The organism is Bordetella sp. 02P26C-1 (assembly GCF_009763255.1).
GTDB lineage: Bacteria > Pseudomonadota > Gammaproteobacteria > Burkholderiales > Burkholderiaceae_B > Bordetella_A.
Window position 1 is genome coordinate 1 of record NZ_WSJB01000011.1, and the last position, 57,671, is coordinate 57,671.

General features: G+C 61.7%; 47 protein-coding genes and 1 riboswitch (1 of these 48 running past the window's edge). Of the genes, 13 read left to right on the forward strand and 34 right to left on the reverse strand.

The annotated features are described in order from the left end of the window. The 4 genes from GOQ28_RS18710 to GOQ28_RS07015 all read right to left on the reverse strand — a co-directional run. Positions 1-3,802, reverse strand: a 3,802-nt coding sequence (locus tag GOQ28_RS18710) for a beta strand repeat-containing protein (protein ID WP_442862082.1), incomplete at its 3' end; no start/stop codon positions are given. 246 nt (positions 3,803-4,048) lie between these two features. Further along, positions 4,049-5,284, reverse strand: coding sequence for a Na+/H+ antiporter NhaA (gene nhaA, locus GOQ28_RS07005; protein WP_160355952.1), 1,236 nt, complete (start codon positions 5,282-5,284; stop codon positions 4,049-4,051). 325 nt (positions 5,285-5,609) lie between these two features. Beyond that, positions 5,610-5,813 (reverse strand): hypothetical protein, encoded by a 204-nt coding sequence (locus tag GOQ28_RS07010; protein WP_160349769.1) that lies wholly within the window; start codon positions 5,811-5,813, stop codon positions 5,610-5,612. A gap of 105 nt (positions 5,814-5,918) precedes the next feature. Continuing rightward, positions 5,919-6,368 (reverse strand): PA2169 family four-helix-bundle protein, encoded by a 450-nt coding sequence (locus tag GOQ28_RS07015; protein ID WP_160349770.1) that lies wholly within the window; start codon positions 6,366-6,368, stop codon positions 5,919-5,921. 248 nt (positions 6,369-6,616) lie between these two features. Here GOQ28_RS07015 and GOQ28_RS07020 point away from each other — a divergent pair, with 248 nt between their 5' ends. Beyond that, the gene (locus GOQ28_RS07020; RefSeq protein WP_160355953.1) at positions 6,617-8,074 is read left to right on the forward strand and encodes a cryptochrome/photolyase family protein; all 1,458 of its coding nucleotides are present in this window, start codon (positions 6,617-6,619) and stop codon (positions 8,072-8,074) included. Between the two features lie 42 nt (positions 8,075-8,116). On the opposite strand, the gene GOQ28_RS07025 is transcribed toward GOQ28_RS07020, so the two are convergent. Further along, positions 8,117-8,401 carry an acylphosphatase gene (locus GOQ28_RS07025; protein ID WP_160349772.1) on the reverse strand — a complete coding sequence of 95 codons (285 nt, stop codon included), beginning with the start codon at positions 8,399-8,401 and terminating at the stop codon, positions 8,117-8,119. A gap of 169 nt (positions 8,402-8,570) precedes the next feature. Here GOQ28_RS07025 and GOQ28_RS07030 point away from each other — a divergent pair, with 169 nt between their 5' ends. Further along, a complete protein-coding gene (locus GOQ28_RS07030; RefSeq protein WP_160355954.1) occupies positions 8,571-9,734 on the forward strand; it encodes an alpha-hydroxy acid oxidase in 1,164 nt (387 codons plus the stop codon). An 89-nt stretch (positions 9,735-9,823) separates the two neighbouring features. Beyond that, positions 9,824-10,654: an AraC family transcriptional regulator gene (locus GOQ28_RS07035; protein ID WP_160355955.1), complete on the forward strand. Its 831-nt coding sequence runs from the start codon at positions 9,824-9,826 to the stop codon at positions 10,652-10,654. Positions 10,655-10,666: 12 nt separating this feature from the next. On the opposite strand, the gene GOQ28_RS07040 is transcribed toward GOQ28_RS07035, so the two are convergent. Further along, positions 10,667-11,614, reverse strand: a complete 948-nt coding sequence (locus GOQ28_RS07040) for a BMP family protein (RefSeq protein ID WP_236844263.1) — start codon at positions 11,612-11,614, stop codon at positions 10,667-10,669. Between the two features lie 344 nt (positions 11,615-11,958). On the opposite strand from GOQ28_RS07040, the gene GOQ28_RS07045 reads away from it, so the two are divergent. Further along, the gene (locus GOQ28_RS07045) at positions 11,959-12,489 is read left to right on the forward strand and encodes a nucleoside 2-deoxyribosyltransferase (RefSeq protein WP_160355957.1); all 531 of its coding nucleotides are present in this window, start codon (positions 11,959-11,961) and stop codon (positions 12,487-12,489) included. Here GOQ28_RS07045 and ribB read toward each other — a convergent pair whose 3' ends face one another. The 3 genes from ribB to GOQ28_RS07060 all read right to left on the reverse strand — a co-directional run bounded on the left by ribB (position 12,490) and on the right by GOQ28_RS07060 (position 14,603). After that, positions 12,490-13,143 (reverse strand): 3,4-dihydroxy-2-butanone-4-phosphate synthase, encoded by a 654-nt coding sequence (gene ribB, locus GOQ28_RS07050; protein ID WP_236844264.1) that lies wholly within the window; start codon positions 13,141-13,143, stop codon positions 12,490-12,492. It lies immediately after the preceding gene. Positions 13,144-13,359: 216 nt separating this feature from the next. Next, positions 13,360-13,510, reverse strand: a riboswitch (FMN riboswitch). A 63-nt stretch (positions 13,511-13,573) separates the two neighbouring features. Further along, the gene (locus GOQ28_RS07055; RefSeq protein ID WP_160355959.1) at positions 13,574-14,074 is read right to left on the reverse strand and encodes an SET domain-containing protein; all 501 of its coding nucleotides are present in this window, start codon (positions 14,072-14,074) and stop codon (positions 13,574-13,576) included. A 55-nt stretch (positions 14,075-14,129) separates the two neighbouring features. Continuing rightward, positions 14,130-14,603 (reverse strand): Lrp/AsnC family transcriptional regulator, encoded by a 474-nt coding sequence (locus GOQ28_RS07060; protein WP_160349779.1) that lies wholly within the window; start codon positions 14,601-14,603, stop codon positions 14,130-14,132. A gap of 101 nt (positions 14,604-14,704) precedes the next feature. On the opposite strand from GOQ28_RS07060, the gene ilvB reads away from it, so the two are divergent. Beyond that, positions 14,705-16,519: a biosynthetic-type acetolactate synthase large subunit gene (ilvB, locus tag GOQ28_RS07065; protein ID WP_160355960.1), complete on the forward strand. Its 1,815-nt coding sequence runs from the start codon at positions 14,705-14,707 to the stop codon at positions 16,517-16,519. Positions 16,520-17,066: 547 nt separating this feature from the next. Here the strand turns inward: ilvB and GOQ28_RS07070 are convergent. The 6 genes from GOQ28_RS07070 to GOQ28_RS07095 form a co-directional block, all read right to left on the reverse strand. Then, positions 17,067-18,503 (reverse strand): aldehyde dehydrogenase family protein, encoded by a 1,437-nt coding sequence (locus tag GOQ28_RS07070; RefSeq protein WP_160355961.1) that lies wholly within the window; start codon positions 18,501-18,503, stop codon positions 17,067-17,069. 55 nt (positions 18,504-18,558) lie between these two features. Continuing rightward, the gene (locus GOQ28_RS07075; protein WP_160355962.1) at positions 18,559-19,353 is read right to left on the reverse strand and encodes an SDR family oxidoreductase; all 795 of its coding nucleotides are present in this window, start codon (positions 19,351-19,353) and stop codon (positions 18,559-18,561) included. 27 nt (positions 19,354-19,380) lie between these two features. Continuing rightward, complete coding sequence (locus GOQ28_RS07080) at positions 19,381-20,232, reverse strand: ABC transporter permease (RefSeq protein ID WP_160349783.1); 852 nt, start codon at positions 20,230-20,232, stop codon at positions 19,381-19,383. Positions 20,233-20,247: 15 nt separating this feature from the next. Continuing rightward, complete coding sequence (locus GOQ28_RS07085; RefSeq protein ID WP_160355963.1) at positions 20,248-21,018, reverse strand: ABC transporter ATP-binding protein; 771 nt, start codon at positions 21,016-21,018, stop codon at positions 20,248-20,250. A 26-nt stretch (positions 21,019-21,044) separates the two neighbouring features. Then, a complete protein-coding gene (locus GOQ28_RS07090; protein WP_160355964.1) occupies positions 21,045-22,106 on the reverse strand; it encodes an ABC transporter substrate-binding protein in 1,062 nt (353 codons plus the stop codon). A gap of 142 nt (positions 22,107-22,248) precedes the next feature. Further along, a complete protein-coding gene (locus tag GOQ28_RS07095) occupies positions 22,249-24,861 on the reverse strand; it encodes a DNA topoisomerase III (RefSeq protein ID WP_160355965.1) in 2,613 nt (870 codons plus the stop codon). A 62-nt stretch (positions 24,862-24,923) separates the two neighbouring features. Here GOQ28_RS07095 and GOQ28_RS07100 point away from each other — a divergent pair, with 62 nt between their 5' ends. Beyond that, positions 24,924-27,518: a GDYXXLXY domain-containing protein gene (locus tag GOQ28_RS07100; RefSeq protein WP_160355966.1), complete on the forward strand. Its 2,595-nt coding sequence runs from the start codon at positions 24,924-24,926 to the stop codon at positions 27,516-27,518. 83 nt (positions 27,519-27,601) lie between these two features. On the opposite strand, the gene gluQRS is transcribed toward GOQ28_RS07100, so the two are convergent. From gluQRS to GOQ28_RS07120, 4 genes are all read right to left on the reverse strand, one after another. Next, positions 27,602-28,486, reverse strand: coding sequence for a tRNA glutamyl-Q(34) synthetase GluQRS (gene gluQRS, locus GOQ28_RS07105; protein ID WP_160355967.1), 885 nt, complete (start codon positions 28,484-28,486; stop codon positions 27,602-27,604). A 3-nt stretch (positions 28,487-28,489) separates the two neighbouring features. Continuing rightward, positions 28,490-28,948, reverse strand: coding sequence for a DUF494 family protein (locus GOQ28_RS07110; protein WP_160349789.1), 459 nt, complete (start codon positions 28,946-28,948; stop codon positions 28,490-28,492). A gap of 332 nt (positions 28,949-29,280) precedes the next feature. After that, a complete protein-coding gene (locus GOQ28_RS07115) occupies positions 29,281-31,311 on the reverse strand; it encodes a TRAP transporter permease (RefSeq protein ID WP_160355968.1) in 2,031 nt (676 codons plus the stop codon). A 75-nt stretch (positions 31,312-31,386) separates the two neighbouring features. Then, entirely contained in the window at positions 31,387-32,349 is a 963-nt protein-coding gene (locus GOQ28_RS07120) for a TAXI family TRAP transporter solute-binding subunit (protein WP_160355969.1), read from the reverse strand. A gap of 162 nt (positions 32,350-32,511) precedes the next feature. Between GOQ28_RS07120 and GOQ28_RS07125 the strand changes: the two genes are divergently transcribed. After that, positions 32,512-33,699 (forward strand): DSD1 family PLP-dependent enzyme, encoded by a 1,188-nt coding sequence (locus GOQ28_RS07125; protein WP_160355970.1) that lies wholly within the window; start codon positions 32,512-32,514, stop codon positions 33,697-33,699. A 100-nt stretch (positions 33,700-33,799) separates the two neighbouring features. Continuing rightward, positions 33,800-34,993, forward strand: a complete 1,194-nt coding sequence (locus GOQ28_RS07130; RefSeq protein ID WP_160351340.1) for an acetylornithine transaminase — start codon at positions 33,800-33,802, stop codon at positions 34,991-34,993. 102 nt (positions 34,994-35,095) lie between these two features. On the opposite strand, the gene GOQ28_RS07135 is transcribed toward GOQ28_RS07130, so the two are convergent. The 6 genes from GOQ28_RS07135 to GOQ28_RS07160 form a co-directional block, all read right to left on the reverse strand. Next, complete coding sequence (locus GOQ28_RS07135) at positions 35,096-36,754, reverse strand: ankyrin repeat domain-containing protein (protein WP_160355971.1); 1,659 nt, start codon at positions 36,752-36,754, stop codon at positions 35,096-35,098. A 408-nt stretch (positions 36,755-37,162) separates the two neighbouring features. After that, positions 37,163-37,750, reverse strand: a complete 588-nt coding sequence (locus GOQ28_RS07140) for an OmpW/AlkL family protein (RefSeq protein WP_160355972.1) — start codon at positions 37,748-37,750, stop codon at positions 37,163-37,165. A 146-nt stretch (positions 37,751-37,896) separates the two neighbouring features. After that, positions 37,897-39,948 (reverse strand): acetyl/propionyl/methylcrotonyl-CoA carboxylase subunit alpha, encoded by a 2,052-nt coding sequence (locus GOQ28_RS07145; protein WP_160355973.1) that lies wholly within the window; start codon positions 39,946-39,948, stop codon positions 37,897-37,899. 83 nt (positions 39,949-40,031) lie between these two features. Next, a complete protein-coding gene (locus tag GOQ28_RS07150; protein ID WP_160355974.1) occupies positions 40,032-41,639 on the reverse strand; it encodes a carboxyl transferase domain-containing protein in 1,608 nt (535 codons plus the stop codon). Positions 41,640-41,826: 187 nt separating this feature from the next. Next, positions 41,827-43,008 carry an acetyl-CoA C-acetyltransferase gene (locus GOQ28_RS07155; protein ID WP_160351344.1) on the reverse strand — a complete coding sequence of 394 codons (1,182 nt, stop codon included), beginning with the start codon at positions 43,006-43,008 and terminating at the stop codon, positions 41,827-41,829. A gap of 148 nt (positions 43,009-43,156) precedes the next feature. Next, positions 43,157-44,335 (reverse strand): isovaleryl-CoA dehydrogenase, encoded by a 1,179-nt coding sequence (locus tag GOQ28_RS07160; RefSeq protein ID WP_160355975.1) that lies wholly within the window; start codon positions 44,333-44,335, stop codon positions 43,157-43,159. A 262-nt stretch (positions 44,336-44,597) separates the two neighbouring features. On the opposite strand from GOQ28_RS07160, the gene GOQ28_RS07165 reads away from it, so the two are divergent. Then, the gene (locus GOQ28_RS07165) at positions 44,598-45,776 is read left to right on the forward strand and encodes an amidohydrolase (protein ID WP_160355976.1); all 1,179 of its coding nucleotides are present in this window, start codon (positions 44,598-44,600) and stop codon (positions 45,774-45,776) included. Positions 45,777-45,801: 25 nt separating this feature from the next. Continuing rightward, positions 45,802-46,788 (forward strand): Bug family tripartite tricarboxylate transporter substrate binding protein, encoded by a 987-nt coding sequence (locus GOQ28_RS07170; protein WP_160355977.1) that lies wholly within the window; start codon positions 45,802-45,804, stop codon positions 46,786-46,788. 92 nt (positions 46,789-46,880) lie between these two features. Here GOQ28_RS07170 and GOQ28_RS07175 read toward each other — a convergent pair whose 3' ends face one another. Then, a complete protein-coding gene (locus GOQ28_RS07175; RefSeq protein WP_160351348.1) occupies positions 46,881-47,216 on the reverse strand; it encodes a YnfA family protein in 336 nt (111 codons plus the stop codon). Beyond that, entirely contained in the window at positions 47,213-47,590 is a 378-nt protein-coding gene (locus GOQ28_RS07180) for a MerR family transcriptional regulator (protein WP_160351349.1), read from the reverse strand. The genes GOQ28_RS07175 and GOQ28_RS07180 overlap by 4 nt, the downstream gene beginning before the upstream one ends. A gap of 103 nt (positions 47,591-47,693) precedes the next feature. Here GOQ28_RS07180 and GOQ28_RS07185 point away from each other — a divergent pair, with 103 nt between their 5' ends. Continuing rightward, positions 47,694-48,752: an MBL fold metallo-hydrolase gene (locus GOQ28_RS07185; protein ID WP_160355978.1), complete on the forward strand. Its 1,059-nt coding sequence runs from the start codon at positions 47,694-47,696 to the stop codon at positions 48,750-48,752. A 93-nt stretch (positions 48,753-48,845) separates the two neighbouring features. Here the strand turns inward: GOQ28_RS07185 and GOQ28_RS07190 are convergent, their stop codons facing one another. Continuing rightward, positions 48,846-49,478: a LysE family translocator gene (locus GOQ28_RS07190; RefSeq protein ID WP_160355979.1), complete on the reverse strand. Its 633-nt coding sequence runs from the start codon at positions 49,476-49,478 to the stop codon at positions 48,846-48,848. 189 nt (positions 49,479-49,667) lie between these two features. Between GOQ28_RS07190 and metC the strand changes: the two genes are divergently transcribed. After that, positions 49,668-50,864 (forward strand): cystathionine beta-lyase, encoded by a 1,197-nt coding sequence (metC, locus tag GOQ28_RS07195; protein ID WP_160355980.1) that lies wholly within the window; start codon positions 49,668-49,670, stop codon positions 50,862-50,864. A gap of 90 nt (positions 50,865-50,954) precedes the next feature. On the opposite strand, the gene GOQ28_RS07200 is transcribed toward metC, so the two are convergent. The 3 genes from GOQ28_RS07200 to argS form a co-directional block, all read right to left on the reverse strand. Next, entirely contained in the window at positions 50,955-51,587 is a 633-nt protein-coding gene (locus GOQ28_RS07200) for a thiol:disulfide interchange protein DsbA/DsbL (RefSeq protein WP_160351353.1), read from the reverse strand. Positions 51,588-51,795: 208 nt separating this feature from the next. Beyond that, positions 51,796-52,506: an SPOR domain-containing protein gene (locus GOQ28_RS07205; protein WP_160355981.1), complete on the reverse strand. Its 711-nt coding sequence runs from the start codon at positions 52,504-52,506 to the stop codon at positions 51,796-51,798. 8 nt (positions 52,507-52,514) lie between these two features. Beyond that, positions 52,515-54,200: an arginine--tRNA ligase gene (gene argS, locus GOQ28_RS07210; RefSeq protein ID WP_160351355.1), complete on the reverse strand. Its 1,686-nt coding sequence runs from the start codon at positions 54,198-54,200 to the stop codon at positions 52,515-52,517. Between the two features lie 300 nt (positions 54,201-54,500). On the opposite strand from argS, the gene GOQ28_RS07215 reads away from it, so the two are divergent. After that, positions 54,501-54,851 carry a DUF1840 domain-containing protein gene (locus tag GOQ28_RS07215; RefSeq protein ID WP_160351356.1) on the forward strand — a complete coding sequence of 117 codons (351 nt, stop codon included), beginning with the start codon at positions 54,501-54,503 and terminating at the stop codon, positions 54,849-54,851. An 84-nt stretch (positions 54,852-54,935) separates the two neighbouring features. Here the strand turns inward: GOQ28_RS07215 and GOQ28_RS07220 are convergent, their stop codons facing one another. The 3 genes in view from GOQ28_RS07220 to GOQ28_RS07230 are tightly spaced (at most 12 nt apart) and all read right to left on the reverse strand, a layout consistent with a single transcriptional unit that may run on beyond the window. Beyond that, a complete protein-coding gene (locus GOQ28_RS07220; protein ID WP_160355982.1) occupies positions 54,936-55,736 on the reverse strand; it encodes a carbohydrate ABC transporter permease in 801 nt (266 codons plus the stop codon). After that, entirely contained in the window at positions 55,733-56,608 is an 876-nt protein-coding gene (locus tag GOQ28_RS07225; protein ID WP_160351358.1) for a carbohydrate ABC transporter permease, read from the reverse strand. Before GOQ28_RS07225 ends, GOQ28_RS07220 begins: the two co-directional genes overlap by 4 nt. A 12-nt stretch (positions 56,609-56,620) precedes the next feature. Further along, positions 56,621-57,671, reverse strand: partial view of an ABC transporter substrate-binding protein gene (locus tag GOQ28_RS07230; RefSeq protein ID WP_160351359.1) — the 3' portion only. It continues 245 nt past the right edge of the window; 1,051 of the gene's 1,296 nt are visible here — the last part of the coding sequence; its start codon lies off the right edge, out of view; the stop codon is at positions 56,621-56,623.

Sequence of the window (57,671 nt, forward strand, 5' to 3'; positions counted from 1 at the left end):
GATCCAGATAGATGGTGCCGCCGTTGCCCGCCGCCCCACCCGAGCCCCCGACAGCCACGGTGACATTGGTGGCGCCGGACACGCCGGACGCCGTCGCGGTGCCGCCTGTGCCGCCTCCACCGCCGATGGACTGCAGCACGATGCCGTCCGCGTAAGTACCCTGGGTCGAGATGGTGCCCGTGAAGCTGTTCAAAGTCACTGCGCCGCCGCCTCCTGCCGCACCGCCCTTGCCGCCCACGGACAACTGCATGGCATATGAATTGGAATCATCGCCTTCGTCTGACGGCGCGTTGCCTTTGCTGTCCGAGTCGCCGGAATCGGCGCCCGCCGATCCACCCAAACCCCCACCGCCGCCAATCGACTGGGCGAGAATGCCATCGGCATCGCCGCCCGCGGTTTTGATTGCGCCCTGAGGCGTTAACGTCAGTGCCGCGCCGTCGCCTGCGGTGGCGCCCTTGGCGCCTACGGAGATGTCTACACTGGCTTGGGAGCCGCTGCCATCGTCATTGCCACCGCCCCCGCCGTCGCCACTGTCGCCGCCGGAGCCCGACGCGGATAGCTGGACCGTCCCGCCTTGCGAGGCGCCGCCACCGCCGCCAATCGATTGCAAGAGCATGCCGCGCGATCCGGATCCGTAGGTTTGCAGCAGCGAGCCGGCATCCAATTGCGCGGTCATCGTGCCCCCATTGCCGCCGCCCCCACCTGTGCCACCGACGCCTACGGTGGCGTTGATCGATTGCCCCGAGCCTCCCGTTTTGCTGCTGCCGATGCCGGCATTGCCGCCGCCGCCGCCGATGGTCTGCACCATCACCGCGTTGGAGAAATCATCGTAGGTGGTGATGGACGAAGTGCCATCAACATACAGCTCGGCTTGGCCGCCATGACCACCCGCGCCCCCGCTGCCGCCCAAGGCCACGCTGACGGTGATCTGGAGGGTGTCGTCGGGTGCCGCCGTGGAGGTCGTGCTCATCGCGTGCGATGCGCCGCCCGCGCCGCCGCCGCCGCCGAGGGTTTGGGCAAGCACCCCGTGTGAACCGACACCGCCCGTGGCCACTTTCGTGCCCTGCTCCAGCACTACCTTCAGAATGCCGCCGTTGCCGCCGCTGCCTCCCGCTCCGCCCAGCGCTAGCGTGGTCGCGATGGCAATCGAGCCGTCGCCGGTGGGAATACCCAGATCCAGGTCATTGGCCTGCGCACTGCCGCCGTTGCCGCCGCCACCGCCGATGGCCTGGGCCAGTACCCCATAGGAATCCGCGACCGCGATGTTCGATTGCCCGCCGCCCGTGGTGACGCCCGTGTTTTTCAGGCCCACCGCGACAGTCCCACTGCCGCCGCCATTGCCGGCCGTGCCGCCAATGGTCACTGCGGTGCCGAAGAACGCGTTCAGGCTGGAGCCATGCGCGGCGCCGCCATTGCCGCCACCACCACCGATCGATTGGGCTACGATGGCCGGCGCGGCGATGCCCTGAGTGCTGACGCTGGAATTTTCCAGGCCTATGGTGGTGTTGCCGCTGTTGCCGCCTTGCGCGCCCGCGCCGCCGATGGACAGACTGACGAAGTCGATGCCCTCCTGCGTTGAAGAACCCCCGGTGCCGCCCCCGCCGCCGATCGATTGCGCCAGCAGGCCTATCGCGCCGGCTCCCTGTGTCGCCAGCTTTGTCCCGGAGCCGAGTATTTGCACCACCACGCCTGTACCGCCGCCGCTGCCACTGCCACCCAGTGCAGGGGGCGCGACGGATTCCCCGGCAGACAGGCTGAAAACGCTGCCGCCATTGCCGCCGCCGCCGCCGATCGATTGCGCGACCGCGCCGTGTGCGTAAAGGCCCGACGTCGTGATCGCGCTGCCGCTTTGCAGGTTGATATTGACGGTGTCCGCGTCGCCAGCGGCGCCACCCTGCCCACCTACCGCGGACACGCCCGCCGCCGAACCCGCATTGCCGCCGCCACCGCCGATGGACTGCGCCAGGATTCCAATTCCTGCCTCGCCCGTGGTCGTGATCGCGCCGCTTAACGTCGTGTCAACGGTGCCGCCTGTGTTGCCGCTACCGGCCGTGCCGCCCACGGAAATGATGCCGGAGGCGCTGCCGGCATTGCCACCGCCGCCGCCAATCGACTGCAACAGGCCGCCAATCGCGCCTGTTCCTGTCGTGTTGACCGTCCCGCCCAGGTTCGCCTTTACGGACCCGCCATTGCCGCCGGCACCGCCGCCACCGCCCAGTGCGATCACTCCGCTCCCGGTCGCGCCGGTACCACCACTACCGCCCAGGGATTGCGCCAGTATTCCATGGGCGTACTGGCCGGATGTCGATACCGCCGCAGCGGTATTGACGGTCGATTGCCCGCCATTGCCGCCCACGCCGCCGTCGCCCGAGCTGCCGTTTATCCAACTGCTCCACGCGCCGCCAGAGCCGCCTGCGCCGGCCATGGACTGAGTCACGACTGCGATGGCGTAGTCGCCGGTGGTCTTGATCTGTGTGGCGCTGTCCAGGTTCGCGGTGGCGACGCTACCGCCTGCGCCTTGACCGCCTTGGCTGGTACCCAAGCCTCCCAGCCCGCCTATGCTCTGCACCAGTACGCCGTATGCGCCCGTGCCAGAAGTGTTGACCGAGCTGTTGTCGAGGGTGGCCGTGGCGGCACCTGCCGCGCCACCATCGCCCCCGTTGGAGGCGGGAGGCTGCGAGTTGTTGGCATCGGTCCCGCCATTGCCGCCGCGCGACACTACTTGTACGCCGTAGAGATAGTCGCCGGTCGCCGTGACGGCCGCGTTGTAGACATTGGCCTCGGCGCCCAGCGAGTCGCCGCCCTCGCCCCCGGTGCCGTCGTTGGTGCCGTAGTTTCCGCCATGCCCGCCCAGCGACATCGCCAGGATGGCGGCACTGTCGTCCTGGGTCGCTTGGGTGGTGGCCGCCGTGATGGTGGTGAGCACGCTGCCGGGGCCGTTCGATCCGACGTTGGCCGTAACCTGCCCGGCTTGTCCGCCATCACCGCCTTGATCTTCGGTAAAGGTGTTTGTGCCGCCTTCGCCGCCGATACTGCTAGCCACGACCGCAGCGACGCTGCTGCAGCGGCTCACGCCAAACGTGTTGCTGCAGGCGGTCTGAGCCGTCGGAGACCAATAGACGGCCACGTTGCCCGTCACGTTGGCAGTCGCGCTCCAGGCGTTGCCGCCCGCGCCGGTGGGCTCTCCGTCACTGTTGTCCCCCTTGGTTTGATCGCCTCCTCTGCCTCCCAGACTCTGTGCGACGACGCCCCATCCCATGTCGTTGCCGTTCAGATACGCCGCGGCAGTGCCCAGCGATACGTTGGCTGCGCTGGTGACAGTGACCGAGGCGGCGCTGCCGCCGGTGCCACCGTAATGATCGATCACGCCTGCGTCGGGTTGCGCACCCATGCCGCCACGCGAACTGCCCAATAGGCCGATGACGCCGTGCTGGAGGTTGGCGCCCGGCGCCGTCGGTGCTGAGATGGTGATGTTGGCACCGGCGGTATTAGTCAGGTTGACCTGCGCGCCGTCGCCACCGTTGCCGCCGTTGTCATGCGAGTCGGGCGTGGCACCATTGCCGCCAATACTGGCCGCCCGCACACCGATGACCAAGGTATCGCTGCTCGTGGGGGTGATGGCGACCGTGCCGCTGTTGGTATACGTGACAGCGCCGGCCTGCCCACCGTTCACGTTGTCTGCAGTGCCGACGGTCCCTTGGCTGACCTCCTGTACACCGACTGCGATCGAACTTGGATCGGCGGCGAGCGCCGGGGTGGTCGCGAGCAGCGACAAGGCAAAGGGGCTTGCGATGGGCTTCATGGGAGTGAGATCCGGTACGAGACGGCAGCGAACGTGGCGCTGCACGCCATCCTCCGGTTCGAACGGCCCAGGTGTCTATCGGTTTTGCGCTGCAGATGTACGGAATAACGTATTTTTCAATATGAAAGTTTAAGTAATAACCAGACACGCTGGCATTCGATGAGCCCGTATTGACTCCGATCTCGGCGCTAGCGGCTGGCTTGCGAATCGCCGAACCGATCTAGCGCCCCCAGGCCTTCAACTTCGCTACTGGGGTAGCCCAGGCGACTGCGGCTGCGTTTCGTCGTCAAAATCCATCGTATCCAAATCCGTGTCTGTAGGCAGCGGTTTCCCAAATATCTTCAGCCACACGAAGCCGAGCACGCCTGCAGTCAGAGACGCCAACAGGATCGCCATCTTGGAAGCGTTGATAACTTCCAGGTTGCCGGTGAATGCCAGATTGGTGATGAAGATCGACATCGTGAACCCAATGCCGCCTAACAGCCCCGCTCCGAAGATATGACGCCAGCGCAGATCGAGTGGAAGCTTACAGATGCCAATCGCGACGGCCAAGAAGCACAGCAGCGTAATACCCACCGGTTTGCCCATCACCAAGCCAGCAAGAATGCCAACGCTATTGTTCGAACTGAGTTCTTGTGCCCAATCGCCGCCGATGATGATGCCGGTGTTAGCGAGCGCAAAGATGGGCAGAATGATGAAAGCCACGGGCTTGTGCAAAATGTGCTCTAGCCGATGTGACAGCGAATGTTCGTCATCCTGTTTCGCGGTGAAGGGAATGGCGAAGGCCAACAGAATCCCAGCAATCGTGGCATGCACGCCCGATTTCAACATCAGCACCCACATCACTGCGCCGCCCACCAGGTACAGCGCGAGCGAGGTCACGCGCAGAAAGCGATTCATACATGCCAGTACCGCAAATACCGCCAAGGCGCCGAGCAAATAAGCCCACGACAATTCAGCGGTATAGAAGACCGCGATAACGATGATCGCGCCCAGGTCGTCCATCACCGCGAGCGCGGTAAGAAATACTTTAAGTGAAGCGGGAACACGGCTTCCCAGCAAAGCCAGAATACCCAGTGCAAAGGCGATATCCGTGGCCATCGGAATGCCCATCCCCGGCTGCGTGGGCGTTCCTGCATTGAGCAAAAAGTGAATCGAGGCCGGCACGATAATGCCGCCGGCGGCCGCGATAATGGGTAGCAGCGCGTTCTTAAAATCCGAAAGTTCGCCGTTGTACAACTCGCGTTTGAGCTCCAGGCCTATCAATAGAAAAAAGATTGCCATGAGGGCATCGTTGACCCAGTGCTCGATGCTCAATCCCGCGACCTTCACCTGCCATGCATGAAGGTACGCATCGCCCGCTGCAGAGTTCGCGATCAGCAAGGAGATGATGGTACAGGCGATCAACATAATGCCGCCCGCCTTCTCGGATTCGAAGAACTGTTTGAACGTGTTGGATAGCCTCTTTTCTACGATGGTCATAATGTCCTTTGCGTCTGAGATTGGTCGGTATATGAGGGGGAAGAGTCGTAGGCCGGCCAGACTGCAACGGGCTGTAGGACCAGGCGCGCGAACGCCCACGACGGCTCGATGCAGCTAGCGTCGACTGTGCAAAAGAGGAAAAGTCTGGAACAGAGAAAGCCCGGCCGTGCGCCGCAGCGTCGAGATGGAGATGCGATGTGTGGGAATTGTGGGCATATAAGGGACGCGCCTGTGGCGCGTGGCGGCCCGACCATCGCATTCCCTGCCACACGTGAATGTGTGAGCACCCGGGCTGAGTATACCCGGATGAGGTCTGTCGATGGAACTACTGGTTCAGCGCGGCTTTGGCGGCTTCTTCCGGGGTCAGACCGTCATAAAACATGTCGGTAAACCACTCGGCTTCGTCTTCGATATGTTGTTGAGCTTCTTCGCGCGACGCGCCAGCCGCGACGAACAATTCTTCTACTTCGGTACACCATTGGATCAGCGCGACTTCGTCGGGATCCGGGGGTTCAGGCTTTTTGGCCATGACTTGCTCCTGTGGATAGATAGACGAATCATACTGCGCGTGGGCCGACGCAATGACGTAAAAAAGCCCGGCATTTGCCGGGCACTCAATCGGTAAGCTTTACGCTTACTTCATGGCTTTGTAACGGTTGCGCAGGTCGCGAACTTGATCATGGTTGCGCAGCACGCCCTGGTATTGGCGTTCAACGATAGCGCGGATGTTTTCGGGCAGCGCTTCCTTCAGTGCATCGCTGTATTGCGCCTTGGCGACGTCTTCACCGCGTTCGCATTCTTCGAGGATCGCGAGATCGTCGCGACCGGCCACGGCGGCCTTCAGGTTAGTCCAACCGCGATGGATGGCGCCGGCCACCGTGCCGCTGTCTTCCGGCTTGCCGCCGAGTTGGCTCACTACGGTTTGCAGTTCGGCGGCGCCGGCAGCACAATCGCGCGCGCGGCTTTCAAACAACATTTTCAGCTCGGCCGTCTTTGTGTCCTCGGCGGCAGCGAGAAATCCTTTTTCGCCGTTCTTGGAGGTCTCAATTAGGTTGTTCAATACTTTAACGACATGATCGGCCATATGAATCTCCTTTAGCGTTAGTGCGGATGGTGAGGGATGACCCTCTGCGTCAGTCAACGTCGCAAGTAGCGTGCCCGTGGTGATCTTGGCCAGGATAAGGGCTTCAATAGACAGCGATAAACCCTGGCGCAATGCGGCACACGCGCTAAAGCGGTAAAGATGATTGAATCGGGTACCAGACGTGCTTACATTCTTGCGCATTGAGCGCGTCGCCCCGATGCGTTTACGTTCATTAGGAGTTCCAACTCATGCCCAGCCGTGCTCTCGTATGGATGCGACGCGATCTGCGTTGTGTGGATAACGCCGCGCTCTACCATGCGTTGCGACGCCATGAACACGTGTACTGCGCGTTTGTGTTTGACACGGATATTCTCGACGTGTTGCCTTCGCGCAGAGATCGGCGGGTGGAGTTCATACTGGCTAGCGTGCGCGAACTGGATGAGGCCTTGCGTGGGTTAGCCAAGCGCAGTGGCGCGCCGGGCGGCGGACTTATCGTCAGGCATGGATCGGCGCTGCAATGTATTGTCGAACTGGCCGGTCAACTCGGGGTGCAGGAGGTGTTGACCAATCGCGACTATGAGCCTGACGCGATAGCGCGGGATGAGCAAGTCGCAAACGCGCTGCGCGCGAATGGGATTTCGTTTAGCGATTACAAGGACCAAGTCCTGCTGGATCGGGACGAGGTGCTGAACCAACAGGGCAAGCCGTATAGTGTGTTCACGCCGTATAAGCGCGCGTGGCTGGCCAAGCTGGACGAGTTCCAGTTAAAGGCATATCCGGTTGATCGGTACGCACGGAATTTAGCCTCGCTGCCGGGAGGCGAGTCCATCCCCACGCTGGAACAGCTGGGTTTCGAGAAAACGAATTTGACCGCGCTACCCTTGCCGGCCGGCATGCAAGGCGGCGAGCAATTGCTGCAGGATTTCCTGCCGCGTATGGCGGCGTATAAAGAGGCTCGCGATTTTCCGGGACGCAAGGGTGTCTCGTATCTGTCCGTGCATCTGCGATTCGGCACGGTGTCGATTCGGCGACTGGCGGCCTATGCTGCACAACGCGCGGCGCAAGGATGCGAAGGGGCGCAGACCTGGCTGTCAGAGCTTGCGTGGCGCGACTTTTACTTCATGATTTTGTGGCATCACCCACATGTGGTGACTCAGGCGTATCGGTCGGAATACGACCGGGTCAGCTGGGATGATGAACCGGCATTGTGGCAGGCTTGGTGCGAGGCACGTACCGGCTATCCATTGATCGACGCGGCGATGCGTCAATTGCTGCAGACTGGCTATATGCACAACCGCTTGCGCATGGTGGTGGCCAGCTTTTTGACCAAGGATCTAGGAATCGATTGGCGGCTGGGCGAGCGTTTCTTTGCCCGACATTTGAACGACTATGACTTGGCGGCGAATAACGGCGGATGGCAATGGGCCGCGTCCACGGGTTGCGATGCGCAGCCGTGGTTTCGTATCTTCAACCCCGTCGCGCAATCGCAGCGTTTCGATCCGGACGGTACGTTCATTCGACGTTATGTGCCCGAGTTGGCGCGGGTGCCCGACCGCCATATTCACTACCCTGCCGCCATGAAAGCGCGTGAGCTGGCGGCTTGTGGCGTGCGGCTTGGGGAGACGTATCCCATGCCTGTCGTGGATCATGCGCGGGCGCGGCAGCGCACATTAATGCGGTTTTCGTTTCTCGGTGAAGAAGAGTAAGCGACGAAACGTGCGCCGGCCGTCATCGATGGCTATGTGAACTTAAAGCTGCTCGAACCGCTTGTATTGTTTATCCGCATAGATCCGTTCCGTGATCACCTCTTTGACCACGGCCGATGGCGGGCCTCGGTGCAGCCATTGCAGCATGTGGTCCACTTGATCGGGCGTGCCTTGCACCATGGCTTGTACGGTTCCGTCTTCCATGTTTTGCACCCAGCCCGTCACCCCCAGCATATGGGCGCGCCGTACGGTGGCGTGACGGTAGCCCACGCCTTGAACAACCCCTTTGATAATGGCGTGGACGGTTTCGTGTTGCGGGACTTGCATGACGATCCTTTGATACCCGGTTATCTCGATAATTCAGTCGGCAAACGCGGCGCGTATACTGATGCCGCACGCGCTGTGCCAGAGGGCCGCGCCCTGCCCGTCTTGTCGGGTCAGGAAACGACGCAGCGTCGGTTTCCATTGTCCGCCCTCTATTTTGCATGAATGTCCCATGAACCCGAATCTTGCCAAGATCACTTGCATCGAAGACTTGCGCGTATTGGCGCAAAAGCGCGTACCGCGCATGTTTTATGACTATGCCGACTCCGGCGCCTGGACTGAAAGCACGTATCGCGCGAACGAAACGGATCTGCAGCGCATCAAGCTGCGTCAGCGCGTGGCGGTCAATATGGAAGGACGGTCGTTGCGCACCACGATGGCGGGTGCCGATGCCGTGATGCCGGTGGCGATTGCCCCTACTGGCTTGACCGGCATGCAGCATGCCGATGGCGAGATCCTGGCGGCGCAGGCGGCCGAGGAATTCGGCGTGCCCTTTACGCTGTCGACGATGAGCATTTGTTCGATAGAGGACGTCGCGCGGGCCACGAAAAAGCCATTCTGGTTCCAGCTGTACGTGATGCGCGATCGAGATTTCGTCGCCAGCCTGATCGACCGCGCCAAGGCGGCCAATTGCTCGGCGCTGGTGCTGACGCTGGATCTGCAGATCATGGGGCAGCGCCATAAGGACATCCGCAATGGTCTGTCCACACCGCCTAAACTGACGCTGGCAAACATGCTGAATCTGGCCACCAAGCCGCGCTGGTGTATGGGGATGTTGGGCACATCGCGTCGCACGTTTGGCAATATCGTGGGGCATGCCAAGGGCGTGGGGGATATGTCTTCGTTGGGTGCTTGGACAGCGCAGCAATTCGATCCCTGCCTGAGCTGGAAGGATGTGGAATGGATCAAGCAGCGTTGGGGCGGCAAGCTGATCCTCAAAGGCGTGCTGGACGAGGAAGACGCCCGCATGGCGGCCGAGACCGGCGCGGATGCGCTGATCGTCAGCAATCATGGCGGGCGCCAGCTCGATGGCGCGATGTCCTCGATCGCCGCCCTGCCCGCGATTGCCGATGCCGTGGGCTCGCGTATCGAAGTCTGGATGGATGGCGGTATCCGCTCGGGTCAGGATGTGCTCAAAGCCGTCTGCCTGGGTGCGCGCGGCACCATGATCGGCCGGGCGTTCTTGTATGGGCTGGGCGCCTATGGGAAAGCCGGGGTGACGCGCGCCCTGGAAATCCTTTACAAAGAAATGGATGTCACGATGGCGCTATGCGGGCGCAAGAGCCTGACGCCCGGCGATCGCAGTTTGCTGCTGCCAGGGACGTACCCGCAATAACATTCGACGGGGCGAATGCGCATGCGGCGAGGGTAAAACCGCAAAATCTGCAAAGCACCCTCCGCTACAGTGACGTCACTGGAGAACGCATGAAGCCCCGAACCCGTCTTCATTACGCCGCCCGGCTGGAACCGGTGCTGCGTTGGCTGGCGGCGCATCCCGATGCCGCGCCGGACCTGTATCACCTGGCCGACTTGGCGTGCCTGTCGCCCTATCATTTCCACCGCGTATATCGCGGATTGATGGGCGAGACGGTCAAGGCGACGATGCTGCGAGCCCGCATGCATCGGGCCTCGGTGGATCTCGCCGAAGGTCGCCCGTTGAGTCAGGTGGCCGCACGCGCGGGATATACGTCGATCGCGGCTTTTAATCGCGCGTTCGGGTCGGCATTTGGCATGCCGCCGGGCCGATATCGACAGGCGCGCTCCAGGCCCTTTAACCCTGAGGAGCTTGGCATGTACCCGATCACTATCGAGACTTTTGAAGGCGCGACCCTGGCGACCATTGCCCATCAAGGCGATTATCAGGAGATAGGCGCGACGTTCGATCAGCTTTTCCTGATGGCTACGGCGCGGGGGCTGGTCAATGATGCGACGCGCACTTTCGGCGTCTACTTCGATGACCCGGAGCAGGTGCCCACGGACGACTTGCGGGCGCTGGCCGGACTGACTTTGCCGGCCGGGCATCCTGTGGATAAGGACTTTGACGAATTCACGCTGCCGATTACGCGCTGTGCGGTGCTGCACTATACCGGGCCGTATAGCGAGATCGAGGCGGCGTACCAATGGTTGCTGGCAGAATGGCTGCCGGCCAGTGGCGAAGAAACGCGCGACTTTCCGATCTGGGAGGAATATCTGAACGACCCCAAGACGACGCCCGCTGCCGAATTGCAGACACGGATCTATCTGCCCTTGGCGTGACGGTGCCGGCCGCTATTGCGGGCGGTAGTCTTTCAGCTTGATGGTGAACGTGCCTTCGAGCATGGTCTGCTGGCGGGCGCGCACGCGAGCCATGAGCGCCTCCGGCACTTTGTTTTCGAAATTTCTCAGCGGTGCCAGCGCCGCCCCCTGGTAGCGCATGTGGGAATACTTGCCATAGTCGTCGGCCTGGAATGTGCCGCGTCGGACCATGGTGAGCGCGCGCTCAAGCGTGGGGCCCACATCCCAGACAGCCGAGGTGATGATGGTGTCCGGGTAATAGGGCTGCCGGTCGACCGCGTGACCGATGACGTACACCCCGCGCTGTTGGGCGGCCGCGACCGCGCCGGTACGTTCGGCATAGATCACGTCGACGCCCTGATCGATCAGGCGATGCGCGGCCTGGCGGGAGGCGATGGGATTGAAACGGCTTTCGATAAACGTGGTGGTGAACTTGGCATCCGGGTTGACCTCGCGCACGCCGTCCTTGAAGGCATGGACCAGGCGGTTGGTGCGTGGGATCGGATGGCCGGCGATCACGCCGATGTTGCCGCTTTTGCTGACCCCGCCGGCGATCATGCCGGCCAGGTACAGAGGCTCGTAGATGTGGCTGTCAAAGACGGCCAGATTAGGCTGTTGCGGGCGTTCGAACGAGCCGACCAGGAATGCGATTTTGGGATAGTCGCGCGCCACACGGTAGACCAGGGCGGTGTCCTCGAAGGCCTCGCCGATGATGAGCTCAGCGCCGTTTCGCGCATGCTCGCGTAGCTTGCGCTCGTAGTCGTTAGGGGCGACGTTTTCCGAATAGGCGTATTCGATGTCACCGCGTTGTTGCGCCGCTCTCAGCGCCGCGTTTACCCGCGAAGCCCACGACTGCTCGACCGGCACGCCATAGACGGCAGATACCTTTACAGGAGGGGTGGATTGCGCGCCTGAGGGCCCTGCCATCCAAAGTGCGCCCATGGCTGCGCCTAGCTGTAGGAACGCACGGCGGCGATGTCCAAGCGTAAGCGTAGAGGGATGAGAGGGCATTCGAGAGTTTTCCTTGTCGCCAAGCCGGGATGCGGCGCAACGTCGCCCATATGGCGTGCCATGGATCATGACCGAGGGATAGGCGCGCAGCAGCTTGTAAGCGCTGTAACGACGATTATAGAGAGCTTGTAGGGGTTACGCGACGACTATGAGGGCTTAATCCCGACGCAGTGTGTGGCAATTCGGTATCGTGTCGCTGGGATACTGTGCAGGGTTACGATTCGCGTGGATAGCCGCGGGCATTGCAGCGAGCGGGTGCAGAGGTGGGAGGCCTTATGAAAACGATTTATTTGGCAGGATTTGACGTGTTTCGTCAGGATGCGGTGGCGCATGGCGAGGCGCTAAAGCAACTCTGTCTGCGTTACGGTTTTGAAGGCTGGTATCCGCTGGATAACTCGGCGCCTGAGCACCTATCCGGACGCGCGTTGGCGCAATGGATATACGAGGCCAACGTCGATCTGATCCGGCGCGCGGACCTGGTCATGGCGAATATGAATCCGTTTCGCGGGCATGAACCCGACTCGGGCACCGCGTTCGAGGTCGGTTATGCGATTGCCTTGGACAAACCCGTGTTTGTCTACCTTGATGAGGCGCAATCGTTGGTGCAGCGCATCGCGGTCGATCAACGCGATGACCCGCCGCGTCATGTGGATGCGGCGGGTTATGCGGTCGAAGATTTCGGGTTGAATCTGAACTTGATGCTGGCGTGCAGCGCGACCGTGGTGGTGGGCGATGCCGAACAGTGCCTGGTCCGGATCGCGCAGTCGTTTGATGCCGATCCGGTCGTATCAGGCGGCGATCGCTGATTAGGCTGAGGCCATCTCCGCGTGCGCCGTTTCAGCGGTCGACGCGTCGGCGTGTGCTTGCTGACGTCGATAGTCGGCAAGCTCGGCGATGGTCAGCGCCACCAGACCATGCTCGGCGGCGTATCGCGCGATGGCGTCGCCGCGCGTCATGGTGCCATCCGGGTTCATCAGTTCGCATAGCACGGCTGCGGGACGCAGGCCCGCCAAGATGGCCAGATCCACCGAGCCTTCGGTATGGCCACGGCGCGTCAATACGCCGCCCGGCTGGGCGCGTAGCGGGAAAACATGGCCGGGGCTGACGATGTCGTCGGCCTGGGCGCCCGGCGCGATCGCCGTGCGGATGGTGGTCACGCGATCGAGCGCACTCACGCCCGTGGTCACGCCGTGGCGCGCCTCGATGGAAACGGTGAACGCGGTGCTGAAGCGGCTTTGGTTGCGGCTCACCATGGGCGGCAGTTGCAGGCGATCCAGCGTCTCATCGGTGAGGCACAGGCAAACAATGCCGCTGCAGTCGCGGATCAATTGGGCCATGACCGGCACGGTCAGTTTATCGGCGGCAACGATCAGGTCGGCTTCGTTTTCGCGATCATCATCGTCCATCAAAATGACGGGGCGGCCCAGACGCATATGATGCAGCGCGCGTGCCAGACGCATGTGTAACGGCTGGGCAAACAGATCGGGGGGGGAATACGCGGCAGCGCCGAAAGAAAAGGCGGTGCTGGTGGTGTTGATGGTTGACATTTGAAACGCTCTCGCAAAAAGGGTGGCGAAAAACGTTTCAGGGCTCATGACAGTCCAGCCGCGCCCAGGCTCGCTCAGGCGGCGTCGCGCATAGCGGGACACAGCGCCCGCGTATCGCGGGATCGGCTGGCACATCTTCTTTCATCCGGACTATGACCGTCGGCTCTGGTTTCGCACCAGATCTGCTGACCCCGATAGCCATAAGGCACCGGGCGCTCGCGGGCTCGCCCCTGTGGGGCTTACCGCCGGTGGGGAGTTACACCCCGCCCTGAAGACGTACTGCGATGCCGTCAATGACGACGGCATGAATCGGATTGTACGCTGAGATGGACGCGCCTCAGCCCTACTCGGCCTTGTCGGCTTTCTTGGGCTTTCGTTTCTTGAGTGCGAGCATGGTGCCGCGACAGTCGGCCGATCCGCAAAGACAGCGATAGGCTTCCTTGAGCGATTTCGTGATGCGGCCGTCGATGACCAGGCCGTAATCGTAGACCAGCTCCTCGCCGCGCTTGATATCGCGCAGGGCACGAATGAAAACGCGTTTACCGTTGGCGCTTTCTTCGGATTCGCAGTTGGGTTCACAGGAATGATTGAACCAGCGTGCGTCGTTGCCCTTGTCGCCACCGTCGATAACGCGGCCCGAGCTCAGCGCGAAATAGAACGTGTGATAGGGGTCATCCGGATTGGTGGGATGGCGGCGATCGGCTTCCTTGGCGCTGATGCGGGCGCCTTCGTACTCGATGATCTCGGTGCCGGCGGGAATCTTGCGTGCGGCAAATACGCCGTTGCCGTGCAGCTTGGAGCGGCGCACAACGTGCCAGGGTTTGGAAGGGTCAGCAGTGGTCATGTGAGAAAGCCTGTTAGCGGGCCAGCTGGGATTATAGGTGTAATGCCATTGTGGCTTAGGGCTCGGTCCCGCTGTGCAGCGGCAGTTGCGTTTCTTTTAGCCGGCGCAACACGAAACAGGACTTGCTGTGGCGGATACCTGGGATGCGATAGAGCTGTTCGCGCAGCAGCCGTTCATAGTCGCGCGTGTCGCGCACGGCGATGCGGATGTAGTAGTCATAGTCGCCCGAGACCAGAAAGGCTTCGAGGACTTCGGGGATTTGCGCGAGCGCACGGCCGAACTCGTACAACGTTTCTTCGCTGTGGCTCTCTAGTGTGATGTGAACGATGACCGTGTCCATGAAGCCTAAACTGGCCGGGTCCAGATCCACGGTATAGCCTCGGATCACGCCGGCCGATTCCATGCGCTTGATCCGATTCCAGCATGGCGTGGACGATAAACCGACTGCCGCGCCGATCTCGTTCAGACTGGCTCGCGCGTTTTGCTGCAGCACCCGCAAAATGGCGAGGTCGAATTTGTCCAGGTTCATTCTCTGCGCTCCGGGGGATTTGTAGATGAATTTACTGGAAAAATGCCCTAGACGTAGAAAATAAGAGAAATCTTCTGCGGGGAAAGGCATAAGATATCCACATGAACGATCGCCTCCACGCCAGCGCCTTAGCCGCTTTGAATTCCACTGACCTTCCTGCCCGCAATGGGGCCCAGGTTTTACTCGATACGCTGATTGCGCGGGGTGTCGATACCGTGTTCGGATATCCGGGCGGCGCGGTGCTGCCGCTGTACGACGCGCTGTATGCCGAACCGCGTTTGCGCCATGTGCTGGTGCGTCACGAACAAGCGGCGGTGCATGCGGCCGAAGGGTATGCGCGTACGACCGGCAAAACGGGCGTGGTGTTTGTGACGTCCGGGCCGGGGATGGCGAATACGACTTCGGGTTTGCTCGACGCGATGTGCGATTCGATTCCGGTGCTGTGTATCAGCGGCCAGGTCGCGACGACGGCAATTGGGACCGATGCGTTTCAGGAATGTGATGCGTTGGGTATTTCGCGATCGATCACGAAGTGGAATACGCAGATCCATGATGTGGACGACGTGGCCGAGGTCGTAGGTCGCGCATTCGATCTGACGCGCCAGGGCCGGCCGGGGCCGGTGCTGGTGGACTTACCGAAAGATGTGCAGCTCAAGCCCGCGACGCCGGGTGTGCAGATGTTGGCGGCAGCCGAGCAGGCGCGCACTGCGACCGCACGCGCGCGCCGTCAAAGCGCCAAGACGCATTTGAAGCTGCCGCAAACCGCCATACGCCGCGCGGCCGCGCTGATCGCGGATGCCAAGCAGCCGGTGTTCTATGGCGGTGGTGGACTCGTGAATTCGGGTCCGGCGGCATGTCAGGCGTTTACCGAACTCGTGCGTCAAACGGGGGCGCCTTGCACGTTGACGCTGATGGGTCTGGGTGCGTTCCCTGCCTCTGATTCCCAGTTCGTCGGCATGTTGGGCATGCACGGCACGCTTGAAGCCAACATGGCGATGCACGAGGCGGATCTGGTGGTTTGCATCGGTGCGCGCTTTGATGATCGCATCACCGGCAAACTGTCTGAGTTCTGCCCCCATGCGCGCAAGATCCATATCGATATCGATCCGACCTCGATCAACAAAGTGGTGCGGGTGGATGTGGCGTTGGTGGGTGACTGTCTGCCATTGATCGATGCGCTGCGCGAGGCTTTGAATGAACACGCTTTGCCAGCCGAGCGCTTGACGGATTGGTGGCGCAGGATCGATACGTGGCGGGCCAAGGATTGTTTAGCTTACTCCCCGACCCCGGAAGCTATCTTGCCGCAGCAATTGATGCACCGCTTGAATGCCGCGCTGGCATCGCGCGATGCGATTGTCTCGACCGATGTGGGACAGCACCAGATGTGGGCGGCACAGTATCTGCGATTCGATCAGCCGAATCGTTGGCTGACCTCGGGTGGCGCGGGCACCATGGGATATGGACTGCCGGCGGCCATCGGGGCGCAGGTGGCGCATCCGGATAAGACGGTCGTGTGCGTCAGTGGCGATGCATCGGTGTTGATGAACATTCAGGAGTTATCCACCGCTAAGCAGCACGAGACGCCTGTGAAGGTGGTGTTGTGCAATAACGGGTATATGGGGATGGTGCGGCAATGGCAGGAGCTGATTCACGGTGGGCGCTACAGCCACAGCTATAACGCTTCCTTGCCGGATTTTGTTGCGCTGGCTCGGGCGTTTGGTTGGGGGGCGGCTCGGGTGGATGATCCGGCGCAGCTGGATGCCGCGTTGGCCGAATGTCTGGCGCATCCGGGGCCGTATTTCTTGGATGTGGTTGTGCAGGCGCAGGAGAATTGCTTTCCTATGATGCCGGCGGGGATGGGGCATCATCGGATGATGTTGTCTGAAGGGGTTTGGTATGAGGATGACAGCGTTTGATGGGGTGGTGCTGTAGGTACTGGGGGGCGTTGATGGTTCTTTAGGCGTGCCGCGGGGTTGCCCTTGGCCCCGCGGGCCTAGTCGCAGCGGCTCGGCCCGTTATCAGGGGCCTCGGTCCCCTTCGGGGACTTCCCGCCGCTCAAAAGGCCCGCGTGGCCAAGGGCAACCCCGCAGCACTCACAGTGGGGGCATGCGGCCGCCACACATCGCAGGCGAAGCAAACCGTTTTTGGGGTCATCATTAGCACGGCGCCCTTTCTCAGCGCACATCATGAGCCGGCGTGCGGTGCCCGTAGGCGTCACCGGCCCGTTGAGCGGCGATTTAGCCTCGCGCAGCGAGGCCGAGGCCCCTGCTCGTGGGCCGAGTCGCGGCGATAGGGCCGGTGACGCCTACGGGCACCGTACGCCGGCGTCTTAAGAACGAACAACGCCCCATCTATCCCCCGCTCCCCCCAAAAGAAGCAAGCACCCAAAACACAATCAGCCCCTGAACGCAGCAAATCCCGCATTTCACGAGCCGACCGTATCACGACCGCATCAACTCACCATCAATCGTGCTTGATAGAGATCGTCTTCAGCACCGTAAATCCATACAGCGCCTCAAACCCTTTCTCACGCCCATGCCCGCTGGCTTTCACGCCGCCAAAGGGCAACTCAATCCCGCCGCCCGCGCCATAGTTGTTGATGAACACCTGCCCGCTGCGAACCTTGCGAGCGATGCGCAGTTGGCGTCCGCCATCGCGCGTCCAGACGCTGGCGGCCAGGCCGTATTCCGTGGCGTTGGCGATGCGAACCGCGTCGGCTTCGTCCTCGAACGGCATGGCGGCCAGAACCGGGCCAAAGACTTCCTCCTGCGCCAAGCGATGGTCCACCGGCACATCGCGCAGCAGAGTTGGCGCTTGGTAATAACCATCAGCAGGCGCGCCGTCGGCGATTTTGCCCTGCGCGGCCGTCGCGATGCCATCTTGCTCGGCAGACTTCAGGAAGCTTTGTACGCGTTCCAGCTGCGTTTTGCGGATCAGCGGGCCGCAATCCAGGTCCATCGTCGCCGAGCCTGTACGCAAGGCCGAGAAGGCCTCTGAGAGGCGTTCCAGCACGCGTTCATAGGCGCTGCGCTCGATCAGCAGACGGCTGCCCGCAGAGCAGGTCTGGCCCGCATTCTGCACGATGGCGTTGACGGCGACCGGAATCAGCGCATTGATGTCGGCGTCAGCGAACACGATCTGCGGCGATTTGCCACCCAGTTCCAGCGTGACCGGGATATGACGTTCCGCCGCGGTCTGCGTAACCAGTACGCCAATGCGCGGCGAGCCGGTGAACGAAATGTGGTCGATGCCAGGATGGCGCGTCAGCGCGTCGCCCGCTTCGTGGCCGTAGCCCGTCACGATGTTGATGGCGCCCGGCGGAAAGCCCACATCGGCGGCCAGTTCCGCTACGCGTAACAGCGACAGGCAGGCGTCTTCGGCGGGCTTCACCACGCAGGCATTACCGGCTGCCAATGCGCCGCCCACGCTGCGACCGAAGATCTGCAGCGGATAGTTCCACGGCACCACATGACCGGTCACGCCATGCGGCTCGCGCAGCGTCAGGACCGTGTAGCCATTTTGATAGGGCAAGGTCTCGCCATGCAGCTTATCCGCTGCACCGCCATAGAACTCGAAATACCGGGCGATGGCGATCACATCCGCGCGGGCTTGCTTGGTGGGCTTGCCGCAGTCGCGCGATTCGATCTCGGTCAGTTCATCGACATGGTCGAGGATCTTCAGCGAGAGTTTCAGCATCAGACGACCACGCTCGGCAGCGGTGAGCTTGCCCCATGCGCCTTCGTCAAACGCCTTGCGCGCCGCGCGTACGGCCAGATCGATGTCGGCGGCATTGCCGCGCGGGATGGTGTCGTATTCCTGGCCCGTCGACGGATCGATGACAGGAATCGTCTCGCCGGAGCTGCCAGGAACGGAACGGTTATCGATGAAATGCTGCTTCATGCCTGTGAACCTCAAATGTGTCGTTGCAGATAATGCCGGCGTGATCACCGGGCAGCTAAAACAAAATGGATAAACCTCCGTCCACGGCCAGTACCTGGCCATTGACGTAGGAAGCGGCGGGCGAAGCCAGAAAGACCGCCGCGCCAGCGATTTCTTCCGGACGCCCCCAACGGCCCATGGGATTGCGATGCGCCATGCGTTGAAAGACTTCCGGGTCCTTGACCATCGCAGTGTTGGTTTCGGTGGCGAAGGTCCCGGGAGCGATGGCGTTGCTGGTGATGCCCAATGGGCCCAGCTCCGCCGCTAACGCGCGCATCATGCCGGTCAAGCCTTGCTTGGCGGCCGGGTATACGGCGTCACCCGCACGCGCTAATTCACCGGCAACCGAGGTGATGGTGATGATGCGGCCCGACTTTTGTTTCACCATGCGCGCGGCGGCATGTTTGGATATCAGCATGCTGGCGACCAGATCCGTTTCGATGAGGGCGCGGATCTCGGCGGCAGTGATGGTTTGCAGCGTCTGACGATTGCGGGCGCCCACGTTGTTGACGAGGATGTCCAGACGACCGAAATCCGCGTCGATCTGTTCAAAGGCGCGCGTGACCGCGTCGTCGTCACCAACATCGAACGCCAGCGCTGTCGCCGTCAAACCCTCATCGCGCAGCGCCCGGGCCGCGGATTCGGTGGCTTCGGGATTGCGGCCGTTGATCAGCACATGGGCGCCGCTCGCGGCCATGGCGCGCGCCATACACAGGCCTAGCCCGCGTGCAGAGCCGGTGATGAGCGCAACCTGACCGGCCAGCGAAAACTGCTGGAGGAAAGCCTGGTTAGCGAGGGTGTTCGTCGTCATGATGCGGTCGGGAAAGTCTCGGCAAAATTATTCGCGGAACTCCGGGGCCCAATGCAGTAGCCTGCGCTCAAGCCATGTGACAGCGTACACCAGCGCGATGCCTACGACCGACAGCAGCGTGACCGCCGCGAACATGTCGGTGGCATTCAACGTAGCGAGCGCCGTCACCATCAAGTACCCCATGCCGGTAGTTGATCCAACGAATTCCGCGAGCACCACACCAATCAACGCAAAGCTGATCGCATTGGGCAGCGCGGCAAACGTCCATGCGGCAGCGGTGGGCACGCGCACGCGCCACAAGATCTGACGCGGCGATCCGCCCAGCGTGCGGCAGAAATCCACGAGTTCGCGTTCCACGCTGCGTCCGCCTTTATAGGTGTTGAAGAACACCAGGAAGAACACCACGAACCACGAGGTCACGACTTTCGATGCCAGCCCCAAACCAAAGAACATGGTGATCAGCGGCACGAACGCGATACGCGGCATGGAGTTAAAGGCAACGATAAACGGATTGAAGATATCGGCCAACATCCGGCTTCGGCTAAGCACCATGCCCACGATAAATCCGCTGCCTACGCCCACGACCAGGCCGACCAGCGTGGCCTCCAGCGTGAGCCATAGATGCGGCCATACCGAGCGCGGGCCGGGCTGCAGCCATTCCCATAATCGCGCGGCGATGCGCGACGGCTGGCTGATAAAGAACGGATCGAAGATCGTGTTCTGCGCGAACCACGGAATGCTGGTCAAAATCTGCCAGCCGCCGATGATGGTGGCGAGGATCAGCAGCTGCCAGGCCGTGATGCGCAGCCGTCGCCGCACTTGCGCGCGGCGGTCTTGTTGCAGTTGATCCTGCAAGGAAGAAGCGTCGATTGCAGTCATGAATACTCGGCGGCGCTAGGCCGCGGCACGGAATTGTTCGCCCAGCACGCTCCATAGACTTTGAACGTGCGAGACAAACTGTGGCGTCTCGCGCAATACAAAGACATCACGGGGATGCGGGATGGTGATGCGTTCATCGAGCAGGACACGGCTGGGTGGACCCGATAGCACGATGACGCGATCAGACAGTGTGATGGCTTCATCCAGATCGTGCGTCACCATCACAACGGTCTGCCCGAGCTTTCGCCAGATCTCGATCAGCTCGCGATGCAGGTGCGTCTTGGTGTGCGTGTCCAGCGCGCCGAAGGGTTCGTCCAGCAGCAGGATGCGTGGCTCGACCGCCAGACTCATCAAGAGCGCCACGCGCCGCCGCATGCCGCCCGATAACTGATGCGGATAGGCATCGCCAAAACCGGTGAGATGCCCCAATTCCAGTAGCTCGACGACACGGCGTTCGATCCGCGCCGGGTCCACGCCCTGGAATTTCAAGCCGAGCGCCACGTTCTTGCGCACGGTGTACCAGGGCAATAGCGTGTCTTTCTGAAAGATATAGCCCAGGGCTGGCGGCACCTGTCCGTTGACCAGCTCGCCCGCCACGCGGATGGTGCCGGTGGTGGGCGCCAGAAAGCCCGCGATCATGTTCAGCAGCGTGCTCTTGCCGCAGCCGGACGGCCCCACGATAGATACGAACTCGCCTTCCGCGATGGAAAGCGAGACGTTACCGATCGCATGAACCATTCCGGCGCGGCCCTGATAGGCCTTGCCGACCTCGGAGATTTCAATCATCGTCGTTTCACGTCCTGCCCGCTGCATCAGGCCGCTTTGCGCGCGCGTTCCACGAAGGACATGTCCACGCATTGAGCATACGGCACACGCTTGAGCTCTTCGTTCGAGAACTGGCGATCGTCGCCCATGATGGCGATCATGCGATCGTAGGCGGCTGGCGTGATGATGTTGTCCTTCAGGAAAACGGTGTCCTTATAAATCGTCAGCGTTTTCTCGATGGCCGGGCGCGGGAAGGCGTTCAGGTAGTCATCGTAGATCGTGTCGGTGATTTCCTGCACGCTGTGATCGGTGATGAAGTTCTGAGCCTTTACCAGCGCTGTGACGAACGCCTGCACGACTTCGGGGCGTTTCTGGATGGTGTCTTGCAGTGTCAGCGCGGCGATACCGGGCACGTCGCCGCCCATGAATTCATTCCACGCGGCTTCGGTGGTGGCGTCGAAAATCGGCACGCCCCAGCCTTCGGCCTTGGCTTGCTCCATCATCGACATGGTGGCCATGCTGGCCGATACCGAACCCGTTTTCAGCGCGCCCAGCATGGTGGCCAGATCGCCCAGCGGACGCACATCGACTTTGTCGGCGATGCCGGCCTGCTGCATGAGATAAACCGCCATCAACCATGTCACCGACTGCGGCTGCGTGGCGCCAACGCGCTTGCCGGCGAGGTCTTTTAGCGATTTGATTTTGCCGCTCTCGTAGTCCTCGCGGCGCACGATCACGTTGGCGTAGGTGAGCTTGCGATCGAAACCGAAGATCAGGCTCGCGGGTTTACCCGCCAAGGTCAACGCGGGCGCAGCAGTCGCGGCGGTGGCGCCAAACTGGATTTGCCCGGCCGCCAGCATCTGCATGGTGCGCGGGCCGCTTTGCGAATTCAGGTACTCAACTTCGAGGCCGCCTTCACCAAAGTAGCCTTTTTTGAACGCCACATACGCGGCAGAGAAAAACGGATCGATGCTACCCAAACCGAATACGGCTTTGCCGAGCTTGGCTTGCGCAAAAGCGGGCGCGCCGATGAGGCTGGTGCCGGCGATGGCGGCGGTAGAGGCCAGAAACTGGCGGCGGGAAAAGGCACCTGTTTGCGAGCGCTGCATGTCATCCTCGAGAGTTGTTGTACGAAATTATTTTGCGAAACGATACTGCAAATGTGGAAAGACCGTGGGATTTCCACGGTCTTTTTAATGATGTGAGCCGGATCATACGATAGGGGATAACCCGGCTGCCGACCCAGCCTCGTCAGCTTGCCGTTTTGGCAGCGGCTTTCTTGGCGGCGGTCTTCTTCGTCGCGGCCTTTTTGGTGGCGGCTTTTTTGGGCGCCGCTTTCTTGGCCGCTGACTTGGCGGCGGTTTTGCTTGCCGTCTTTGTCGCCGTCTTGGCCGGCGCGCGTCCCGGTTTCGCCGCGCGCGGCTCGAACTCAAAGCCGATCTTGCCGTCGGGCTGACGCACCAAGAACGCCTTGAACTTGCGATTGGTGCGGCTGGAGACGAATCCATCTAGCAGATCGGTACGGCCATTCGTCAGCAGTTTGTGCATCTGCTCGCGCGAGATCTCCTGCTGCAAAATGATCTTGCCCGAACGGAAGTCGCAGGACTTTTCCGGGCCCACCGATTTCTCGCACACGTAGCTCAAGCCATGCTCGAAGACATTCGCGTGGCACTTGGGGCAGCCGCCCACCGGCGTGTGTCCCGTAAAGTCCACCGCTTCGTTGTCTTCTTCGTCGTTCTGGCCGAAGTCGAATTCGAGCTTGTTTTCGTCGCTGAGCCGCAAGATGGCGGCGAACGGACGGCCCATCTTGCTGATAAAGCCTTGCAAGGGACCGATCTCGCGCTTGGCCAGCAGCTCTTCGACTTCCGGCAGTTCGAACGTGCGCCCACCCGGGTGCTTGCCGATGGAGAAGTCGCAGTTCGTGCAAGCGAAACGGCGATAGTTTTCCTTGACCACGCCGCCGCATTTGGGACATGGGGTTGTCAAGGTGGCATAGTCGCCGGGCACGGTGTCGCGCTCGTATTCCTTGGCGCGCTTGACGATGACCTGGGTCATTTGCGCGATTTCGCGCATGAAGGCCTCGCGGTTCAAACCGCCCTGCTCGATCTGCTTGAGCTTGTGCTCCCATTCGCCCGTGAGTTCGGGCGAGGTGAGTTCGGTCACGTCCAAACCCGCCAATAGCGTCATCAACTGGCGCGCCTTGGCGGTCGGAACAAGTTCCCTGCCCTCGCGGCGCAGGTAGCCTTCGCCTAGCAAACCTTCGATGATGCCCGCGCGCGTGGCCGGCGTGCCCAGGCCGCGCTCGGACATGGCTTCGCGTAGCTCTTCGTCGTCGACCAGCTTGCCCGCGCCTTCCATGGCCGACAGCAGCGTGGCTTCGGTGTAGCGGGCCGGCGGCTTGGTGGCCAGACCCACGGCCTCGACATCCTCGGTGCGCACGGTCTCGTTGTCGCCCACCGGCACGAGGTTGGCGTCCTCGCCTTGCGCTTCCTTGCCGTAGACGGCCAGCCAGCCCGGCGACACAAGCACTTTGCCCTCGGTCTTGAAGCGATGACCCTGCACTTCGGTCAAGCGCGTGGTGACGCGGTACTCGGCCGGCGGGAAAAACACGGCCAGGAAACGCTTTAACACCAGATCGTAAAGCTTGCCCTCGGCCTCGCTTAGATCGTGCGGGATTTGCAGCGTGGGGATGATGGCAAAGTGATCGGAGACCTTTTTATTGTCGAAGATGCGACGATTGGGTTTGACCCAGTTCTGCTCTATGACGGTGCCTGCGTGACGCGACAGGCCGCCCACGGCGTTCGAGCCGCCTTGGGCCAGCGCCTGCATGGTCTGGCGCACCGTGCCCACGTAATCCTCGGGCAGGTAGCGCGAATCGGTACGCGGATAGGTCAGTGCTTTATGGCGTTCGTACAGGGTCTGCGCCAGTGCGAGCGTGGTTTTGGCGGAAAAACCAAAACGGCCGTTGGCCTCGCGTTGCAGCGAGGTCAGGTCGTACAGGGCCGGCGACATCTGGGTCGAGGGCTTGGACTCTTCCGTGACTTGACCGGGCTGTTCGCGACACGCGGCCACTACACTTTGGGCAGCCGCCAGCGACCAGAGGCGCGAATCGCGCTTTTCCGGATCGCGTTCGTCTTTCTTGAAATCCGGATCGATCCAGCGGCCCTGATAGAGACCCGCGGCGGCGACAAAGGTCGCATGGACCTCCCAGTAATCGCGTGACACGAAGCGGCGGATACGTTCTTCGCGCTCGGCCACAATCGCCAGCGTCGGCGTTTGCACGCGTCCGACGGGCGTTTTAAAGAAACCGCCGTCCTTGCTGTTGAACGCCGTCATGGCGCGCGTGCCGTTGATGCCCACCAGCCAGTCGGCCTCGGCGCGCGAGCGGGCGGCGGCCTCCAGCGGCTTGAGCTGGGCGTCATCGCGCAGATTCTCGAACGCCTCGCGGATGGCGGCCTGCGTCATGGACTGCAGCCACAGCCGTTTGATCGGCTTTTTCACCCCGGCGTACTGAATGATGTAGCGGAAAATCAGTTCGCCCTCGCGCCCGGCGTCACAGGCGTTGATCAGGCCGTCGACGTCCTTGCGCTTGGCGAGTTTGACCAGGAGCTTCAGGCGCTCGGCGGATTTCTTATCGGCCGGGCCCAGCTCAAAGGCTGGCGGGATCACGGGCAGGTGCGTAAAGCTCCACTTCCCTTTGACGGGATCGTTGGGCGCGACCAGCCCCAGCAAATGTCCGATGCTGGAAGACAGCACGTAACGATCACTTTCAAAATAGTCCCCCTCGCGCACGAAGCCTCCTAGGGCGCGCGAGATATCAAGGGCCACCGAGGGTTTCTCGGCAATAATCAGCGTTTTGCTCATGGGTATCCAGTGGCGGCAGACCCGCCGGTGTAGCGCGGATGATACGAGGGGAGATTCGCCACATGCAAGTCAAGTCGGAAATTCGACAGCAATATGAGTTACATGCGTGGCGGCAATTTCTGGCCCGAAGCACCCTTTGGCTGGGGATCTGGCTGCTGGGATCCGCAGTCATTTGCGCCGTCGCGGCAAATTGGGACAGTGTGACAAAAACGCAGCGTTTCATTGGCGCGCAGGGGCTGCTCGCAATTTGCGTGCTCGCTGCCGCAGGGTCTGGCTGGCGGTGGCGGGCCGTTGACGACGCCCGTCAGTATGCGCCTTCTGCGTTATTGGCGCTGGCCGGGCTGCTGTTGGGCGCGTTGTTGGCGCTGCTGGGGCAAACGTATCAGACCGGGGCTGATACCTGGGAATTGTTTGCCGTCTGGGCCGGTCTGCTGCTGCCGTGGGCGCTGGTGGGCAGGACGCAGGTGGTGTGGCTGCTGTGGATGGGTGTGGTCAACGTCGCCGGCTTGCTCTATACCTGGGACGGGCATGTGTTTTGGCTGGCTGCGAGAGACGGCGAACAATTTTTGCCCTTGGTACTGGTGAATCTGCTCTTTCTGGCTGGCTGGGAAGTCGCGGGCCGGCGTGCGGGCGCGAGCATGCGGATCGGGCCGAGGCTATTGCTAGCCGGGGCGCTGGGGTTGCTGTTGGCGACACAATTCCTGTCGGCCCCGGATTATTACGGCTTGGGGTCCAGCCTGACTTGGGTATGGGCCGTGGTAACGGTGGGCCTGGGTTTTTACTACCAGCGTGTGCGCCGTGATCTGGTCGCGTTGGCGATCCTGGCCGCTGGTGTGATCGTGATGTCGCTGCGCATCGTGGGTGAATGGTGGTTGGACGTCGCCAACGGGCCCTGGGGGGCGCTCGCGCTCGCGGCGATCTTGATCGCCGAGGCGGTGGTGGCGGCGGGCTGGCTGCGGCGCCTGGCGGCAACCCTGCCAGCGGCGGGTACCCCAGACATTCCCGCTCCCCTTGCCGCACCGTGGTATGTGCAAGGGTTACTCGCCTTGAGCGCCTGGCTGGCGACATTGCTGCTGCTGCTTTTCCTGGTGGCGGTGGCCTGGGTGGAGTCCACCGAGGGAGCTTTAGTCAGCGGGCTGGTGCTTTGCGGACTCGCCGTGACGGGCTTGCGGGTGAGCACCCGCTTATTCTGGCGCCAGTGCCTGACGGCGATGGGTTTTGGCGGTCAGTTGTTGGTGTGGTTCGCGTTGCTGTTTGGGGACGCGACCTATGAGCTTCATACCGGCGTTTGGTTTTGTCTGCTCGTCGTGGGCGCGTTGGTCTACGCCTTTGGGCGGGATGTGCTGCTGCGGTTTTTAACGGCAGGACTCATTGCGCTTGCCTTGAGCGGGCTCATCGCATTGCAGTGGCTGTCCGGGATGGCGAATGAAGAACTGCTGTGGACGTTATGGGATGACAACGGGCTATCGACGCGGGTGTGGCTGCCGGTAGAGGTCGTCGGGGCATGGGCGGCGGCGGTTGCTTTTTATCTGGGGTACCGCCCGGTCTGGGCGGGGGCGGGTGTCGGGGAAGCCGGGCCTGGTGCGTCCCCGGAACCTCAACGCGTGGCGTTAACGGCGCAAGGCCGCTGGGTCGCCTTGCGTCCGTTGGCCTGGGCCTTCGCGTTGGCGGTGCAGCTGACGGTGGGAATGGTGGGCGGCGCATCAATCACGCACTTAGCCGCGTTGTGGCGGGGTGAGGCGCTGTTTGCGGTCATCGTCGTGGCTGGGGTGTTGCTACCGGCGGTCTGCGCGCTGGTGGTGCTATGGCCGCGCCGTGCCGTGCTGACGAGTGGCGTGGTGTGGGGTACGCCGTTGGGGTTGCTGTTGTTGGCCCTGTTCTGGTTACGGAGTCCGGGCGTGGCCTTCGCGCTCGCGTGGTTGCTGCTGGGTTACGGACAGAGGGACACACGACTGACGACGCTGGGCGTGGTGGGTCTGCTCGCGTATGTGATGTTTTACTACTACCAACTGCAGGTGCCGCTGATCGATAAAGCCTTGTGGCTGGGCGGCGCGGCGTTGTTGTTATTTTTCCTGCGTGCGCTCGTGTACTGGGTGCCGCGTTGGATGAAGACGATTGAGGTGCCCAGCGCCGTACGCCTGGCTCCGGCCTCCTCGGCCTTGCGTTGGCGTACGGTTGGCATGTTGGCGGGCTTGGGACTGATCCTCGCGGTGGTGAACACCACGATCTGGCAACGCGAAACACTGCTGGCGCAAGGGCGAGTCGTGATCCTGGAACTGGCGCCCGTGGATCCTCGATCGTTGATGCAGGGCGACTATATGGCGCTGAATTTCGCCGTCGCGGATTCGCTACGGCCGCGCTGGGATAGCGCCGCGCACGATCTGACGGGCGATGGATATGTCGTGCTGGCCTTGAATGGCGACGGCCTGGGACAGAAAGTGCGTACGCAGGAGGACGCGATGCCGCTAAAGCGGGAAGAAGTCGCGTTGCGGTACCGGATTCGCAATGGCGATGTGCGCATGGTGACCAATGCTTATTTCTTCCCGGAGGGACAGGCCGATCGTTACGCGAATGCTCGCTATGGCGAGTTGCGCGTGGGCGACGATGGCACTGCGCTGTTGGTGCGATTGCTGGATGGTGACCGGCAGCCGCTTTAGTGTTTTGTGCGGCTTGGTACGGTGCGCGAGTGCCGGATTAGCGGGACCGGAATCGATGCAGGCGAACGAAGTCCGGCGTGTCCTTAGGCGGCGTGCCGCACAAAGCGCCGCGCCCACAGCAAGGTCGCGCGTTGCAGGAATTCTTCGGGGGTGGCGACTTGTACCGGCGCGAAGCCGAGCGCCCGCCACGCGTGCTCCAGCATCAACATTGGCTGGCGGGTATCCAGCGCCGGCGCACCGTTCTGCTTGGATAGTTTCAGACCACTTTCGGGGTCGGTGATCAGGGGTACGTGCATGACACGCGGAGGCTGCGCGCCCAGCAGGCGGGCGAGGACACGCTGACGCGCGGTGGAGCTGAGCAGGTCCGCGCCGCGCACGATATCGGTGACGCCCTGCGCGGCGTCGTCTACGACGACGGCAAGCTGATAGGCCCATAAACCGTCTGCGCGTTTGAGCACGAAGTCACCCACGGCATGTTCGACGTCCTGCTGCTGTGGGCCGAGCCAGCGATCGGTAAAGGTTTCCACGCCGGGGGGCACGCGTAGCCGCCACGCGCGGGCTTGACGGCCTGGGGCCAGTCCGGCGCGGCAGGTGCCGGTATAGGGACGCTCGCCATCGGCATTGGTGTAGCCGCCGCGCAGGGCGGAGTCGGCGATTTCACGACGGGTGCAGCCGCAGCCATAGATCAGACCACGTTGCGCGAGCGCATCAAATGCTTGTTGATAGGCCTCGCCACGTTGGGACTGCCAGACGATGTCGCCATCCCAATGCAGGCCGAGGGCGCGCAGCTGGGACATGATGGTCTCGGCGGCACCCGGCACGGTGCGCGGCGTATCGACGTCTTCGATGCGCACCAGCCAGCGGCCGCCGTGCGCGCGGGCATCGAGCCAGCTGGCCAGGGCGGCGACTAAGGAACCCAGATGTAATGGACCGCTGGGACTCGGCGCGAAACGACCGACGTAGGTCACAACTCAGTGGAGCCGGCGGCTGCCCTCGTCATCGAGCAGCTCTTCGAGGACCAAGTTATCGATTTCGGCTTCCTGGCTCCAGAGGACCATGAGCGCGATGATTTTCATCTGATCGAGCGGCACGGGGGTCTCCGGCGCGGCCAAGGCGCGGTCGATGACGATTTCACGCAAGGGCGCGGGCAGCACGCCAGCGGATTCGAGGAATGCGATGAAGCCGATGGACTCGGAGCCCAGCTGACGGTATTCGGAATCGGTGTAGATGCGAGTGCCAGTGCTGGGCACTTGAGCCAGATCGACGCAGCGCTCGGTGGTTTCGGCCAGGCCATACAGCCAGCCGAGGGCGTCGTCTATGTCTTCGTGCTCGAAACCAGCTGCCGCCAGGCGCTTGGCCAGGATGTCTGCCGCGGGACAGGCTTGCGGGGTGTAGTAGTTTTCGAACAGATAAACGAGGATATCGAACATATGGCGCAAGGTATTGCCTGTTTGCACAGTCGGCCCGCATATCGGCAAACCAGCAAACGTGGATTTAAATGTACGCCGAATTGGGTGTGGGGGCAAATGGGTGAGTTCTGGGGTTTCTTTCGGCTGATTTGGGCGGGATGGTGGGGAGTTTGGGGCGATTATTGCCACGGACAGGGTTCTTTTGGCGCCACGGGCCGGGGTGTGAGGCACCCCGGCCTAGTCGCCTCGGCTCGGCCCCACGAGCAGGGGGCCGAGGTCCCTGCGGGACTGCCCTCGGCTCGATAGGCCGGCGTGGCTCACACCCCGGCCCGTGGCTCGCATTGTGCGCCCGCTTAGGCTGCGGGTAGAGGTTTGGCGTTTTCCAGTTTGAGTTGCGCCAGCTGACGGATGAAAACTGGGATGCAGATGGCCAGACCGATCAGGCCGCTGGTGTAGCCGGGGATGATGGTTAGCAAGGCGCCAATGACGCACAGCCAACGTTCCCACGTTTTCATCTTCACCAACATATAGCGGGAGAAGGCAGCGGAAAGCAGCGTCAGGCCGATGACGCAACCCAACAACGTTTCCCAGAATGCCGGCCACGTGAAGCCCTTGACCGAGATCAGGAGCGATGGCGAGAACACGAACACGAATGGGACGATCAGCTTGGTGATGCCTAATCGGAACGCGGTCACGCTGGTGCGCAGCGGGTCGCTGCCTGCCATGCCTGCTGCGGCGTAGGCGGCCAACGCCACGGGGGGTGTGATGTCGGCGAGGATGCCGAAATAGAACACGAAGAAGTGAGCGGCAATGGGTTGTACGCCGAGCTGCACCAGGATGGGCGCGGCGACGGCGACCATGATGAGGTAGTTAGCGGTGGTGGGTACGCCGCAACCCATCAGGACGCAGACGATACCGGTCATGACCAGTGCCGCGAGCAGCGTCAGCGTGGTCATGTTGGCGACAAAGTCCGGGATGACGGAATCCAGGCCGCCCGCGATGAACTGCGCGGCCGAGATCACGATGAACGAGAGCTTGAAGCCCACGCCGGTCAGGGTGACCACGCCAATGACTAGGCCCACGGTGCCGGCTGCGGCGCCAACGGCCAGCGCATACTTTGCACCGGTCTCGAATGAGTCGTACAGGTCGCGCCATTTCAGGCGTTGAAACGGGTTGAGCAGACCAACGATGATGCAGCCGGTGATGCCGGCGAATGCGGCAAGGTACGGGGTACGGCCACTGGCCAGCACGTAGATGAGGGCCACGAGCGGCAGCAGCGTGGGCCAGCGCCGCTTGAAGGATTCGCGCAGCTTGGGCATTTCATCGTCGCGCAGACCGCGCAGACCTTCGCGTTTGGCCTCGAAGTGCACCTGCATGAACATGCCGAAGAAATACAAAAAGGCCGGCGCAATGCCCGCGACAATGATTTGTTGATAAGGGATGCCGAGGAACTCGATCATCAGGAACGCGGCCGCGCCCATGATGGGGGGCGTGATTTGACCGCCCGTGCTGGAAGCGGCTTCCACGCCTGCCGCGAAATGGCGGGGGTAACCGATACGCACCATGGCCGGGATCGTCAGCGAGCCCACGGTTACGGCGTTGGCGACCGAGGATCCGGACAGCATGCCGAACATGGCCGAGCCAAAGACGGAGACCTTCGCGGGACCGCCTGCGTAGCGGCCCGCGACGAAGGACGCGACATCGAGGAACAACTGGCCTAGACCGATACGGCTGGCCAGCACGCCGAACAAGACGAAGTGAAACACGTAGGTGGCCACCACGCCCACGGCAACGCCGTAGACGCCCTGACTGGTCAGGTACATGTGGTTGACGATCTGCGACCACGAGTTGCCAGCGTGTTTAAGCAGGCCGGGAAACATCGGACCCAGCCAGGCGTAGGCAAGGAACACTAGCGCGATGACCGGCAATGGCCAGCCCATCGCGCGGCGTGTGCCCTCTAGCAGGCCAATGATCAGGATGGTGCCCATGGCCACGTCCATCGGCATCGGGTTGCCGACGCGAAAGGCGAGGTCTTCGAAAATGTACGGGATATAGAGAACGCTGAAGGCCAGCACGATGGCAATGGCCCAGTCGTAGAGCGGCACGCCGCCGGGGGCATACCAGGTCGAGCGTGGCTCGCGTTTGTAGTGGGCCTTGCTAAAGCCGAACACCAAAAAGATGAGGCTTAAAACAAATGCCAGATGCACGCCGCGATGAGTGGCTTCGCGCAGCAGGCCAAAGCCCGCGGTGTAGTAGTGAAAGACCGACAACGTGACGAGCAAGAACGAAACGATTGCGGTTGCGATGGGCGCTAAGGGGCGAAAGCGGATTTCTGAGTCGAATTTTTCCGCGAGTTGCTGGGCTTTGTCGTGGTCGATTTCCATCGCCGGATCCTATCGAGTAAAACGCAACGCGCCGGGCGGGCCCGGCGCGCTGTGGGGGCGGCAAATGCGGCGGGCTTATTTCAACAAGCCGGCTTCTTTGTAGAACTTCTCTGCGCCCGGGTGGAACGGAATGCTGGCGCCCTTGACGGCGTTTTCACGCGTAATGAACTTGCCTTTGGCGTGGCCGTTATCGAGCATCTTGCGGGTTTCGTCGTTGTACAGCGCCTTGGTGACTTCGTAGACGACTTCCTCGGGCTGCTTGGCCGAGGTGACCAGCTGGGCGTTGACCGAGATGGTGTTGACCTCACCTACGCCCTGATAGGTCCCGGCGGCGATGGTGTCGGGGGTGAAGAATTCCTGCTGGCTGCGCAGCTTGTCGATTTCCGGGCCCACGATCGGCACGAGCTCGATGCCCTCGCCGCTGGAGGCCAGCTCGGCGATAGCGCCAGCGGGCGCGCCGCCAACGAAGAAGAACGCATCCAGCCCGCCGTCGCGCATTTTGTCGCCGGCTTGGTTGGGTTTGAGGTATTCGGCCTTGATATCTTTATCGGTCATGCCGAACGCGCCCAGGATCAGGCGCACGTCAACCAGCGTGCCCGAACCCGGTTCGTCCATCGAAACCCGCTTGCCGCGCAGGTCGGCCACGGATTTGATGCCCGCGCCTTTACGGGCGACCAGGTGAATGCTTTCGGGATAGAGCGTGGCGATCAGGCGCAGGTCTTCGGCCTTGGGCTTGCCCTCGAACGTGCCGGTGCCGGTGGAGGCCCAGTAGGCGACATCCGATTGCGTGAAGCCGGCTTCGAGCGAGCCTCCGAGGATGCCATTGATGTTGGCGACCGAGCCGTTGGAGGCCACCGCCGTGGCGATCAGTTTGCCGGGTTGCGATACCGCGTTGGCGATCATGCCGCCCACGGGGTAGTAGGTGCCGGCCGTGCCGCCGGTACCGATGCGGAAAAATTGTTGCGCTTGGGCTTGGCCCACACTGCCGGCAACGACGAGCGTGACGGCCAGTGCCTTGATCCAGGTCTTGAGTGACATAAAGATTCTCCGTATGCGAAGTGTGGTTGTTCTTTCCCGAAGCGATTGTGTCACGCGCGGGAGGCAAGCATGACTAGGGTTTGCCTGGAGATACACTAAACGCCCCGCACAGCGCACCGTTTCAGACGCTGTGAAGTTCGAACGAAAAGGAATCGCGCAATCATGGCTGCCCTCCCCGCTGCTACGCTGACCCTGCCGCCGGCCGCCGTGCCGGGGCTGGCGCTCTCGCAAGTCGATACCCCCAGCCTCGTGCTGGATCTGGATGCGTTCGAGGCCAATCTGCAGACCATGCAGCGCTGGGCGGATCGTCATGGCGTGAGCTTGCGCCCGCATGGCAAGGCGCATAAATGCCCCGAAGTCTCGCGCCGCCAGATTGCGCTGGGCGCGCGCGGGATCTGCTGTCAGAAGGTCAGCGAAGCGCTGCCTTTTATCCAAGCGGGCATTGACGACATCCATATCAGTAATGAAGTGGTGGGGCCAGCCAAGCTGGCGCTCTTGGCGCAGCTCGCGCGTGCGGCGCGGATCAGCGTCTGTGTGGATCACCCTGACAACCTTGCCGCAATAGCGGCAGCGATGGTCGCCGCGCAGGCCGAGGTCGAGGTGCTGATCGAAGTCGATGTGGGTCAAGGGCGCTGCGGTGTCTCCGATGCCGCGATGGTGGTGGCGCTGGCGCGGCAGATTCAGCAGTCGCCCGGCGTGCGTTTTGGTGGGCTGCAGGCCTATCACGGCTCGGTGCAGCACGTACGCGGTCATGCCGAGCGCGCCGCGATTGCCGCGCGTGCCGCCGAGGCCGCGGCGAACTACGCACGCGAGCTGCGCAACGCAGGTGTACCCTGCCATCGCATTACCGGCGCGGGTACCGGCAGTGCCGAGTTTGATGCGGCGTCGGGGGTCTATACCGAGTTGCAAGCAGGTTCGTACGCGTTTATGGACGGCGACTATGGCGCGAACGCGTGGTCAGACGCGTTGGCTTTTCGCAACAGCTTGTTCTTGTTGACTACGGTGATGAGCGTGCCCACCGCCGATCGCATCGTCGTGGATGCGGGGCTGAAATCGACTACGGTCGAATCCGGCTTGCCGCGCGTGGCGGAACTGGCTGGCTGGGTCTATACCGGGGCCAACGACGAGCATGGTGTCTTGAAAGCGCAGCCGGATACCGTCGCCGCAGGCCCTGGCTCGAGCGCTGCGCCAGCCTCGGCGGGGGCGAGCCCGGTGCGCCTGGGTGACACCCTGCGGCTGATTCCGTCTCACGTGGACCCCACATTTAACCTGCACGACAAGCTTATCGTTTACCGACAAGGTGTGGTCGTAGACATTTGGGACATCGCAGCGCGCGGATTGAGTCGATAATACGTCTGTGCGCCGGTGTGAAAACGCCAGCGCCCCCGTCACCTATACGGTGCTAAATTCTTTTATTCACCTTTTTGTTTCTCATTCCGTAGGAACCGCCATGGAATTCAGCCAGTTCAACGTCAACGCCCTCATGGAGATCACCTCCCGCCCGGACCTCGTGTTCGTGCGAGGTCAGGGCTCTTGGCTGGAGGACCATACCGGCAAGCGATATCTGGATTTCATCCAAGGCTGGGCGGTCAACACGCTGGGTCACTGCGACCCGGCCATGAAGCGCGCCTTGTTGGAACAGGCCGACAAGCTGATGAATCCCTCGCCGGCGTTCTATAACCAGCCGTCGATCGATCTGGCGCAGCGTCTGACCGGGGCGTCGTGTTTTGACCGCGTGTTCTTCGCCAACAGCGGCGCCGAGGCCAACGAAGGCGCGATCAAGCTGGCGCGTAAATGGGGCCGCGTGCATCGCAACGGCGCCTACAAGATCATCACGATGAACCATGGCTTCCATGGTCGTACGCTGGCCACGATGTCCGCCTCGGGCAAGCCGGGCTGGGACACGATGTTCGCGCCGCAAGTCGAGGGCTTCCCCAAGGCCGAGTTGAACGATCTGGATTCGGTGCGTGCGTTGATCGATGACCAGACCGTGGCCATCATGCTCGAGCCCGTGCAAGGCGAGGCCGGCGTTTACCCCGCAACGCGCGAGTTCATGCAAGGACTGCGTCAGTTGGCCGACGAGCATCGCATGCTGCTGATCGTCGACGAAGTGCAGACCGGCATGGGCCGCACGGGTTCCCTGTTCGCCTATCAGCAATTCGACGTCGTGCCCGACATCATGACGCTGGCTAAGGGCATCGGCGGCGGCGTGCCGCTGGCGGCATTGCTGGCGCGTGAAGAAGTGTCCGTGTTCTCGCATGGCGATCAGGGCGGCACCTACAACGGCAACCCGTTGATGGCCGCCGTTGGCGTGTCCGTGTTCGACACGTTGATGGCGCCGGGCTTTATGGATTCCGTCAACGCGCGCGCGAAGCAGTTGTCCGAAGGCTTGTTGGCGCTGTCGGCTAAGTGGGGCATGGGTGGCGAGCGCGGCATGGGTCTGCTGCGTGCTTTGATTCTGAACGGCGATGACGGCCCGGCGATTGTCGAAGCCGCGCGCAACCTGAATCCTCAAGGCATGCTGCTGAACGCACCCCGCGCGAACCTGCTGCGTTTCATGCCGGCCTTGAACGTTACCGAAGACGAAGTCGCGCAAATGCTGTCGTTGCTCGATGGTGTGATCGCGTCGGTGCGTAAAGGCTGATTGTTGCTAGCACGCTAGGGCAGGCGGGGCCGCTTTTGCGGCCCCGTTGTCTTAAAGCATGCAGAACTCAAGCAATCGACTTCAGTCCGACGGTCTGAGGGGCTAAGAGAGATTTTCGAGGCGCGACTGTCGCGGTTTTGTGCGGCCTTGGGGCTCTGACGCAAGCGAGGGGTTGCATACATCAGCCAATACCCATGCCAAGTTGTTTGCGCCAATTTGCTCGCGTCGTGCGGCGTTGTGTTCGCCTCGTCGCGCGTGATCTTCGCTATTTCTGATCAACTGCTGCATCGCAGGGCCGAGATGAAGTTTTGTCGTCCAGGCAAGGTCGGATCGTTTTGCATCAAAGAACAAATCCCGCACCATTTCCCTTTGGCCATCTTTAGCAAGCGCCATCAGCATCTGGGTGGACGGAGCGTAGGCGTCAATGAGAAGCTTCTGGGTGCGCTGATCTCCTCTTCGCCAAGCCGAGTCTAGGATCACTGCCGCAGCGCCTTCTAAGTCTTTTGCGAGACTGATCATCCACTCCAATCGCGCGATTTTTTCGTCCCTTGTTGAACTCTCTTGTCTAAGCACCCAATACAGCATCACAATCGCGAGAATTGGATACCCACGCTCATCATCGTCGCCTTCCCTGGCCAGGAAATCTATGGCAGCCGGCTCACTGCCGTTAGCGATCAAGTCGGTCAAGACTCCAAAATCAGTAAAGTCGCTAAAGTGGCGCAGCGCAAAGTCTGCCGGTACGCCCGCGGCGATCGTTAGCTTCACTGCGTCGGTTTTGTGCATCTTGGACAGGCGCTTATACATCTCGACCACCTTCTTTTCTTCCAGCTCCCATTCAGAGGGCATGGCGTCTAAGATTCTTTTCATCGCTACGCTCTTTTGCTCGTCGGTTCGGTCCGGCACATTAGCGATATCCCCCAGCACGTCATAAGGCGAAAGCCCGCTCTTAAATAAGGCTTGCAGTCCTTCCACATCGCCCGCGCAGACGAAGCGGACGGCCAGCGTTCTGGCTTCCTCAGGTTGATCCTGGGAGACTAAGTTCCTTATGACTTCCTCATTGCCCGAGCGTACCGCCTCTTCCAATAACCGCAACACGTCATGTTCGCGTGTGAGCTTTTCTGAGAGCATGTAGTTGACGTGATCCCATCGTTCTTCGAGGACAAAGTGCTTCAGGGCAGAATAGGTATCCGCGCCGGCGGAAAACAGCACTGGTACGGCAGAGTGCTGCCTGAAACGAACCGCATACTTGAACGATTCCAATAGGTCGCCTCTACCGTTAACAATAGCGTTGGCGAGGGTGAAACTCCTTCCGACGCCTGCCTGGGCGGCCATTTCCGCCGCCGCATCGGGATGGTCGAAGTCAACTACCCAGGAGAGATCCACCACACGGCGTGCTCCTGCTCCATATAAGGTCAGCATCATTGCGACATCGGCATTGTCAGCCGCGCGCATCAACGGGGTGTACCCCTCACGGTCCTGGGCATCGAGAATCCGTGGATCGTCGACTGCACACTCCAATAGCAACGCCACAATCTCGGAATCCTTTCGCGTAATGGCGAGATGAAGGGCCGAGTGTCCCGTGGCTTCGTCAACGGCGGTCAGATCGACCTCATACTCGTAGAGAAGGTAGCAAAGGCGTGTGGCATCCCCTTCCCTGACCGCCGCGAAAACCTCCTCGTCAGTAGCGCGAAGCCGGATCGAGGCATCGAGGGAATGATGGGATGACATGGCGCGGGATATTTGACTTTGTATTTGTCCCATAAAGTGTTTCTCTGAAAGTGGATGGTGGAAAAATGACACAACGGGCGATACGACACCGCCCCGGCTATCTGCCCGTCGATCAGCTTATGTTCGTGAGGCCCTGCGGTGAGAGAGGTAGCCGGGCAATGAGTGTCCCTGCTCGGGGATGAATCAGTAACCGAGCTCTGGATGGGGGAACGGCTGAATGAAGGCGTGCGTTACAATAGCCGCCACTGCCCTTGCAGCGGCTCATCTTTCGCGATGTGTCGCATATATCGGACTAAATGAGATGTCGACGGACCGTAGACAGTCCGCCGAGCGTAGGGATCAGTGCGCACGCATTTGACTGCGACGCAGTCAGCCGGTACGACCGGCTGATGATGAATGTGATCGCGCGAGGCGATCGGGATTCGCAATCAATAGGTCGCGTTAGAAGCGATAACCCACGCCCACGCCCACCAGGACGGGATCGATCTTGACCTTGCCCAGGCCCAGGCCGGTCTCTTTGGTATCCATCCAGATCTTTTTCACATCCACGTTCAACGACCAGTTCTTATCCAGCGCGTAGTCAAAGCCGACTTGCAGCGCGGGACCCCAGCTATGGCGCTTGATGTTGGCGCCGGGCACATCGAGCTTCACGCTGGAAAAGTGCGTGTAGTTAATCCCCGCGCCCACGTACGGCTTGAAGCGGTCGAAGTTCGTGAAGTGATATTGAAGCAGCAACGTGGGCGGCAGTTCTTTGACCGTGCCAATCTTGCCCACGCCTTTCAAGTGCACATTGTGCTTTTGTGGATACGTCAGTATCAGTTCCGCCGCGATGTTCGGCGTAAAGTAGTAGCTGATATTCAACTCGGGGATCGTTTTGTCGCTGACGCTCAGACCGTTAGCACCGGCAGACTTCGTATCCACATTCACGGCACGGACGCGCACTTGCCAGTCGCCGTCTTGCTGATAAGCCATTGCCGCGCCCGAGGGCATTAGACAGAGAGCGGCCACCGTGAGCAGAGTCTTTTTCATGATTGAGTATTGCGTGTAACCCGGGGACATCTCCCGCAATACTGATTGGATCACTCATGCCCAAACGGCGATTTGCGAAGTATCAAGGTGTGATCGACTTCGACGTGTTGACGATCACCGCGTTGGTTTATCGCGACAATGTTTTCTTAGTCTGCCGCAACGGTGGCTGCATCCATCGCAATCAGCGGTGAGCCTTCCGCGACCTGATCGCCGACGGCATAGAACACCTCTTGCACGATGCCATCGGCCGGTGCACAGATGGTGTGTTCCATCTTCATCGCTTCCATGACGAGCAAGGCTTGTCCTTTGGATACTTGCTGTCCCGCTTCGACGTTGACGGTGACGATACGGCCAGGCATGGGTGCTTTCAGTCCGTCGGTATCGATATGGCCGCCGTGATCGGTCTTGGCCTGCGTATCGCTTCGCGTCAGGGTATGGGCGTAACCCAATGCTGATACGTGTGCGTCGGCGCCTTGAATCACGACGGCGCCCCTCACCTTGCGATCGTTCAGGGTGATACGCAAATCATAGGTATTCTTCTGCGCCGCCGAGGTGGGCAATACGTCCCAGGAAAATGCATACGTCGCGTCATCGAAGATCAACGACCACACGCCATTCTCGCGAGTCAGCGTGACTTCGGAAAGCGATTCTTCGCTGGACCATTGCAGGGTTTCTCGATAAGTGCCCGCCACGCGCCATCCATCGCACAGGCTCCATGGATCGGTCCAGCCGGACGCGGCCGGTGTGGCCGTACCGGTGTTGGACCAGCCTTTGTCGCTCAGCGCCGCAGCCGTGGCCAGGGCGACTGTCGTGACATCGAGTGGCTGCGATGCGGGCAATAGCGTTTCGTGTCGCCGCTCGATGAGCGAGGTGTCCAGATCCCCCGCAGCGAATGCGGTGTCGCGCATCAGGCGCGACAGAAACGCCACATTAGTATGCACGCCCACCACTTGTGCCTGTGCCAATGCCTGAAGCATGCGCGCCCTCGCCTGCTCGCGGTCCGCGCCATGCACGATCAGCTTGGCGATCATCGGATCGTAATGCGGCGTGATGGTGTCGCCGGTGCGCACGCCCGCATCAACGCGTACATCCGCGCAACGAAACGCCGCATGCCCGGGCAGCCGCAGATGGGTCAGCGTGCCGATAGAGGGAAGAAAGCCTTTTTCCGGGTTCTCGGCATAGATACGTACCTCGATGGCGTGACCATCGATACGCAGCGCATCCTGATCCGCAGGCAATGGCTGCCCTGCCGCCACACTCAGTTGCCATTCAACGAGGTCATGCCCCGTGATCATTTCCGTGACTGGGTGTTCGACCTGCAGACGGGTATTCATCTCCATGAAGTAAAACCGTCCGTCCGGTTCAACGATGAATTCGACCGTCCCGGCGCCCACATACCCGACCGCGCGCGCGGCGGCGATGGCGGCCTGGCCCATCGCGTTGCGACGCTCCTCGGTCATGCCCGGCGCGGGCGCTTCTTCAATGACTTTTTGATGGCGGCGTTGCACGGAACAATCGCGTTCGAACAAATACACGCATTGACCGTGACGATCCGCGAACACCTGAATTTCGATATGGCGTGGCTTTTGCAAATAGCGCTCGATCAGCACGCGGTCATCGCCAAAGCTGGAGGTGGCTTCGCGCTGGCACGAGGCGAGTGCTTCTAGAAAGGCTTCTGGTGACTCGACGATGCGCATCCCCTTGCCGCCACCGCCCGCACTGGCTTTGATCAGCACGGGGTATCCAATCGCGTCGGCTTGCGATTTCAAGAATGCCGGATCTTGATTGTCGCCGTGATAGCCCGGCACCAGCGGCACGCCCGCTTTTTCCATCAAGGCCTTGGCCGCGGACTTGCTGCCCATCGCGGCGATGGCCGCTGCGGGCGGTCCCACGAATACCAATCCCGCATCCGTCACCGCCTGCGCAAAGGACTCGTTCTCCGAGAGAAACCCATATCCTGGATGAATGGCTTGCGCGCCCGTATCGCGTGCCGCTTGCAAGATCGCTTGCCCGCGCAGATAACTCGCGCGAGGCTCCGACGCGCCGATATGCACGGCGATATCGCAGGCCGCGACATGCGCGGCCTGTGCGTCGGCATCCGAATACACGGCGACCGTGCGCAGGCCCATACGGCGCGCAGTGGCCGCAACACGGCAAGCGATCTCACCACGGTTTGCGATCAGCAGGGTATCGAACATGATGGAATCCACACAGAGATAGGTGACTAGGCTTCGAACGATTCATGCGCCAACGTCATCACGCGGTGCATACGTAAACGCCACTACATGCGGAACACACCGAAGCGCGTGTCCTCGATGGGCGCATTCAACGCCGCGGATAACGCCAGCGCCAGCACGCGACGCGTGTCGGCGGGCGCGATAATGCCATCGTCCCACAAGCGCGCGGTGGCGTAATACGGGTGGCCTTCGCGTTCATACTGATCACGGATAGGCTGCTTGAAGGCGTCCTCTTCCTGCGCGGACCAGTGGCCCCCTTTTGCCTGGATGCCATCGCGGCGGATGGTGGCCAACACACTCGCGGCCTGTTCGCCGCCCATGACAGAGATACGCGCATTCGGCCACATGAATAACAGCCTGGGCGAATACGCGCGCCCGCACATGCCATAGTTGCCCGCGCCAAACGAGCCGCCAATGATCACCGTGAACTTCGGCACATTCGCCGTGGCCACCGCGGTCACCATCTTGGCGCCATGGCGCGCAATGCCTTCGTTCTCGTACTTGCGTCCCACCATGAAGCCCGTGATGTTCTGCAGGAACACCAGCGGGATCTTGCGTTGCGCGCACAGCTCGATAAAGTGCGCACCCTTTTGCGCGGATTCGGAGAACAAAATGCCGTTGTTCGCCACGATACCTACCGGCATGCCATGGATATGCGCGAAACCCGTCACCAGGGTTGTGCCATAGCGCGCTTTGAACTCATCGAAATCTGAACCATCGACAATGCGTGCGATGACTTCCCGCACGTCATACGGTTTTCGGGTATCGGCGGGAATGATGCCGTTCAGCTCGGCGGGGTCATAACGCGGCTCGCACACGGGCGCCAGTGCCAATGGTATGGATTTACGACGATTGAGCCGCGCCACGGATTGACGGGCCAGCTGCAGCGCATGCAAGTCGTTCGCCGCCAGATGATCAGCCACGCCGGACAGCCGCGTATGCACATCGCCGCCGCCGAGATCTTCCGCGCTGACTTCCTCGCCGGTGGCGGCCTTCACCAGCGGCGGGCCGCCAAGGAAAATCGTGCCTTGATCGCGCACGATAATGGATTCGTCGCTCATGGCGGGCACGTATGCGCCACCCGCGGTACACGAACCCATCACCACCGCGATTTGCGCGATGCCTTGCGAGGACATCACGGCCTGGTTGTAAAAGATGCGACCAAAGTGATCGCGGTCCGGAAATACCTCGTCCTGGCGCGGCAGATTCGCGCCGCCCGAATCGACGAGATACACGCAAGGCAGATGATTCTGCATCGCGATTTCCTGCGCGCGCAGATGTTTTTTGACGGTCATCGGGTAGTACGTGCCGCCCTTGACCGTGGCGTCATTGCAGACGATCACGCATTCGATTCCCGCAATGCGCCCAATCCCCGTGATGATGCCCGCGGCCGGCGCCTCGCCGTCATACATGTCGTGCGCGGCCATTGGCGACAGTTCCAGGAACGCGCTGCCGGGATCGATCAAGCGCTCGACGCGCTCGCGCGGCAAGAGCTTGCCACGCGCCACATGCCGTGCCCGCGCGGTCTCGTTGCCGCCTAATGCTGTTTGCTTCAGATGCTGCGCGAGCTCGTCTAACTGACGCTGCATGGCGCGCGCATTTTCGGCATAGTCTTGCGAGCGCGGATTGATGCGGGATTCGATTATGGGCATAAAGGGTCCGTCATCCTGCAAAGCCCGTCGGGCGCCGCTGACGCGGCCCCGCGGATGGGGGCAACCGCGGGTATCTCGCCTGCCCGATACCCACAACGTATAACGCGATCGAGCAAAGCGGGCCGCGTGGGTAGCGGCCCATCGCGTGTCAGGGCTTCTGTGGGCACACTGACACGCGTGTGCGGTCTTAGACCATTTCTACGGCCATGGCGACAGCTTCGCCGCCGCCGATGCACAGCGTGGCCACGCCGCGCTTGCCGCCCGTCTTGCGCAGCGCGCCGATCAGGGTCGTGAGCAGACGCGCGCCCGAAGCGCCGATCGGGTGGCCCAGCGCCGTTGCGCCACCATGGATGTTGACCTTGTCATGCGGCAGGTCAAAGTCCTTCATCGCCGCCATCGTCACCACGGCAAACGCTTCGTTGATCTCGTACAGATCCACATCCTCGGCCTTCCAGCCGGTCTTCTTGAAGAGGTTCTTCAACGCACCAACGGGAGCCGTGGTGAACCAGTTCGGCTCTTGCGAGTGCTGGCTGTGTGCGACGATACGGGCCAGCGGCGTCAGGCCCAGTTCCTTGGCGGTGGACTCGCGCATCAGCACCACGGCGGCCGCGCCGTCGGAGATGGACGAGGAGTTGGCCGCCGTCACGGTGCCATCTTTCTTGAACGCGGGCTTGAGCGTCGGGATCTTTTCCGGCATGGCTTTGGTGGGCGCTTCGTCGGTGTCCACGACGGTGTCGCCCTTACGGCCGGCCACGGTCACCGGCACGATTTCCCATTTGAAGCTGCCGTCTTCGTTGGCGGCGCGGGCGCGGCGCAGCGATTCCAGCGAGAACGCATCCTGCTGCTCGCGCGTGAATTCGTACTTGGACGCGCAATCTTCGGCAAACACACCCATGGCCTTGCCGCGATCGTAGGCGTCTTCCAGGCCGTCCAAGGCCATGTGGTCATACACGGTGTTGTGGCCATAGCGATAGCCCTGACGGCCCTTGAGCAGCAGATAAGGCGCATTGCTCATGCTTTCCTGACCGCCTGCGACAACGATGCGCGCGGAACCAGCAGCCAGCAGATCATGGCCGAACATGGCGGCCTTCAAACCCGAGCCGCAGACTTTATGGATCGTGGTGCACGCCACGCCCAGCGGCAGTCCGGCGCCCAGCGCCGCCTGACGCGCGGGGGCCTGCCCTTGGCCGGCTTGCAGCACATTGCCCATGATGACTTCATCGACCTGCGCGGGATCGACACCCGCGCGCTCCACGGCGGCCTTGATGGCGATCGAACCTAGCTCGTGAGCGGCCAGGCCCGACAGGCTGCCCAGCATGCCTCCCATAGGCGTACGGGCAACGGAAACGATAACAACGGGGTCAGACATGAGAGGCACTCCGAATATCAAAATAAAGGGGTCGCAGACAGGTTAAGTAGGAATTGCCGACCGGCTGCCTGCATATATGCTTATCGTAAAAGAAATCGGCCCTTCAAGGCGCCGGCCACTATCCGCCGACCCTTGGGTTTTCACTGGATCAAGCGGTCTCCGTAAACAATTCTCGGCCGATCAACATGCGGCGGATCTCGCTGGTTCCCGCGCCGATCTCGTAGAGCTTGGCATCGCGCCACAGCCTGCCGGTCGGATACTCGTTGATATAGCCGTTGCCGCCCAGGATTTGCACGCCTTCGCCCGCCATCCAGGTGGCTTTTTCAGCGGTGTACAGAATCAGGGCCGCGCAGTCCTTGCGCACACGACGGACATGATCGGCGCCCAGTTGATCCAGGTTTTTACCCACCGCATAACAGAACGCGCGGCTCGCTTGCAGGGTGGTGTACAGATCCGCGATCTTGCCCTGCATCAGCTGAAATTCGCCGATGGCCTGACCGAACTGCTTACGTTCATGGATATAGGGCACCACCACATCCATCACGGCCTGCATGATGCCTAACGGGCCGCCGGCGAGTACCGCGCGCTCGTAATCCAAGCCGCTCATCAGCACCTTCACGCCGCCATTGACCTGACCTAGCACGTTTTCTTCCGGCACTTCGCAGTCTTGAAAAACCAGCTCGCCGGTGTGGCTGCCGCGCATCCCCAGCTTGTCGAGCTTTTGCGCGACTGAAAACCCTTTGAACGACTTTTCCACCAGGAAAGCGGTGATGCCGCGCTGGTGCGCCGCCGGATCCGTCTTGGCATAGACCACCAGGGTGTCCGCATCCGGGCCATTGGTGATCCACATTTTGGTGCCGTTGAGCACATAGCGATCGCCACGCTTGTCCGCGCGCAACGTCATGCTGACGACATCCGAGCCCGCGCCCGGTTCGCTCATCGCCAGTGCTCCCACGTGCTCGCCGGAAATCAGCTTGGGCAGATAGCGGGCCTTCTGTTCGGCGGTGCCATTGCGATGGATCTGGTTCACGCACAGATTGGAATGCGCACCGTATGACAGACCGACCGACGCACTGGCGCGCGAGATTTCCTCCATCGCGATCATGTGCGCGAGGTAGCCCATATTGGCGCCGCCGTACTCCTCGCTGGCCGTCATGCCCAGCACGCCGAGCTCGCCCAGCTTGCGCCAAAGATCCATCGGAAACTGATCGCTGCGATCGATCTCGGCCGCGCGCGGCGCGATCTCGGCCTGTGCGAAGGCACGCACCGCATCGCGCAGCATGTCCAGGTCTGCGCCCAGGTTGAAATCCAAGCCGGGTAGATTCATTGTCGTCTCCGAGAGCGGCAGCGAACAGCGTGGCGGGTCGCGTGCGTCTCATTGGTGAGACGGCCAGGACGCGAACGCCAGCCGATGCATTTAGTCGTCGAGTGTCTCGCAACGCTGCGTGGATTCATAGTTTACGTTTACGTAAACGTAAATCAAAACGCGGGTTTTCCCTTAGCAGAAAAACTGACGATCGGCTGCATGACCATGCCAGAATCGGACTGGCACTCGGTTCTACTGGCTCCAAACCTTCAGGGGGAACACCGTGATAGCACTCGCCGATCTGGACGAGATGATAGCCTTGCGCCGTGATATTCACGCGCATCCTGAACTGGCGTACGAAGAACATCGTACGGCCAGCCTGGTGGCCGACAAATTGCGGTCCTGGGGCATCGAGACACACACCGGCATCGGCCGCACGGGCGTGGTCGGTGTGCTCAAGGCGGGCAGCGGGTCGCGGGCGATCCTGCTACGCGCCGATATGGATGCATTGCCTATCCAGGAAGCCAATACTTTCCCGCATCGGTCCCAGCACGAGGGCAAGATGCACGGTTGCGGCCATGACGGCCACACCACCATGCTGTTGGCCGCCGCGCGGCATTTACAACAAGCTGGCGGGTTTAACGGTACGGTGTATGTCGCCTTTCAGCCGGCCGAAGAAAACGGCGGCGCGGGCGCGCGCGCCATGATCGAAGACGGGCTGTTCGAGCGCTTTCCCTGCGAGGCGGTGTTCGGCATGCACAACTGGCCGGGCATGCCGGCAGGCTCTTTTGGCGTGTGTAGCGGCCCGATGATGGCTGCCGCCAACGCGTTTCGCATCACGGTAACCGGGCGCGGTGGCCATGCCGCCGCACCCCAGGATTGCGACGACCCGGTGCCCGCGCTGTTTGCCATCGGCCAGGCCCTGCAAACGATCCTGACGCGCAGCAAGCGCCCGCTGGATGCCGCGGTGGTCTCCATCACGCAAGTCCAGGCGGGCGGCGAGGTCACCAACATCATTCCTGGGTCCGCGTGGCTGGGCGGCTCGGTGCGCGCCTACAGCACCGAGGTCGTGGATCTGATCGAACGGCGCATGCAGGAGCTCTCCGGCCCCATCGCGGCCGCGCATGGATGCACGGCTGAGGTCTATTTCGAACGCCGTTATCCCGCGCTCATCAACACCCCGGACGAAACCGCGTTCTGTCTGGACATCATGCGCGATGTGGCCGGCGCCGATCGTGCCTGCGTGATCGAACCGGCCATGGCTTCGGAAGACTTTGCTTTCATGCTGCAAGCCAAGCCCGGTTGCTACGTCTTTCTCGGCAATGGCGAGGGAGAGCATCGCCTGGCGGGTCACGGCATGGGCCCTTGCATGTTGCACAACACCAGTTATGACTTCAACGACAGTCTGATCCCCGTGGGCGCCGCCTATTGGGTACGACTGGCGCAGCGTTACCTCGCCTGAACGTCCCTACTCGTGGAGCTTTGACATGACCCGAACACTCGCTTTGTCGAATGTCGTCCGCTTTATCGCCACCGCCGCGCTCGCGGTGACCGCCGGCCTGGCTCACGCGCAGCAGCCGTGGCCCGGCAAGACGTTGACCTTGATCGTGCCTTATACCGCGGGCGGCACCAACGACACGCTGGGACGCACGCTGGGCGAGATCCTGCGCCGTGACTACGGCACCGCCACCATCGTCGAGAACAAGCCGGGCGCGGGCGGCAGTGTCGGCGCCGATGCGGTGGCGCGCGCCACGCCGGACGGCAACACGCTGCTGTTGGCTTCCACGAGTCCGCTCACCATCTTTCCCAACTTGGTGAAGACCTCGTATGACCCGATGAAAGATATGGTCCCCGTGGCGAGTGTCGCGGTCGGCCCGGTAGGCATCCTCGCTACCAAAGCCACGCCGGTCAGCACGTTTGAAGAGCTGGTGGAGGAAGCCAAAAAACGGCCCGGAAAAATCACGTTCGGTGTTCCCGGTCTTGGGTCCGTCGCGCATATCGGCATGGCGGCGCTGAGCAAAGAGCTTGGCATTGAAATGCTGCAGGTGCCTTATCGCGGGGGTAGCCAAGCCGTGTCCGACGGTTTAGGCGGTCAGGTCGATTTGCTGGTGGTGAACACGGACATCGTGTTGCCCCACGTAGCCGCCGGCACCTTGAAACCGCTCGCCGTCATGGCGCCCAAACGCCTCGCGCCTTGGCCCGATGTGCCGACCATGGCCGAACTCAATCTGCCAGATATCCGCTATTTCTCGAACTTCGCCCTCTTCGCGCCGGCCGGGGTGCCCGCGCCCGTGATGCAATCCATGCATGAGGTCATCACCAAGGCGCTCGCCGACCCGCAGTTCCAACAGATGCTGGAAAAACAATCCATGCAGCCCGGCACGGGCGTCGGGGATGACTTCGTTAAACAAGTCCGCGAGTCTTATGAACAGAACGGCCGCATCATTCGTGAGGGAAATATCACGGCGCAGTGAACGTCCGTAGCATCAAGGTATGACATAGGCCCGCCATCGCGGGCCTTTCGGCGCGTGATGTAGCGGCACGCGCGTGCCTTGTTCACGCTGCGTCAATACTGCGTTTTTGGACCCAAAATGATCAACGCCATGCCGGCCAGACACAACCCTACGCCTGCCAGATCCGTCATGCTCGGTCGCACGCCGTCGACACCCCATAACCACAGCAACGCCACACTGACGTACACGCCGCCATATGCGGCATAAACCCGTCCGGTGGCGGTTGGATGCAGGGTCAGCAGCCACACAAACAGCGCCAGACTGATCGCGGTGGGCACCAACAACCACGCCGAATGGCCTTGTTTAAGCCATAGATAAGGCAAGTAGCATCCGACGATCTCGGCCAAGGCGGTAAGCACGTAAAGCCCGAGGGTGGCCGATAAGCTCATGATTGCTGATCCAACGCCGCCTGACACTGCCGTTCCTGCTCGGCGATCTCGTTGAGCGTGTCGTCGATATCGCGGCGCTGCTGCTCCAGCGCCGCGCGATGTTGCGCCAGCACCGCCAGATACTGGCGCAATTGCAGCGTGCTGTCGCCCGGACCGTCATACATGTCGATCAGCGAGCGTATCTGTGCCAGCGGCAAGCCCAGGCGTTTGCCGCGCAACGCCAGTTTCAGGCGCGTGCGATCGCGCGGGCTGTAGACCCGATTACGACCCTCGCGCGCGGGGCTGACAATGCCTTGATCCTCATAAAAACGGATCGTGCGCGGGGTAATGTCGAACTCGCGCGCGAGTTCAGAGATCGTCCAGGTAGGCGGCATGCGGTGGTTGGCAGTTTACGTAAACGTAAATTATGATGGTCTGCACCAATCGTCAAGCCTGTGCTAGCCGTCAGTGTGACGGCAACCCTACCGTGAGCCATCGATGAATCCAAACGAGCATGCATTGCAGTATCCCTTTGGAGACACACAACCTGAGCGCGGTACGGCGCTAGAGGTCGCCCCCGGCGTGAAATGGGTGCGTATGCCCCTGCCCTTTGCGCTCGATCACATCAACGTGTGGCTGCTAAGGGATGAAATAGACGATCGCCAGGGCTGGACCATCGTGGACTGTGGTGTGAGCCGGGACGAGGTACGCGAACTATGGGAGCAAGTGTTCGCCACGCAGCTCGATGGCTTGCCCGTGCTGCGCGTGATCGTCACGCATATGCATCCCGATCATATGGGTCTGGCGTACTGGCTCTGTGAGCGCTGGCAGGCGCCATTGTGGATGAGCATGACGGACTATATGACCGCCCTCTCCTGGTCATCCCAAGCCGGGGGTTCCGGTTCCAACGGTGAGGCCGCTGTCGCGCATTTTTCGCGTCATGGCATGACCGATCCCGATCAGCAAGAGCAGATTCGCCAACGCACGGGCTATTACCCCGGCCTGGTGCCGTCCGTGCCCGCCAGTTATACGCGGGTGATGGATGGCGATGAAATAAAGATAGGCGATCACGCATGGCAGGTCATCGTCGGCTATGGGCATGCGCCCGAGCATGTGTCGCTGTACTGCCCGGACCTGCGCGTGGTGATCTCGGGCGATATGGTGCTGCCGCGCATTTCCACCAACGTCAGCGTCTTCGCCTACGAACCAGACAGCGACCCGCTGCGTTTATATCTGCAGTCCTTGGACGGCTATCGGGGCGTGGCTGCCGAGGCGCTGGTGCTGCCCTCTCATGGCCGGCCATTCAAGGGCCTGCACGAGCGTATCGCGCAACAGCATCGGCATCATGCCGACCGTCTCGCCGAGGTGCTGGAGGCTTGCGCGCAACCGCAATCCACCATGGACATCGTGCCCGTGATGTTCAAGCGCAAGCTGGATCTGCATCAGCTGACCTTCGCGATGGGCGAGGCGCTCGCGCACCTGCATATGCTGTACTTCCAGGGCAAGCTAACGCGTCGCACGGAGGATGACGGCATCGTCCGATTTCGTGTCCGCTAGCCGGGTCGCGGCTCAGGCGCCCGAAGGCGGCGCTTGCCCGCGCGCTTGTAAACCGTGAGGCCAGCGTCAGGGGCGACACGGACCCAAGTGTAGTCACCGGCTGGTGGTCGCCAGCCGTATCGCCAACCCCAGAAATACCACCCCGGTTACACGATTGAGCCAACTCGCTGCCTTGGGCGAACGCTGCAGCAAGCGCCCAAACGCGCCCGAGAAAAATGCGATCGCGCTAAACACGATCAGCGCGGCGAACATAAACAGCACGCCCAGCATCACCGTCTGCAGTGCCACCGGGCCATAGGCTGGATTGGGCGACGTGAACTGCGGCAGGAACGCGAAAAAGAACAGCAGCACTTTAGGGTTCGTCAGGCTCATGAACACCCCGCGTCGGTACAGCGCCCACGGCGCCATCGCGGGCGGCCGCGAGGCATTGAGCGGCCCGCTGGGCGCACGTAACGCGCCCCAGGCCAAATAGGCCAGATACGCCGCGCCCACGAACTTCAGCGCCGTGAACGCATACGGCGAGGTCGCCACGATCGCCGCCAGCCCGGCAGCCACCGCCGCCGTGTGCCCCAACACCCCCGTGCACAATCCCAGCACCACGCACATGCCAGCCCGTGGCCCCCATAGCGCGGATTGCATCAGTACGAACAGATTGTCCGGGCCCGGCGTCAACGCCAGCACGATGGCGATACCAAAAAATGCGAACAGCGTGTCAAAGGGCAGCATGATGCGAGGCCGCGCGGGACGGCATAAAGACAATTGGCCAAAGAAGGCTTGAAGCGTACTGCCGCCATACGCCGGCTGGCAATGCCCATATGCCTTGGGCGCAATCGCTTATGCGCACGCGAATGCCTTGAATCCCCTACTATCGGCGTTGTACCTTTCTTCAGTCCGATCACTCTCGCATTGCATCCTATGGCTAAAGACCCAGTTAATCCGCATTTAGACACCTTGTTGCAGCACACCGGCACGGCGCCTTTTAACCCCGACACCGGCTCCGCGCCGGTCAACCTGCCCTCGATGCGGGCGAGCACGGTGCGTTTTCAGAATCTGCAAGCGCTCGAGGCCACGCAACGCCGCAAAAACGCCGGCGAGCGCGTGGCGACCTACGGACGCATGGGACTGGATACCCACGCCGCGTTGGAGCGCGTGTTCTGCGAACTGGAGGCCGGCACGCATGCCTATCTGGCGTCCTCGGGCGTGGGCGCGATCACCATGGTCATGATGTCGCTCTTGTCTTCTGGCGATCACGTGCTGGTCTCCGACTGCGTCTATGGTCCGGTGTACGAGCTGGACGAGGCGCTGCTCAAGCGCCTGAATATTGAGGTGACCTATTTCACCGCTCAGGACGATCTGGCCTCGTTAGTGCGCCCGAGCACGCGTCTGTTGTACGTCGAGTCGCCCGGATCGTTGCTGTTTCAGATGCTGGATATCCCGGCACTGGCGAAGTTCGCGCGCGAGCACGATCTGGTGTTGGCCTGCGACAATACCTGGGGCTCGGGCTACATCTATCAACCGCTTAGCCTGGGCGCGCATGTCTCGGTCGTGGCGGGCACCAAATACGTGGGCGGTCATTCGGACCTGATGCTCGGCGCCGTCATCACCAACGACGCGCAGATCGCCCAGCGCATCAACCGCACGCAATACGCCATGGGGTATTCCATCAGCGCCGACGACGCGTGGCTGGCCTTGCGTGGGGTGCGCACGCTGCCCATTCGCATGGCCCAGCATGGCAAGAACGCCTTGCAGGTATGCGAGTTTCTGGCGCAGCGTCCCGAGGTCGCGCGCATCTACCATCCCGCGTGGCCGCAGGACCCCGGACACGCCATCTGGCAGCGTGATTGCACTGGCTCTAACGGCATGATGGCGGTGGAGCTGAAGCTGTCCAAGGAGGCGTCGCGGCGGTTCGTGGACGCGCTAACCCTCTTTGGCATCGGCTATTCGTGGGGCGGCTATGAGAGCCTGGTGCAATGGGTGACCCCGGGCGAACTCGCGCGCCATGGTTATTGGACGGGCGGCGATCATGCACTCGTGCGTTTGCATATCGGGCTGGAAAACCCCGCCGACCTGATCGCGGATCTCACTCAGGCGCTGGAACAAGCCGGCGTATAAAGAAAACCGCCTGCTATGAACTGACTCCACGAACTTGTAGGGTCAGTTCACCAAGCAGGCGGTTCTGAGGCGACTAAGTCTGTCAGCCGTTTAGTTCGCGCGAGCCATCGGGATCAAGCGATCGATCTCGCGCAACGCGCCTTCGTAGCTATTGCCGGCCAGACTGGGCGAGGTGATGTACTTGCCGCCCACGGCAAACGAAGGCGTGCCTTCGATCTTGTATTCGTTGGCCAGCTGATCGGCGCGCTGAACTTGAGTCTGCACGCTGAACGAATCAAAGATGGAGTCGAACTGCGCGCGATCCACGCCCTGCTCGGCCACCCAATCGCCCATCGCTTTCTTGTCGAACAGGCGCTTGCGCTCGTTATGCATGGCGTTAAAGACCTTGGCATGCAGGTCCGGGCGGTTCAGCGTTTGCAGCGTGTAGAAAAGCTGCTGCAGCGGCTTCATGCTGGCGTTAAACGCAATTGGCACCTGCTTGAGCACCACGTCGTCGGGCTTGGTTTTGGCCCACTCTTCGACCATGGGCTCGATCACCGCGCAGTGCGGGCAGGTATAGGCGAAAAATTCCAGAACTTCGATCTTGCCCGGGGTGTCCGAAGGCAGCGGCGGATTGACCGCCACATACTGCTGGCTACCTTGCGCGTGGGCCGCGGGGGCGAACATCGTCGAAGCGGCCAAGGCGGCGGCAGCGACCAGGCGGGTGAGCGAAGAAAACTGCATCTGGCGTATTCCTGATTCAATAAATTAATGGACTGCGTTGACCAACCGCAATGCGTGTCTCACACGGATCCAGGGGCGGCGACATCGCTGGCAGCCTTTCGGCTGTGCGTAGGGGCCTACTCACAGACCGCAAACACCGAGCATAAGTTCCGCCGCCCTGGCGCGCAACACCTTGCTGGCATGCTTGCCAAGGCAGGCGCAAATCGCATTATTGCCGCACCACGGCGGTTTCGATCTTGTTTTCCCCGAGGAGCGTGCGGGCGCGGTTCATGTCATCCAGGCGCGCGAAAGGACCGACTCGCACCCGGTTGATCTGCTTGCCATTGACCTCGGCGCGCTGGACGGCCACGGGCAAGCCCAACAGCAGTATGCGCGCCTTCGCGGCTTCAGCGTCGGCGGTGCGCTGAAAAGCGCCGGCCTGCAGGAAATAGCTGCCATTAGCCGCTGGAGCGGCCGCGGCGGGCGTCGCGGTGCGCGCGGGCGCGGGTGTCGCTGCGGGGGCAGGCGCGGGCTTCGGCGCGGCAGCGCGTTCGCCGCTACCGCTGCTGGGCAAGGTCGCGATCAGGGCGCCTAGCTCGTCCAGCGGCTTGACCGGCTCCGGCGCGCCGGGCACCGGAATGGTCGGCTGCAGATTCGGCAGCGGCGTGGGCGCGGTCGCCGTCGGCCCGGTGGGCGGTGTACCCGCCGCGCCATCGCGTCCATACAGGCCCATGTTGGGATCCGGCGCCTGGCGTGGGTCGATCTGCTCGTTGCGGTTGTTATCGCGCGTGGCGCGGTCGACGAAGGGCATGGGCGCCTTGGTCACGTAAAACGCCACCACGGCCGCCACGATCAGACCAACCAGCAGGCCGGCTAACGCACCATACATGGTGCTGCCGCCCTGTGATTTCTTCGCGCTCGATTTGCGTTTGGTCGCCATGTATCCGATTACATCCGTTGCGGGGCCGACACGCCGAGCAACGCCAGCCCGTTAGCCAACACCTGGCGCGTCGTTGCGGCCAGGCGCAGGCGCGCGAGTTTGAGGGCTTCGTCATCGACCAGCACTCGCTCGGCGTTATACCAGCCGTGGAAGTCCGATGCGCAGTCACGCAGCCAGAACGCGATATGGTGAGGCGACAGCTCTTGCGCGGCCAGCGCAACGACCTGCGGGAATCCCGCCAGACGCTGCATCAGCGCGAATTCCGACGGCGCCGTCAGCAGCGATACATCGGCGTTGGCGATACTGGCGTCATCCGCGCCGGCGTTCACGATCATCGAGCAAATCCGCGCGTGGGCGTACTGGATGTAATACACCGGGTTCTCGTCGCTCTTGGACAACGCCAAGTCGATGTCGAACACGAATTCCGTATCCGCGCGGCGCTGGATCAAGAAATACCGCACCGCGTCGCGGCCCACCCAGTCGATCAGATCGCGCAGCGTCACATAGCTGCCCGCGCGCTTGGAGATCTTTACCTCTTCGCCGCCGCGCATGACCTTGACCATCTTGTGCAACACGTAGGCGGGATAGTCCTTGGGGATACCCTCTTCCAGGCCCTGCAGGCCGGCGCGCACGCGCGCGACGGTGCCGTGGTGGTCGCTGCCCTGAATATTCACCGCGCGATGGAAACCGCGCTCCCATTTGGCCTTGTGATAGGCCACGTCGGGCACGAAATACGTATAGCCGCCCTCGCTCTTGCGCATCACGCGGTCTTTATCGTCGCCGGTGCCGAGTTCGGTCGTGCGCAGCCACAGCGCGCCGCCTTCCTCGTAGGTATGCCCCTTCGCAATGAGCGTCTGCACGGTCTGTTCGACGCGTCCGGAGGTGTAGAGCGAGCTTTCCAGATAGAAATTATCGAACGCCAGGCCAAACGCCTGCAGATCCAGATCCTGCTCGCGGCGCAGATAGGCCACCGCGAACGCACGGATGTCGTCCAGGTTGTCCAGGTCGCCGCTGGCCGTCACGGCCTGACCGTCAGCCGCCTGCAGGGTTTTCTTGGCTAGAAAATCCTTGGCGATATCGACGATGTAATCGCCCTTGTAGCCATCGGCGGGATAGTCGGGGGAATCCGGCTCGATCCCACGGGCCCGCGCCTGCACGCTGATGGCCAGATTGTTGATCTGGTTACCCGCGTCGTTGTAGTAGAACTCGCGCGTCACGTCCCAGCCGGTCGCCTCGTACAGGCGGCAGATGGCGTCGCCGAGCGCGGCCTGCCGGGCGTGGCCGACGTGCAGGGGGCCGGTCGGGTTGGCCGAGACAAACTCGACCAGCACTTTTTCGCCATTCTTGGACGTTTGGCCGAAGGCCGCGCCTTGCTCGGCCACGGCGTGGATGACCGCCTGGCGGGCCGCGGCGGTGATGCGGAAATTGATGAACCCGGGGCCCGCGATCTCGGCGCTTTCGATCAGCGCCTGCGCTGCCGGTTGGGCCATCAGGGCGTCGACGATGTTTTGGGCCAGCTCGCGCGGGTTACGGCGCGCGGGCTTGGCCAGTTGCATGGCGACGTTGGTGGCGATATCGCCGTGGGCGGCAACCTTGGGACGCTCCAGCAGCACTTGGGGCTGTGCATCAGGAAGGCATTGCGCGACGGCGGCTTGAATCAGCGAGACGAGTTGTTGTTGTTGCTCAGGGAGCATGAGAGGAATCAGCAGAGAGTGTTAAATATCCGTGACGGGATGCCTGGCGATGTCAAACCCCACATCCGACCGGAGCGGTCACATCGGTATGGCGCACTGCGCCAGGGGGGCATCCGTCTTGGACGCGCGCGACCCAGCGACACAGCGCAGCGGCTAACCGTGGACTCATTCACGGGTGATGCCTAGATCATAGCGTGATTTGGCCGGTTTTCCGTGGGTGCAGTGCCCAGTTGCAATCGCATTGGCGTCCTCGACAACATTGCGGTAGTGTATAGACGTGTCCCTAACGGAATCCTCAGCATGCTAATTAAATTTCGCTCTAAGACGGTCGCCGAAGTTCTGATGCTGTCGGCTAATGCTGCCCCTCTGCTGCGCGCCGCTGGAAAGACGGTCGCTGATGACGTGCCCGAACGCGGGGTCTTCACGGTGGAACAGTTGCCCGCCGCCATCGCCGGCATCGAAGCCGCCATCAAGGCCGAAGAGGCCCACCGCCCCGCCCAGCCGAGCGAGGAAGAGGACGACGCCGCACCCGTGCCGCCCATGGCGCAGCATGTCGAACTGCACCAGCGCGCTTTCCCCCTGCTGGACATGATGCGCCGCTCGCTACAGGACGGCGAGGACGTGACGTGGGAATCCACCAAGGGCTGGTGAGGCGATCACGCCATGATCTGGTCAGCCGGGTGGCGTTGGCGCCACCCAGCCGTGCCCGGGCGTGTTCCAGCCTTGGCTCACGCCCTAGCGAATCCCGGCTCGCATAAACGATTGCACGAACTGACGCTGGAATAACAAGAATCCGACCAGCAGGGGTGCCGCCGATAACAACGTCGCCGCCGTGATCACCGACCAATCAATCCCCTGGTCGGTCGACGAAAACACCTGCAAGCCGACCGTCAATGGTCGCGACTCCACCGAGTTGGTGATGATTAAAGGCCACAGAAAGTTATTCCAATGGTGACTAACCGACACCAGGCCGTAAGCGACATAAATCGGCTTTGCCAGCGGCACGTACACTTTCCACAGAATCTGCAGCGGCCCCGCACCCTCCACGCGGGCAGCCTCCTCCAACTCGCGCGGCACGGTCTTGAAGGTCTGGCGCAGCAGAAATATCCCGAATGCGGAAGCGAAGTACGGCAGCCCGATGGCAAACACCGTATCGCGCACGCCCAGCACGCTCATGGATCGATAGTTCTCCACGAGCAACACATCGGGCATGATCATCAGCTGCAATAACACCAGCAGGAATAAAAAATCGCGTCCGGCAAATTCAAACCGCGCGAACGCATAGCCTGCCAACGTCGAGAGCACCAACTGCGCGGCCAGCACCATGGTCACGAGCAAAAAGGTGTTGATGTAATACTGAGGAAACGGCGCGGCATGCCAGGCGCGCGCGAAGTTTTCCAGCGTCCATGGCGCCAGCAGATCAAAACGCGTGGCATAGGCCGGCGGATGAAACGCCGCCCAGACCGCATAAGCCAGCGGCAAGATCCACAACAGGCCCAGTAGCCAGGCTCCCAGCGTATCGAGTTTTTGGGTCATTGGTAATGCGTCTTCCGGTCAAGCCAGCGAAACTTCACGAGAGCCGTGATCGCCAGGATCAGCAATAGCACCACTGTCAGCGTTGCCGCGTAAGCGGTGTCCCAGAAACTAAAGCCCACCTGATAGATGTAGTAAAGCAGCAGCGTGCTCGCGTTGTCCGGCCCGCCGCGCGTCATGACGACTACGTGATCGACCAGGCGGAACGCATTGATCAACGCATTGACCAGCACGAACAGCGTGGTGGGCATCAACAACGGCCACAATACCCGGCGGAAATACTGCCAGCGTGATGCGCCCTCGAGCAGCGCCGCTTCGCGCAACGAGGGCGATACGGTTTGCAGCGCGGCGAGATAAAAGATCATGAAAAAGCCGGCCTCTTTCCAGATCGTGACCATCATCAGCGCGGGCAAGGCGGTATCGCGGCTACCCAGCCAGTTAGGTCCGGCGATGCCAAACCACTGCAGCACTTGGGCGATCAGTCCGTACTGTGGCGTATAGAAAAATAGCCAGATATTCGCCACCGCCACCATGGGCAACACGGTGGGCGTGAAATACGCCATGCGCAAAAAACCCCGGCCCGCCAGGCGCTGATTGACCCACAACGCCATCACCAGCGCGATGGCGATGGAAGTCGGGATGGTCCCCAGCGCGAACCACAGGTTGTTCCACAGCGACTGCCAGAACACCGGATCGTCGGCCATCAGCGCATAGTTTTCGAGCCCCACGAAGCGCGCCGGGCGGTTGCCTCGCGGGGTCGAGTAAAAGCTATGCCACATCGTGGCCAGCGCCGGATAGTGCGTGAACGCGGCCAGCAATACCATCGCCGGCAATAACAGCAGCCAGGCGTAGACAGCGTGCAAGGATTTGTTCATCGCACTGATGCCTTAGCGATAGCTGCGCAGAACGCGATCGGCTTCACGCTGAGCGTCGCGCATGGCTTGCTCCGGTGTCTTGGAGCCGGTCAGCATGGCCTGCAGCGCATCGTTGAGCGTCTTGGTCACGCGTTGATTGTCATGAGTGGAAAACTCCGCGACGCTCACTTCGAGTTGATCGCGAGCCACCGTAGCGGCCGGGACTTCCTCGGCATACTTCTTCATTTTTTCTGTTTCCCATGCAGCGGGCGTCACCGCGACATAGCCGGTCGCGATACTCCAGTCCGCCGCGCGCTCGGGCGTCGTGGCCCATTGCGCGAACTTTAAGGCCGCGGCTTGCTGCTCGGGTGTGCCGCTTTTAAAGATATAAAAGTTGCCGCCACCGGTCGGGCTGCCGCCGCGTATTTTCTTGGGCATCATCGCTACGCCAAACGGAAAGCTCGCGTTCTTGCGGATATTGGTGAGGTTGCCCGTGGTGGTCCATACCATCGCGGCCTTCTTTTCCAGGAAGTCTTTCGGCGTGGTACCCCAATCGATGGTGCCGCGCGGCATCACGCCATGCTTGACCGACAGATCCTGCCAGAACTGCGCCGCCTCGATTACGTGGGGTTTATCCAGATAAACTTCGTTGCCCTCTTCGTTCATCAAGATCGCATCGTTCGGCGTGGTCAAGGCCTGGAATAGCCAGTACGCGAATGCGCCACCGGACGGAATCTCCAGCCCCCATTGCGTGACATTGCCCGAGGCGTCTTTCTTGGTGAGCTTCTTGCCGTATTCGACCAGCTCTTCCCATGTGCCCGGCGCGCGCTCGGGATCCAGGCCTGCCTCTTTAAACAGGTCTTTGTTGTAATACATCACGATGGTTGATCGTTGAAACGGTATGCCCCATACATGGCCGCCCGTGCGGCTGTTCTGCATAAACGCATCGTAGAACCCGCTCAGCCATTTCTTATCCGCATCTGTCTTGGCCAGACCATCGATGGGCACGATCGCATCCTCATCGATGAGCGTGAACATATCGGTGGAAAGCAACACAGCCAGTTGCGGTGGCGTGCCGCCCTTT

What these genes read in the sequence shown, in the direction of transcription:
- nhaA (WP_160355952.1), bottom strand. Translation starts at nt 5,284, where the DNA reads ATGACCATCGTAGAAAAGAGGCTATCCAACACGTTCAAACAGTTCTTC.
- GOQ28_RS07010 (WP_160349769.1), bottom strand. Translation starts at nt 5,813, where the DNA reads ATGGCCAAAAAGCCTGAACCCCCGGATCCCGACGAAGTCGCGCTGATC.
- GOQ28_RS07015 (WP_160349770.1), bottom strand. Translation starts at nt 6,368, where the DNA reads ATGGCCGATCATGTCGTTAAAGTATTGAACAACCTAATTGAGACCTCC.
- GOQ28_RS07020 (WP_160355953.1), top strand. Translation starts at nt 6,617, where the DNA reads ATGCCCAGCCGTGCTCTCGTATGGATGCGACGCGATCTGCGTTGTGTG.
- GOQ28_RS07025 (WP_160349772.1), bottom strand. Translation starts at nt 8,401, where the DNA reads ATGCAAGTCCCGCAACACGAAACCGTCCACGCCATTATCAAAGGGGTT.
- GOQ28_RS07030 (WP_160355954.1), top strand. Translation starts at nt 8,571, where the DNA reads ATGAACCCGAATCTTGCCAAGATCACTTGCATCGAAGACTTGCGCGTA.
- GOQ28_RS07035 (WP_160355955.1), top strand. Translation starts at nt 9,824, where the DNA reads ATGAAGCCCCGAACCCGTCTTCATTACGCCGCCCGGCTGGAACCGGTG.
- GOQ28_RS07040 (WP_236844263.1), bottom strand. Translation starts at nt 11,614, where the DNA reads ATGGGCGCACTTTGGATGGCAGGGCCCTCAGGCGCGCAATCCACCCCT.
- GOQ28_RS07045 (WP_160355957.1), top strand. Translation starts at nt 11,959, where the DNA reads ATGAAAACGATTTATTTGGCAGGATTTGACGTGTTTCGTCAGGATGCG.
- ribB (WP_236844264.1), bottom strand. Translation starts at nt 13,143, where the DNA reads ATGCGTCTGGCACGCGCGCTGCATCATATGCGTCTGGGCCGCCCCGTC.
- GOQ28_RS07055 (WP_160355959.1), bottom strand. Translation starts at nt 14,074, where the DNA reads ATGACCACTGCTGACCCTTCCAAACCCTGGCACGTTGTGCGCCGCTCC.
- GOQ28_RS07060 (WP_160349779.1), bottom strand. Translation starts at nt 14,603, where the DNA reads ATGAACCTGGACAAATTCGACCTCGCCATTTTGCGGGTGCTGCAGCAA.
- ilvB (WP_160355960.1), top strand. Translation starts at nt 14,705, where the DNA reads ATGAACGATCGCCTCCACGCCAGCGCCTTAGCCGCTTTGAATTCCACT.
- GOQ28_RS07070 (WP_160355961.1), bottom strand. Translation starts at nt 18,503, where the DNA reads ATGAAGCAGCATTTCATCGATAACCGTTCCGTTCCTGGCAGCTCCGGC.
- GOQ28_RS07075 (WP_160355962.1), bottom strand. Translation starts at nt 19,353, where the DNA reads ATGACGACGAACACCCTCGCTAACCAGGCTTTCCTCCAGCAGTTTTCG.
- GOQ28_RS07080 (WP_160349783.1), bottom strand. Translation starts at nt 20,232, where the DNA reads ATGACTGCAATCGACGCTTCTTCCTTGCAGGATCAACTGCAACAAGAC.
- GOQ28_RS07085 (WP_160355963.1), bottom strand. Translation starts at nt 21,018, where the DNA reads ATGATTGAAATCTCCGAGGTCGGCAAGGCCTATCAGGGCCGCGCCGGA.
- GOQ28_RS07090 (WP_160355964.1), bottom strand. Translation starts at nt 22,106, where the DNA reads ATGCAGCGCTCGCAAACAGGTGCCTTTTCCCGCCGCCAGTTTCTGGCC.
- GOQ28_RS07095 (WP_160355965.1), bottom strand. Translation starts at nt 24,861, where the DNA reads ATGAGCAAAACGCTGATTATTGCCGAGAAACCCTCGGTGGCCCTTGAT.
- GOQ28_RS07100 (WP_160355966.1), top strand. Translation starts at nt 24,924, where the DNA reads ATGCAAGTCAAGTCGGAAATTCGACAGCAATATGAGTTACATGCGTGG.
- GOQ28_RS07110 (WP_160349789.1), bottom strand. Translation starts at nt 28,948, where the DNA reads ATGTTCGATATCCTCGTTTATCTGTTCGAAAACTACTACACCCCGCAA.
- GOQ28_RS07115 (WP_160355968.1), bottom strand. Translation starts at nt 31,311, where the DNA reads ATGGAAATCGACCACGACAAAGCCCAGCAACTCGCGGAAAAATTCGAC.
- GOQ28_RS07120 (WP_160355969.1), bottom strand. Translation starts at nt 32,349, where the DNA reads ATGTCACTCAAGACCTGGATCAAGGCACTGGCCGTCACGCTCGTCGTT.
- GOQ28_RS07125 (WP_160355970.1), top strand. Translation starts at nt 32,512, where the DNA reads ATGGCTGCCCTCCCCGCTGCTACGCTGACCCTGCCGCCGGCCGCCGTG.
- GOQ28_RS07130 (WP_160351340.1), top strand. Translation starts at nt 33,800, where the DNA reads ATGGAATTCAGCCAGTTCAACGTCAACGCCCTCATGGAGATCACCTCC.
- GOQ28_RS07135 (WP_160355971.1), bottom strand. Translation starts at nt 36,754, where the DNA reads ATGGGACAAATACAAAGTCAAATATCCCGCGCCATGTCATCCCATCAT.
- GOQ28_RS07140 (WP_160355972.1), bottom strand. Translation starts at nt 37,750, where the DNA reads ATGAAAAAGACTCTGCTCACGGTGGCCGCTCTCTGTCTAATGCCCTCG.
- GOQ28_RS07145 (WP_160355973.1), bottom strand. Translation starts at nt 39,948, where the DNA reads ATGTTCGATACCCTGCTGATCGCAAACCGTGGTGAGATCGCTTGCCGT.
- GOQ28_RS07150 (WP_160355974.1), bottom strand. Translation starts at nt 41,639, where the DNA reads ATGCCCATAATCGAATCCCGCATCAATCCGCGCTCGCAAGACTATGCC.
- GOQ28_RS07155 (WP_160351344.1), bottom strand. Translation starts at nt 43,008, where the DNA reads ATGTCTGACCCCGTTGTTATCGTTTCCGTTGCCCGTACGCCTATGGGA.
- GOQ28_RS07160 (WP_160355975.1), bottom strand. Translation starts at nt 44,335, where the DNA reads ATGAATCTACCCGGCTTGGATTTCAACCTGGGCGCAGACCTGGACATG.
- GOQ28_RS07170 (WP_160355977.1), top strand. Translation starts at nt 45,802, where the DNA reads ATGACCCGAACACTCGCTTTGTCGAATGTCGTCCGCTTTATCGCCACC.
- GOQ28_RS07175 (WP_160351348.1), bottom strand. Translation starts at nt 47,216, where the DNA reads ATGAGCTTATCGGCCACCCTCGGGCTTTACGTGCTTACCGCCTTGGCC.
- GOQ28_RS07180 (WP_160351349.1), bottom strand. Translation starts at nt 47,590, where the DNA reads ATGCCGCCTACCTGGACGATCTCTGAACTCGCGCGCGAGTTCGACATT.
- GOQ28_RS07185 (WP_160355978.1), top strand. Translation starts at nt 47,694, where the DNA reads ATGAATCCAAACGAGCATGCATTGCAGTATCCCTTTGGAGACACACAA.
- GOQ28_RS07190 (WP_160355979.1), bottom strand. Translation starts at nt 49,478, where the DNA reads ATGCTGCCCTTTGACACGCTGTTCGCATTTTTTGGTATCGCCATCGTG.
- metC (WP_160355980.1), top strand. Translation starts at nt 49,668, where the DNA reads ATGGCTAAAGACCCAGTTAATCCGCATTTAGACACCTTGTTGCAGCAC.
- GOQ28_RS07200 (WP_160351353.1), bottom strand. Translation starts at nt 51,587, where the DNA reads ATGCAGTTTTCTTCGCTCACCCGCCTGGTCGCTGCCGCCGCCTTGGCC.
- GOQ28_RS07205 (WP_160355981.1), bottom strand. Translation starts at nt 52,506, where the DNA reads ATGGCGACCAAACGCAAATCGAGCGCGAAGAAATCACAGGGCGGCAGC.
- argS (WP_160351355.1), bottom strand. Translation starts at nt 54,200, where the DNA reads ATGCTCCCTGAGCAACAACAACAACTCGTCTCGCTGATTCAAGCCGCC.
- GOQ28_RS07215 (WP_160351356.1), top strand. Translation starts at nt 54,501, where the DNA reads ATGCTAATTAAATTTCGCTCTAAGACGGTCGCCGAAGTTCTGATGCTG.
- GOQ28_RS07220 (WP_160355982.1), bottom strand. Translation starts at nt 55,736, where the DNA reads ATGACCCAAAAACTCGATACGCTGGGAGCCTGGCTACTGGGCCTGTTG.
- GOQ28_RS07225 (WP_160351358.1), bottom strand. Translation starts at nt 56,608, where the DNA reads ATGAACAAATCCTTGCACGCTGTCTACGCCTGGCTGCTGTTATTGCCG.